Below are 49,259 nucleotides of genomic sequence, written 5' to 3' on the forward strand. Positions count from 1 at the left end.
GGGGGGGAAATTGCCTTGCGCAAATCCCGCCTGCTGGCCGATGCCGGTGCGCTGCTGCGGGTGGTTGCACCTGAAATCGAACAGCAATTGCGCGAACTGGTTGCCGCCAGTGGCGGCGAGTGCCTGGTGCGTGGCTATGTCGAAGCGGATCTGGACGGTTGCGGGCTGATCATTGCCGCCACTGACGACCAAGCGCTGAACGCACAGGTCTCCGCCGATGCGCATCGGCGTTGCGTGCCGGTCAACGTGGTGGATGCGCCAGCGCTGTGCAGCGTGATCTTCCCGGCGATTGTCGATCGTTCGCCATTGATCATCGCCGTGTCCAGCGGCGGCGATGCGCCGGTGCTGGCGCGGTTGATCCGGGCGAAGATCGAAACCTGGATTCCTTCCACCTACGGTCAGCTCGCGGGGCTCGCGGCGCGTTTTCGCCATCAGGTTAAAAAGCTGTTTCCGGATGTGCAGCAGCGTCGCGCGTTCTGGGAGGAGGTTTTCCAGGGACCGATTGCCGATCGTCAACTGGCCGGGCAGGGCGGTGAGGCCGAGCGCCTGCTGCAAGCCAAGATCGATGGTGAAGCGCCAGTGGCCACCGGTGAGGTGTATCTGGTGGGTGCCGGGCCGGGTGATCCAGACCTGCTGACGTTCCGCGCCTTGCGCTTGATGCAGCAAGCCGATGTTGTGCTATACGACCGCTTGGTGGCGCCGGCGATTCTCGAACTGTGCCGTCGCGATGCCGAGCGGGTGTACGTCGGCAAGCGTCGCGCCGAGCACGCCGTACCGCAGGACCAGATCAACCAGCAATTGGTGGATTTGGCAAAGCAGGGCAAGCGCGTGGTGCGACTGAAGGGCGGTGATCCGTTCATCTTCGGTCGTGGCGGTGAAGAGATCGAAGAGCTGGCCGCCCAAGGCATCCCGTTCCAGGTTGTGCCGGGAATCACGGCGGCCAGTGGTTGCGCAGCTTATGCCGGGATCCCGCTGACCCACCGCGATTATGCGCAATCGGTACGGTTTGTTACCGGTCACTTGAAGGACGGCTCTACCGATTTGCCGTGGGCCGACCTCGTCGCGCCCGCGCAAACCCTGGTGTTCTACATGGGCTTGGTGGGCTTGCCGATCATTTGCGAAGAGTTGATCAAGCATGGTCGCAGCAAAGATACCCCGGCAGCGCTGATTCAACAGGGCACCACGGTCAATCAGCGGGTGTTTACCGGCACACTGGCCGACTTGCCACGGTTGGTGGCGGAGCATGAAGTCCATGCACCGACCTTGGTGATCGTTGGTGAAGTGGTGCAACTTCGGGAGAAACTGGCGTGGTTCGAAGGGGCTCAGGGGCAACTCTGAGACCCGGGTGTCCCGATCGCTGGCAAGCCAGCTCCCACAGGTTTTGTGTTGAAACGACAAGCTTCAACATCACATAGATCACTGTGGGAGCTGGCTTGCCAGCGATTTGGATCGTTCCCACGCTCTGCGTGGGAATGCATCCAGTGACGCTCTGCGTCACCTCCAGAAGCGGAACGCGGAGCGTCCCCGGCGGCGTTCCCACGCGGAGCGTGGGAGCGATCTGAATCTCAGGCCCTGCGCCAAACCCCTTTGCCGCTCAACCGCTCGCGATCATGCGGTGCTGTGAAATCCTGCGCCGGGCCTTTGGGCACGATCCCGGTCGGATTGATGGTCTTGTGGCTGCCGTAGTAGTGGTTCTTGATGTGGGTGAAATCCACCGTCTCGGCGATTCCTGGCCACTGATAAATCTCCCGCAACCAGTTCGACAGGTTCGGATAATCGGCAATGCGCTGCAGGTTGCACTTGAAGTGGCCGTAATACACCGCATCAAAACGAATCAGCGTGGTGAACAGGCGGATATCAGCCTCGGTCAGGTACTCACCGGCCAGATAGCGGTTGGCGCCCAGCAACTGTTCCAGTCGGTCCAGTTCGGCAAACAACTCGTCGAACGCCTGTTCATAGGCCTGCTGAGAAGTGGCGAACCCTGCACGGTACACGCCGTTGTTCACCGCCGGATAAATCCGTTCGTTAAGCGCGTCGATCTCACTGCGCAACGGTGCCGGGTAAAAATCCAGGTCATTGCCGGTCAGCTCGTCGAAGGCGCCATTGAACATGCGGATGATTTCCGATGATTCATTGTTGACGATGTGCTGACGCTGTTTGTCCCAGAGCACCGGCACGGTGACGCGACCGCTGTAATCGACGGCATCGGCGGTGTAGCGCTGGTGCAGGAAGGTCAGGCCGTCGAGCTTGTCACCGGTCGAACCCAGAGCCTTGTCGAACGTCCAGCCGTTTTCCAGCATCAGCCAACTGACCACCGACACATCGATCAGGTTTTCGAGGCCTTTGAGTTTGCGCAGGATCAACGTGCGATGAGCCCACGGACAGGCGAGGGAAACGTACAGGTGATAGCGCCCTGGCTCGGCGGCAAAGCCACCGACGCCGCTCGGGCCGGGCTGGCCGTCGGCAGTCACCCAGTTGCGACGTTGCGCCTGCTCACGTTGGAACGCGCCGTCCTTGCTGCTTTCATACCACTTGTCTTGCCAGCGACCTTCAACTAACAAACCCATGTCCAGGACTCCTCAACCGATAAGCGTTGGAGAGGAGTCTATGCCGATGAGTTCGAACAAAAAGCGCAAAGTTCGGGCGTCAATGATCGATTAAATCGATTTATCCCGGGCGTTCCAGTATTTCTCAGCCGTTTCGAATGCTTGTTCACGACTCTGGCCGAGGCCGCGCAAGGCCAAAGCCATGGTCGCGATCAGGGCCATTTGCGGGTAGCTGTCGACCACATCGCCGCGCCATACGGCCTTGAGGTGTGCAGGGTCGAGACTGGAAGGTTTGACGTGACGCTGGCTCGACAGCTGCGGCCATTCCTCATCCCAGCTTGCGCCGCCGGTGGTGCCGTACAAGTGGCTGTCGGCGTCCGGGTTGATCTCGATCTCGCCGCCGTCTCCCTTGACCACGATGGCGGTGTCGCCGAGCAGACCGCTGGCATCACGATGCACGGCTTGATAACCGGGGTGGAAGATACTTTGCAAGCCGCAGCGGGCCCCCAGCGGATTGAGAATCCGCGCCAGCGAATGGATCGGCGAACGCAGCCCGAGGGTGTTGCGCAGGTCGATCATCCGTTGCAGTTGCGGTGCCCAGTCCACCAGCGGCATGAACGCCAGGCCACCGTTGTCCAGAGCCGTGCCGACCTGCTGCCAGTTGCGGCACAACGGAATCTGCAGCTCATCCAGCAATTGCTCGCTGTACAGCCGGCCCGCGGTGTGCGCGCCGCCACCGTGCATGAAAATCCGCACGCCGTTCTGCGAAAGGCATTTGGCGGCCAACAGATACCATGGCAAATGGCGCTTTTTGCCGGCGTAGGTCGGCCAGTCCAGATCCACCGCCAATGCCGGCGCTTGCAGGCGCTCGCGCAGAGCTTCGGTGAACCCGGCCATTTCCTCGGCGCTTTCTTCCTTGTGCCGCAACAGCATCAGGAACGCGCCGAGTTGGGTTTCCTCGACCTTCTCATCAAGCACCATGCCCATGGCTTCGCGGGCTTCCGTGCGCGTCAGGTCACGGGCGCCGCGTTTGCCTTTGCCGAGAATCCGCACGAACTGGGCGAATGGGTGCTCGGCAGGTGTTTCAAGGGTCAGCGCTGGATAGTCGGTCATAAGCAATTCGTCGGTTTGGGCAGGCCCGCCAGTTTCGCGGCGAGTTTGGCGGGGGTGCCTTTGAACAATCGGTTCAGGTGCAGGCTGTTGCCTTTTTCCGGACCGAGCTTCAATGCGGTGTATTTGATCAGCGGGCGGGTGGCGGGCGACAGCTGGAACTCGGCGTAGAAACTGCGCAGCAGTTCGAGGATTTCCCAGTGTTCGGCGCTCAGCTCGATGTCTTCCGCAGCCGCCAGGGCACTGGCGACTTCAGCCGACCAGTCGCTCAGTTCGAGCAGAAAACCGTCTTTGTCCAATTCGATGGCGCGTGCGCCGACCGTCAGTGTTTTCATAGCCAACTGTTGACCTTGTCGTGGCGCAGCGACAGTTCGACGAATGCCGGATAGTCGATGGCATTGGCCCAGTCAGGAACGTCGATGGCGCGGGCCTGGGCATCTTCGGCCAGGACATACAGTTGCAGGCCGCGGGCATGCAGCGTGGTGAACGGCGCGGTGCCCGGCTGCAAGGCATAGGCCGCGTCGCCGGACAGCAGCAGTGCGTCATTGCTGCCGATCAACCGCAGGCAACTGTTCAGGCGTTCGTCGCCGAAAGGGGAATGAGACAACACATGCAAAGTCGACATCAGAGAGTGATCACCTGGTCGTATCGGTCAATAAGGGCGGTGATTTCGTTGGCAGCCAGCACCCGGGCTTCTTTCAGCGATAGAGCGCTCGGGTCCAGCCCGCGCTGCGCCGTGCTGTCGGCGCAGACAAACAGTTCTTCAACGCCGAACATCGGCAAGGCCTGCAGGTTGGCGCTCAAGTCTTTCTGTTGCAAAGCGTTGGCATCCTGTCTGGTCGCGAGCTGGAACACGCCGTCATCGAGAAACAGCAAGCCGATCGGCAGATCGAAAGCGCCGCCGGCCAGCACGATGTCCAGCGCTTCCCGGGCACCGGGGCCGGACCACGGTGCCTGACGGCTGATGATCAACAAGGATTTGGCCATGTCAGGCGCCTCCGAAACAGATCAGGCGGTCGGCGTCTTGCACCGCATCATGCAATTGGCCGAGGCCGGACAATTCCCACGGTGCGCCGACGGCGACAGCTTCGCGTTGATAGCGTTTGGCTTCTTCGTCGTTCAACACACCCCGGCGCAGGGCGGCGGCGATGCACACCACGCCATCGAGTTTTTGCTCGCTGACAAAAGCACGCCATTGTTTTGGCAAGTCCTGCTCATCCTGCGGCGTCACTACGCTGCCGGACGCGTTGTGGACGCCATCCTGGTAGAAAAACAGCCGGACAATTTCGTGCCCGCCGGCCAGCGCCGCTTGGGCGAACAGCAAGGCGCGGCGCGAGGAGGGCGCATGGGCGGCGGAAAACACGGCGATGGCGAACTTCATGACGGACTCGATCAGCGAAACTGCGGCCATGATAAAGCTTTATCGGCGCAGGGGCTAAGTCGATGTCGCCTGTGCGGACCTTATCGCTGGCAAGCCAGCTCCCACAGGTTATGTAGTGACACTACAATCTCAATCATTTCACAAATCCCTGTGGGAGCTGGCTTGCCAGCGATGAGACCAGAGCGGGCGATACAAAATTCAGCGTGGCATGTAGCCCAACTGCCAACGCCGCGGAATCCTCAGCGACAACACCCCCAGCGCCGCCGCCAGCAAACCACTGGCAAACAGTGCCTTGAGCCCAAAGTGGTGTTCCAGCACCGCACCGAGTATTGCGCCGGCAAACATGCCGGTCCAGGGGATCAATTGCACCCGCCAGCCGTCGCGTCGTTCGCCAAGCAGCCAGCGTCCCAACCCACGCCCGAAACGCGACAGGGCACCGGTGACGTAGGTCAGGCCGACCGGCAAACCATTGACCTGTTCCACCGCGGCGTTGAGCATGCCCATCGCGATGATCGCCGCCAGCAAGGCCGGCATTTGCGTGTCGTATGGCCATGCCGCTGCAGCGCAGAGCAGGGCGGCAATGCACAACATCAAAGGCAGCGCCCGGCGACCACCCCAGCGACTGACGATAATCCCCAGCGCGTTACCGAGGATGAACGTGGCGACGAGGATCACCAGACGCAAGGTCAAACCCAGGTCACCGGCGCTGATCGCGACGGCCATGCGTGTGGTGTTGCCACTCATGAACGAAACAAAATCGCCGCTGGCCATGAAACCGATAGCGTCGGTCATGCCGGCCAATACCGAAAGCATGGCCACCAGGCTCAGGCCGATGCGCCCGCGCCATTTCTGTGTGTGCAGGTGGCCGGGGCTGGCGTGAGTTCTGGAGGCGGAAGGCAGCATGGGCGATGGCGTCCTTGAGCGGTGGTCAGGATTTTATCCCGTACAAGTCGCAATACTCCAGCCAGTCCATGCCGGCCATTTCCGCGACCTCCCGGTGCACCTCAAGGCGCTGGGCCTCGTATTCCTGCGGTGTGGCAGAGGTCAATTGCAGGGTCAGTTCCCAGGCAAACAAACCAAGGCGCTCGGCTTCGGCTTCGAAGGCTTCATGCAAACGCTCCTCGCGAAACTGCGCGAGGGTCTCGCCTTTGGCCTGGGCCAGCAACGGGTTGAGGTTGTCCAGTTCGATGCGCAGTTCGGGGCGGTCGTCGAGAAACCTGTTCAATGCCTGTTCATGTTGCAGCTCGGATGCCGCCATGGTCACTCCTCGGGAACGGATTACGAAGACTGTTTCTTGCTGGCCTTGGCCGCTGCCGCCAGACATTCGAGGGCAAACTGCTCGGTGTAGGTCATCTGGATCGGCGTGGTTTCGCCTTTGACGGTCCTCTCACCGTCGAGGATGTAGCGAATCCGCTTGTCGGTGACGCCGATCCGCTTGGCGATCCAGGAGGGCGTCTGGCCTATCTGGCTGATCAGTTTGTCAGCGTATTCAGTGGTCGGTTTGTAAAACTCGGCGTTGGGGATCATGGGGCTTCCAGTCAAGGTGCGATGCAGCGTCATGGCGCGACAGGGTGCGCGAATCGTCGCGTGGTGTCGCGTTATAAATGCAGTAAAGCAGAACGATACCCTGTGCCACGGTGATACAGTCCGCTTTTTCCTGATGAGTGAATGCAATGCGAATTCTGATGGTGGCGCTGGCCGCTACCTTGCTGGCGGGATGCGCGGGCTCGGCAATGAACGATGCGCGCACCAAAGCCCCGTACAAAACCCTGAACTCGGACAAACCGGCGAAAGACGTCGCCCAGTGTGTGCAGTTTTCGTGGCAGGACGAAACGGTATTCGGTGTTGACGCTGCTGCGTACCTGGAACCGGCCGAGAAGGGCGGCACTACGGTCTACACCCGTTCCGCGGAGTCTTTTGTGGACGTGACCACCGATGCCTCGGGCACTGTGTTGAGCTACTACGCGCAACAGGACGACTTCGTCGCCAAACGCCGGTTGGCGGCATTGGCCACTTGTCTCTAATCGAATGGCGTGACACAAACCCCTGGTAGGAGCCGGCTTGCTGGCGATGGCGTCTATGAAATCCCCATCGCCAGCAAGCCGGCTCCTACAGGTTACAGGTCGTTTCTCAAGCGCTTCTGAAAGAAAAAGTGCTTGTGTCCCGGCGGGTAGTCGGCGATGTGTCCGACTTCGCTGTAGCCGCATTTCCTGTAGAACTCCGGTGCCTGGAATTCAAAGGTTTCCAGCCACAGGCCGACGCATTCCTTTTCCCGGGCCAGGTCTTCGGCCATCTCCATCAGCTTCGTGCCCATGCCCTGGCCACGGGCCTGTTCCGGCACCGCCAGCAGGTCGATGAACAACCATTGATAAAACAACCGGGCGTAAACTCCGCCAACAATCTGATCGTTGTCATCGCGTACCAGCAACGCGATGTGTTCCGGCGGCGGGCTGGCTGATTTCGAAGCATTGTAGGCGCGCAGCGGCACGAGGATCGCCTCGCGCTCTTCGTTGCTGGGGTTGGTCTTGCGTTCGATACGCAGGGTCATGGCTATATCCTTATGGCTGTGAACACTCAGCCTATCGTGCTCGACGGCAATGTTCCATCAGCGCAACGCGGGTGGAACCGTCGCCCGCGCGCGGATGTCACTGATTAAGACGCGTCTTCCCGAACGCGACCGATGAGGACAATCCGTGAATATTTTCGAAGCCTTGCGCGAAAGCCATGAACGCCAGCGTACCTATGCCAAGGCGCTGATCCAGACCAGTGGCGACACCCCCGAGCGGGTCGAGGCGTACAAACAGCTCAAGGCTGAACTCCAGGCCCATGAAACCGCTGAAGAGCGGCATTTCTACATCCCGCTGATGGAGTTCGATAACGGCGTCGACCTCAGCCGCCATGCGATTGCCGAACATCACGAAATGGACGAAATGATGGAGGAACTGGACGAGACCGAGATGTCCAGCCCGGCCTGGCTCGCGACCGCCAAGAAGCTGTCGGAAAAGGTTCATCACCATCTCAAGGAGGAAGAGCAGAAGTTCTTCCAGATGGCTGGTAAGTTGCTCGACGACAAGCAGAAAGAATCGCTGGCAGGACAATACGAGAAGGAATACCAGGCGCAGCTCTCCTGAGGTATTGCCCCCCCCCTGTAGGAGCGAGCCTGCTCGCGATGGATTCGCAAACACCGCGGGGATTCAGATTTCCCGCGTTATCGTTGACGACCATCGCGAGCAGGCTCGCTCCTACAGGATTAGAAGCCAGGCAGGCGCGCTGTGGCGGGCCAATGTCCGCCCTCCAGCGTCAATAGCAGTTCTTTCGCTTCCAGCCCCCCGGCAAAACCGGTCAATTTTCCCGACGCACCGATTACCCGATGGCACGGTGCAATGATCGATAGCGGGTTCTTGCCATTCGCCGCTCCAACCGCCCTGACCGCGGTCGGGTTGCCGATCTGTTCGGCAATCTGGCTGTAGCTGCGAGTCTCGCCAAACGGGATGGTCAGTAGCGCTGCCCAAACCTGCTTTTGAAATTCCGTTCCGGAAAAATCCAGCTCCAGATCGAAGCTTCGGCGTGTGCCGGCGAAATACTCGCGCAGTTGCGCGGCGGCACGTATCAGGATCGGAGAGTCCGGCGCTTCGCTCATCGGTCCCAGGCGCACTCGCCCCGGTCTGTCGTTTTCCCAGAGGATGGCCACCAGTCTCGAACCGTTCGCCACCAGCTTCAATTCGCCAACCGGGGAAGCCAGAGTGGTGCAGGTGAAAGTCATGGCGCTAGCCCCGTCTGATTGTTGAACAGGCGTTAAGGATACTGCTTCTCAAGGGAGGCGCAATGCGCAATCCCGACCATACTTGGCTACTGCTTTTGACGAATTTTCCGACTTTAAAACAAGAAGAGACCGACTCATGAAGTACGAACCTTTTGCCAAAACGCTGATAGCGACCTCATTGGCTCTCAGCTGTCTGACGGCCAACGCGGCCTCTGTGGCCCCGGTCGCCGCTGAAAACGGCATGGTGGTCACCGCTCAGCACCTGGCCAGCCACGTGGGCGTTGATGTTCTGAAAAATGGCGGCAACGCGGTCGACGCCGCTGTCGCGGTGGGTTACGCACTGGCCGTGGTGTATCCGGCGGCGGGTAATCTGGGCGGTGGTGGTTTCATGACCATTCAACTGGCCGACGGGCGCAAGACCTTCCTCGACTTCCGCGAAAAAGCCCCCTTGGCTGCCACTGCCGACATGTACCTCGACAAGGACGGCAACGTCGTGCCGGACCTGAGCACCCGTGGTCACCTGGCTGTCGGCGTGCCGGGCACTGTTTCCGGCATGGAACTGGCTTTGAGCAAATACGGCACCAAGCCACGCAAGGAAGTCATTGCCCCGGCGATCAAACTCGCGGAAGACGGGTTTGTACTGGAGCAGGGCGATGTCGAGTTGCTGGAGTACGCCACCGACGTGTTCAAGAAGGATATCAAGGATTCCGGCGCGATTTTCCTCAGCAACGGCGAGCCGATGCAGGTCGGACAAAAGCTGGTGCAAAAGGACCTCGGCAAAACCCTGCGGGAAATTTCCGAGAAGGGCGCCGACGGCTTCTACAAAGGCTGGGTGGCCGACGCCATCGTCACGTCCAGCCAGGCCAACAAAGGCATCATCACCCAGGCTGACCTCGACAAATACAAGACCCGCGAACTGGCGCCGATCGAATGCGACTACCGCGGTTACCACGTGGTTTCGGCACCGCCACCGAGTTCTGGCGGCGTAGTGATCTGCCAGATCATGAACATCCTCGAAGGCTATCCGATGAAGGACCTGGGCTATCACTCGGCCCAGGGCATGCACTACCAGATCGAAGCGATGCGCCACGCTTACGTCGACCGCAACAGCTACCTGGGGGATCCGGATTTCGTCAAAAACCCGATCGCCCATCTGCTCGACAAAAACTACGCGACCAAGCTGCGCGAAGCGATCAGCCCGCAGAAGGCCGGGGTGTCGAAGGACCTCAAGCCTGGCGTAGCGCCCCACGAAGGCAGCAACACCACCCATTACTCGATCGTCGACAAATGGGGCAACGCGGTGTCGGTGACCTACACCCTCAACGACTGGTTCGGTGCCGGGGTCATGGCCAGCAAGACCGGGGTCATCCTCAACGATGAGATGGACGACTTCACCTCGAAGATCGGCGTGCCCAACATGTACGGTCTGGTGCAGGGCGAGGCCAATGCCATCGCGCCGGGCAAGGCGCCGTTGTCGTCCATGAGCCCGACCATCGTCACCAAGGACGGCAAAGTGGTGATGGTGGTGGGTACGCCGGGCGGCAGCCGGATCATCACGGCCACTCTGCTGACCATGCTCAACGTCATCGACTACGGCATGAACATCCAGGAAGCGGTCGATGCACCGCGATTCCACCAGCAGTGGCTGCCGGAGGAAACCAACCTGGAAACGTTCACCACCAGCCCGGATACGGTGAAGATCCTCGAAAGCTGGGGCCACAAGTTTGCCGGCCCGCAGGATGCCAACCACCTGGCGGCGATCCTGGTTGGCGCGCCGTCACTGGATGGCAAACCGGTGGGCAAGAACCGTTTCTACGGGGCCAACGATCCGCGGCGTAACACCGGCTTGTCGCTGGGTTACTGAGGGTTGTGTTCGAGGGGGGACGGACTTATGTTCGTCCCCTGCCACTTTGAATGTTCAAGGAAGGAATCATGACCACCGCATTGTTAATCATCGACGTCCAGCAGGCTCTGTGTTCAGGCGAATACGAGTGCTTCGAGATCGGGCGTGTCATCGATACCATCAACGAGCTTTCTGCGCGTGCGCGCAATGCCGGAGCTCCGGTGGTGATTATCCAGCACGAAGAAGAGGGCAGTCCTTTTGCTCATGACACCGCTGGCTGGCAACTGGCTGAAGGCTTGGCGACTGCGGCCACGGATTGGCGCGTACGCAAGACCACCGGTGATTCGTTCTACCAGACCAACCTGCAAAAACTGCTGCCGGTGCAGGATTTCGATCGCTTGGTCATCTGCGGGCTGCAAACCGATTACTGCGTCAACGCCACCGTGCGCCAGGCATTGAAACTGGGTTACGACGTGGTACTGGCGGCGGATGCACACTCCACCGTCGACAACGGTAACCTCACCGCCGAAGACATCATTGCCGAGCACAACAAGGATCTGGCGCACTTGACCGGCTCGGTAGCGCGGATCGATGTGATCCCGGCTGCCGAAATTCACTTCTGAAAAAACCGAATCTCCCTGAAGGCGCTAGCAGGCTCGCGATGGTGGTGTGTCAGTCGCTGCAGACGGTGAATGTGCCCCCCTCATCGCGAGCAGGCTCGCTCCTACAGGTCCCCGGTCTTGATTGACGCATCAGGTCGCACAACTCAGGGCGAACCGAAGATATCCAAGTGCGTTGCTGTGAGACGCGACTATCGCAAAACAGGCAGGCACGCCTGTTGCCGAAACACAAAAGCCTGAATAAGATACATCCGCAATAGCGTCTGCACTCGATGGTACGGTGCAAACCGGGAAGGCACAGGTCATCGGGCTCGTGCGCCTGGATGTGATGAACGGATGTTGGTCGGAAATGGACTTGTCACTCACAGGGTTTCACCCATTTCCAATCTGGCCAACAACGTACTTGCTTCGAAAGGGGGCAGCCGTTCATGGATGTTCTCGCACCGTTCTACCAATACCTGTTTCGCTGGGTGATCGCGCCTGTCAGCGAGCGGTTCCTCGGTCTGTTTGACCTCAATGGCCGCCTCTGTGTGGCATTCCTTTTCATCTCCTATGTCGTTGCCTATGGGTTGTTCCGTTTCAGGAAGCCCCGTGGCCTGACCAATGCACGCACGTTCTGGCAATTCATCGGCGGCAACCGTGTGCATTTTCATCCTTCGGCATTGCTCGATTACCGCTATTACTTTGTGCGGGCGATCCTCAAGGTCATGCTGGTCGTGCCCGTGGTCGGGCTGGTTGATCCGTATGTTCTGCGTTCCGGCGATTACATCCGTTTTTTCACGCACCTGTGGGGCGCACGGGTGCAGATGGAGGAATATCTGGCGCTGTCCTTGCTCTACGGGCTGGGCGTTTTTTTGCTACAGGACTGCATTCATTACTGGGTACATCGTGCCTTTCATTCCCGTTATCTGTGGGCGTTTCACAAGGTTCATCATTCGGCGTCGGTGCTGGTTCCGGTGACGGCCAGTCGCGTGCATTTCAGCGAGATAATAGTCGGGCGGTTGATTGACATCGTTTTCATCAGCGCCTTCGCCGGCGTCTTCTGGTATGCCTGTGGCGGGGAGATCAGCCGCTACACACTGTTTGGTGTGACCTACATGGTGTTCATCCTCAATGCGCTGGCGGCAAACCTGCGTCACAGCCATGTCTGGCTTTCGTTCGGACCGGTAGTCGAGCATGTGCTGAACAGCCCGGCGCAACACCAGATTCATCACAGCGATGCGCCTCGACACTTCAACAAAAACTACGGGGTCAACTTGTCGCTCTGGGACTGGATGTTCGGCACGCTCTACGTCACGCAGTCAAAACCCGAATCCATCCGGTTTGGCACCGGTGAAGCGGACGAGCGTTACCTGACCCTCTACAGCCTGATCGTCATGCCGTTCGTGGAAACTGCAGCAAAGCTGCGCCAGGCAAAGCGCAGCCCTTTGGTCAGCGAGGCGGAAGCTTCCAGTGTTCACGCCACTGCTCGTACTGTGCCTCGGGCAATTGCACCAGCAGTGGGGAACGGCGCGGGTCGAGCCAGTTGAACAACCGCGCGATGTCTTCCGCGGCCATTGCCGTGCAGCCTCGGGTCGGTGTCGTCTGGCCGCGCCAGATGTGCAGGAAGATGCACGAGCCTGCGCCGGGGATGGCCGGTGTGTTGTGTTCGATGAAAATGCCCTGGCGATACAAATCGTCTTTGCGGCGCATGCGTTCGGCGCTGGTCCAGTCCCCGACGAGTGTCCCGTTGTCGACCAGTTGGTTGTAGCGCGACGACTGGCTGTCATCCACGCATTCGAGGGTTTGCGTCAGTGCGAGATACGGCAGGCGGGTGGCGGCAGAGGTGTCATAGCCGAACGCGGTTCCCAGTTTGAACACACCGGCCGGGGCCTTGCCATCGCCTTCCTGTTTTACCGGTCCCGAGGGGTCCTTCACGACAATCATGCCTTTGCCCCAGCCCATGCCGTGTTTTCCGAGCACCACGGGAAACGCCGCTTCGAATTTTTCAAAGCTGTCGCCGTGCCGTTCATAGCGTTGCGCGATGCCCTGGATGGCATCCCAGTTTTTGCTGGTGACCACAATCAGCTGATCGCTGTCGTCGAGTACCTGGGCTACGACTGCAGCGGGCAGCAACAGCACCAGAAACGACCAGGCCTTGATCAGATTGTTCATGGCGCAAGCGGGGTAATGGGGAAGTCCATGACAGTCTTCAATGACGGGTCCCGGGTATACGTGAAGTGCCACCACTCGTTGGCGTAGCCGGTAAACCCTTCCTTTTCCATGGCACGGCTGAGTCGCTGGCGATTGTCCCTGGCCGCCGCGCTGATCAATGGAGAGTCAGTATGGGCACGTTCATCAAAACAATCGAACCCGGTGCCCATGTCGACCGCGCCGTCGTGCCAGCGCTGGCCAACGTCGGCGGTGCAATCGACCGGTGTGACGGCAGGTGTCCAGTTGTCTGCGGGCAGTGCACCGGGGCCGGTCATGGTCAGGTCGACGGTGCCGCCCCGTGAGTGGTTGGAGACTCGCGCCACGTAACCCAGGCGCCAGAAGTCCTGCTTGTCTACCCGTGGGTAGAATTCGGGCTTGCGCGGGTCGCCCGGTTCGTTGGCGAAACGTCCCATGTCGGCCACGGCACGACGGGGGCGGTAGCAGTCGAAGACTTTCAGGCCGTAGCCCTCGGCCTTGAGCGCCGATTGCACCCGTGACAGCGCTTTGGCTGCATCCGCCGCCAACAGGCACTCGGCCGCCTGATAGCCATCCAGCGCATGACCGGTGAAGTTATGGGCGCCGGCATACCGGATGTCCTGCTCAATGCCGGGATCGACGTTGCGCAGATACACCATGTGTTCAGGTTTCGACTCGTCAGCCATGCACGGCAGCGCAAGGCTCAGGCATAGCATCCACAGACCGGGAAAACGCGACATCGGCAACGGCTCCTTGATGACCCATCACTTCATAATGGCTTGAATCGCACTTCACCTCCACAGGTCACGCAACCGGTAGGAGCAAAGCTTGCTCGCGATAGCAGTCTTGCAGTCAACATCTGTGCTGAGTGTGGCGCCGTCATCGCGAGCAAGCTTTGCTCCTACAGGTGGTCAGGGGCTGCTAGGCTGTGAATCCTCGAGACCGCAATGGAGCATCCTCATGGCTATCCAGGCCCTGCGCGCCGACGCATCCCACATCGATATCATTGCCCCATTGTTCGACGCCTACCGGGTTTTTTACCGTCAGCCAACAAACCTGCCTCAGTCCCGTGACTTCATCGCCGAGCGTATTGCCCGGGACGAATCGGTGATCTTCATTGCCGTAGACAGCGACGGAGCAGCATTGGGTTTCGTGCAAATGTTCCCGACATTTTCCTCAATCGACGCGCACCGCACCTGGTTGCTTGGCGACCTGTTCACCACACCGGACGCTCGGGGCAAAGGCGTCGGTACGCTGCTGCTGAACACCGCCCGCGACTTTGCCCGGTTGAGCGGTGCCAAGGGCATGACCTTGGAAACCGCTACCGATAACTTCAGCGCCCAGCGTTTGTATGAGTCTTTGGGTTATGTACGCGATGGCGGTTACTACACCTATTGGCTCGATCTGAAGCAAGGCTGAGCCCGGGACTGTCGACGCCCTTCAAGGGACGGTGACGCCGACAAAGGTCTGCCGGTTATTTACACCGGGGTGCCGAACACCGGCCGGAAGAAGCTGCGCTCGTAGCTGAGGATGCAGCGGGTCTCTTCGGCGTATTTGAACGCGGCGATGCACTCCGGGTCGCTCATGGACTGTTGCCGATAGCTTTCGTAAGCCGCCAGGCTCGGGAAAGTGAACAGGGCCATGGCGATGTTGTTGGCACCTTCGGACGGCAAGAAGTAGCCGTGATGCTGGCCGCCGAATTTCTCCACCAGCGGTATCCACAATTTCCCGTAGTGCTCGAACGCTTCGAGCTTGTACGGGTCCAGCACATATTTGAGGTAGCAGGTGACCATCGGTTTTTCTCTCAGTCGGGGTTAATGATTTTTTCTGTCGGCTGCGTCAGCCCGGATGCTGCTCCCGGGCGGCGCGAGCAAATTCGATGAAGGCCTTGAGCGTCGCCGGCACATGCCGTCGGCTCGGGTAGTACAGATGCAGGCCCGGGTAGTAGGGGCACCAATCGCCCAGCACCTGGATCAGCCGGCCGTCGGCGACAGGCACCTTGACCATCTCTTCGAAAACGTAAGCCAAACCGACGCCCTGCAGCGCCGGGCCGACCATCAGGCTGACGTCGCCTAGGGTCAGCGGCCCGTCGATTTCGATTTCCTGGGCGATGCCGCCCCGTTCGAACTCCCAGCGATACAGCGAACCACTGGGGAAGCGATGGCGGATGCATGGCAGGCCATGCAAGTCCTCGGGTTTTTGCGGAATGGCATGTTGCTTGAAGAGTTCGGGCGAGGCCACCACCACCGAACGCATGTAGGCACCGATGGGCAGCGATACCATATCAGCTTCAAGACGCGCACCGAACCGCACCCCAGCGTGAAACCCCTCCGACACCACGTCGACCAGACCGTCATCGGCGACGATCTCCAGCTTCACGTCCGGATAGGCTTGCAGAAATTTCGCGGCCAGGGGCAGCAGCACCAACTCCGCGGCCTGGCGGCCGGCGGTGATTCGCAGGTTGCCGGAGGGTTTGTCGCGAAAGTTGTTGAGGTCTTCCAGAGCGTCGTCGATGTCACGAAACGCGGGCTTCAATCGCGCGAACAGACGTTCACCCGCCTCGGTCAGGCCGACGCTGCGGGTGGTGCGATTGAACAACCGCACACCGAGCCGGTTTTCCAGGGTCCGTACCGAATGGCTCAGCGCGGAAGGCGTCAACCCCAGCTCCACCGCCGCCCGGCTGAAGTTCAGGTGAGTGGCCACGCTGAGGAAGGTCGTAAGGTCGGCCGCAGAAGGAACTTTCATTTGTGAGTGCCGTTCACAAAGCCATGCAAAATTGCTGGGATTATCACATCAGTAATCGAGTTTTACAGTGGCGTCAACTCATCAAGAAGGCCCGGCAATCACGCTCGGGTCGTTGTCAGGAGGCGTTGAAATGCGTACTTGGTTGATTACTGGAGCTTCCCGTGGTTTTGGTACCCTCATCGCAGAACAGGCTCTGCGTGCCGGCGACGCGGTGATTGCCACCGCCCGTAAACCCGAAGAAATCATCGCCCGGCTGGGCGATCATCCAAACCTGCTGGCTGTGCGCCTGGACGTGACTCGCGAAGAAGAAGCGCATCAGGCAGTCGCCGAGGGCATCAAGCGTTTTGGCCGCATCGACGTGCTGATCAACAATGCCGGTTTCGGCGTGTTGGGGGCAGTCGAAGAAACCAGCGCCAGCGAGACCGAGCGACTGTTCGCCACCAACGTGTTCGGCGTGCTCAACGTGACGCGTGCAGTACTGCCGCACATGCGCCGCCAGCGTGCCGGGCATGTAATCAACATCTCTTCGATTGGCGGCTACCAGGCCTACATGGGCTGGGGGGTCTATGGTTCCACCAAGTTTGCGGTGGAGGGCATTACCGAAGCGCTGCATCAGGAACTGGCGCCGCTGGGCATTCATGCCACGGTGGTCGAACCGGGCTTCTTCCGCACGGATTTCCTCGACGAACAATCGCTGGTAAAGACCGCGCTGGAACTGCCGGACTACGATGCAACCGTCGGTGCGATGCGCAAGCATGCCGAGGCGGCCAACCATGCGCAGCCGGGTGATCCGGTGAAATTCGCCGAGGCCATGCTCGCCCTGGTCAATGCACCGAAGCCACCGCAACGTCTGGCGCTGGGCAGCGACACCATTGCGAGGATTGAAGCGAAGAACCGCTTTGTCGCCGAGGAACTGGCCGAGTGGAAAGACCTGGCGCTGTCCACTGACTTCAAGGATTGAAGCCAAACCGCAACCCCTGCAGGAGCGAGCAGGCTCGCTCCTGTATCTGTTTGAGGCGATTCAATTGCCGCTCAGCGACATTCCATGCAGAAGTAAGGCATGACGTCGGAGCTGGCATCGTAACCATTGCTGCCATCGGCGTAATGGTTGTGCAGCAATCGGTCGGAACCGCCTTCTGCTACACGTGTGCCGCGCATCGAGTTGTAGCCCGCCGCGACGTTGTTCTGCTTCAGTCGATCGGAACCGTCCGAGGCCAGTTGCCGTTCTCGGAGACGATCCGCACCACCTTCGGCAAGTCGACGTTCCTGTAGCCGATCCGCGCCACCTTCGGCGAGCCGCCGTTCTTGCAGACGGTCGGCACCACCCTCGGCGAGCCGCCGTTCTTGCAGGCGATCCGCGCCGCCCTCGGCAAGTCGACGTTCTTGCAGGCGATCCGCACCACCCTCGGCGAGTCGCCGTTCCTGCAAGCGATCTGCGCCGCCTTCAGCCAGTTGTCTTTCCTTGATACGGTCGGGCGCGCCTTCGGCAACGTTGTGGGCGGCGGTGCCGGCACCGGTTGTCGTAGCTCCCGCTTCGGCCGCTTGAGTGTTCGCCGCGATGCAACCGAGAGCCGAAAAGAGGGCAATGCCTAACGCGAGTTTTGGGGTGTTCATCATGTTCACCTGGTGGGTCACGGGGTTGTTCACATTCAAGAAAGCCATCTTAATTGGCTTAAAAAACACGTCACTCATGCATAGGTTGGGCAGGCGAACATCTAGGTGTTAAAGATTCATACTCAGGTATGCCAGCGATCCCGGTCATGCTCAAATGGCGAGCATTTTTTATCGCAGGCGACGGTGGAACGGGGTGAACATGAACAAAACGGCGGTGTTGGCGCTCGTCCTGAGCCTCGGATGGCTCAGCATGCAAGCGCAGGCGGCGGGGGACGCCGAGGCGGGCGGCAAACTGTTCAAGCGAGTGTGCGGTGGCTGCCATCAGGTCGGGGAGTCCGCGAGAGCGTTTTTTGGGCCGCAGCTCAATAATGTGATCGGGCGAGTTGCCGGGAGTACCACGGACTATCAGTACTCCGATGCCATGAAATCATCTGGAATCGTCTGGACCCGGGAGAAACTGGCGGCGTATATCGAAGATCCGAAGGCTGTGGTGTCGGGGACGCGGATGATTTTCTGGGGGATCAGTGATCAAGAGAAAATTGATGATCTGTTGGCGTATCTGGAGAGGTTCGGCGCGCCTTGAAGGTGGGTGTATATCCGTTGCTTGGGTAAGCGCGGCGGCCAGACTGGTCGCATGACCGCCCTTAAATCACCTCCAATGATTACTTTTTGTCGGCCACCGCTTGTGTGTCATCGATGAGCGTCAGGCACCGTGATCAGGTTGAGCAAACCTGACCGGAGCCTAATAATGATAAAAAAACGCTCGGCCACCGCCACAGTCCGCCAACGACTGCACCGGCCTGGCCACACCCGCCCGCAACCCCTTGCGCTGGCGATCATTGCCGTACTGACGGGACCCGCCTGTGCGACCACGTTCGATATCAACGAAGACTGGAGCCTGTCGACCAAGACCACGCTGAGCCTGGGCAGTAGCTGGTCGACGCAAAATCCCGACAAGAGCCTCATGACCCGCGCCAACGCCTTGCAAGCCCAAGGCGTTCAGGCCAATGGCACGAGCGTGAGCGCCGACGACAACCGGCTGAATTTCGAGCGGGGCGACCCCATCTCGCAGACCTTCAAGGGCCTTACCGATTTCAGCCTCGATGGCCAGGGGCAGGGCGCGTTCATCCGCTTCAAATACTGGTACGACCACGCCTACGAAACCCGCAACGGTCGGTTCAAGGATTTCGACGATTCGGGCTGGGACGATCTGTCGAAGTTCAAGGGGTTCGAGATGCTCGATGCCTATGTCTGGAAAGACTTCCAGTTGGCCGATCATCCGCTGAACGTGAAAGTCGGCAATCAGGTGTTGTCCTGGGGCGAGTCGCTGCTGATCCAGAACGGCATCAACGTGATCAACCCGCTGGACGTCTCGGCGTTCAACCGTCCTGGCGTCGAGATCAAGGAAGGCCAGTTGCCGGTGGAGATGGTGTCTTTCAGCTTTGGCCTGTCGGACACCACCAACCTCGAAGGTTTTTACCAATACAACTGGCGCCCCAGCGTTCTCGACGGTTGCGGCACATTTTTCGCCAGCAGCGATGCGATACAGAAAGGTTGCGGGCCGTTGTACCTGAGCCAGGTGTTGACCGATCAGCAGATGCAGGCCAGCGGTTTGTACGCGCCGTCGCGGGGTAATGAATCGCCGTCGGACAACGGTCAATTCGGTTTCGCTTTGCGCCAGATGATCCCGGCGCTCAACGATGCCGAAGCGGCGATTTACTTTATCAACTACCACTCACGCCTGCCGTATTTCACCCTCAATGCGAAGAACACCGCCGTACGCGGTACGTTCCCTGGCGGCGTTCAACCGCCGACTTATGCCGCGGCTTTTCCGGAAGATATTCGCCTGTACGGCATCAGCCTCAACGGTGTCGAGCCCAACAGCGGAATTTCCCTTGCCGGCGAGCTGAGCTACCGGCCGAACATGCCGCTGGCGATCAACGCGCCGGACATCAACGTTGCAGTGATCACCGGGGCGGCAGGCAGCTCCTGGGTGCAGTTGCCGACAGGGTTCAACATCAATCGTGGCGACCGTTACGACGGCTGGGAGCGCAAAGGCGTCTGGCAGGCGACCGCCTCGGCGACCCAGGCCTTCGATAACATTTTGGGTGCCACACGCCTGAGCCTGTTCGGTGAGGCTGGCGTGGTGCACATCGATGATCTGGGCGACGAGCGCCTGGGTCGCAACTCGGCATTCGGCCGCAGCTCCACGCGCAACGGTACGCCGTGCAACACCGCGGCGTCGGGCGTGACCAACCAGTACTGCACCGACAAGGGTTTCGCCACCGATTGGTCGTGGGGTTATCGCTTGCGCGCCAGCCTGGAATACAGCGATGTGCTGCCGGGCATCAACCTGATTCCGGCCGTCAACTGGCGACATGACGTCGAGGGTTATTCCTACGATCCGCAAGGGCCGTTCCAGGAAGGCCAGCAAGCGCTCGGCGTCAGCCTGACCGGCGTCTACATGAACGATTACAGCGTGGAACTGGCCTACAACGCCTTCTTCGGTTCCAACGACTACAGCACCCTCGACGACCGCGACTTCGCCTCTGTCAGCTTCAAGGCAGACTTCTAAGGAGAATCATAATGCGTATGCAATTGTGCGTGCTGGCCCTGGCCTGCACCGTAGGCCTGGCTCAGGCCAAAGGCACCGATTCGGCTGCTCTGGGCAAAACTCTGACCCCGATGGGTTCGGAGATGGCGGCCAATGCCGACGGCAGCATTCCGGCCTGGACCGGAGGCCTTGGCGCCAACGCCGGTATCGTCGATAGCAAGGGCGGTTACAGCGATCCATATGCCGCCGAGAAACCGTTGTTCACCATCACGGCAAAGAACGTCAGCCAGCACCAGAAGTTTCTCAGCCCGGGTCAAATTGCCTTGTTCAAGCGTTTTCCCGACAGCTACAAAATGAACATCTACCCGAGCCACCGCAGCGCCAACCTGCCCAAGGACGTGCTCGCGGCGAGCCGTGACAATGTAGCCAAAACCAGCATGGCCGACGGTGGCAATGGCTTGCACGACTATGCGCGGGGCATTCCGTTTCCACTGCCCACCGAAGGCCTCGAGGTGATGTGGAACCACATGACCCGTTATCGCGGTGGCAGTTACGAGCGCATCAGCAGTGCGGCATTGGTGCGTGAAAACGGCGCCACCAGTTACGTGCGTAATCAGTCGCTGATCAACTTCGCCGACACGGTGGGCGGGCTGGAGGCAAACTCCAACATCCTGTTCATGTTCAAGAGCCGCGTATTGGAACCGGCGCGTTTGTCCGGGGAAGCGGTGCTGGTGCATGAGCCGATCGATCAGGTCGCCGAGCCGCGTTCGGCGTGGCAATACCTGCCGGGTCAGCGACGGGTGCGCCGTGCACCGATGATCGCCTACGACAACAGCGCCCGTTACAGCAACGGCCTGATCACCGCCGACAACATCGACGGCTACAACGGTGCGCCGGATCGTTTCGACTGGAAACTGGTGGGCAAGCAAGAGCTGTACATCCCTTACAACAGCTACAAGATCGGCAGCCGCGACATCAAGTACGACGCTGTGATCCAACCCAACCATATCAATCAGGATCTGGCTCGTTACGAGAAGCATCGGGTGTGGGTGGTCGAAGCGACCCTCAAGCCCGACGCGCGACACATCTATGCCAAGCGCCGGTTCTATGTCGACGAAGACAGTTGGCAGATCGCCCAATCAGACCAGTACGACAGCCGCGGCGAACTGTGGCGCAGCGGTGAACTGCATGCGATTCAGCAGTACGACCACGGCTTCACCTACAACGTGCTGGAAACCTCCTATGACCTGATTTCCGGACGTTATTACGCCGGTGGCCTGGCCAACGAAGAGACCGAGCCGATGCGTGTCGGCTTTGCTGCCAAGACCGACGACTACACCCCGTCGGACCTGCGGCGCTGGGCCAAGTAACCCTTTTTTGTCGATCGTTCCCACGCTCCGCGTCGTCGTTCGATCGTTCCCACGCAGAGCGTGGGAACGATCATTCATCACCCTTAAGGAGATCTATCCGTGCGCTACTGGATATCCGCGCTGGCCCTGGGCGCAAGCCTGGGCTCGGTTCACGCGCAAACCCTCGATCAATCGCAGGCCAGGGCGCTGGCGCAAGAGGCCTATGTGTTTGCTTACGCTACCGTCGAGCACGACAAGGTGCTCAGCGCCATCGCCGCGAAGCTGCCGTTCAACCGCCTCTACAGCGAACCGCGATTGCTCGGCCCGCAGGACAACAAAGTGGTGTCGCCAAACAACGACACATTCTATTCCCGGGCCTTGCTCGACTTGCGCGCTGAACCACAGGTGTTGCAAGTGCCGGCGGTGAAGGGGCGCTACTACAGCTTCCAGTTGGTCGACATGCGCACCGATAACCTCGACTACATTGGCACCCGCGCTACCGGCGATCAGGCCGGGCGCTACCTGATCGTCGGGCCGGACTGGAAAGGTGAGCTGCCAAGCGGATTCAACGGCGTGATTCGTTCGCCGAGTCGCCTGGTGTTTTTGCTCGGGCGAACCGAAGTCAAAGGCAAAGCAGATCAGCAGGAGGCCGCAAAAGTGTTGATGGGCTATGCCTTGCAGCCGTTGTCCAAAGTGATCGCAAGTGCAACGCCTGAGCCGATGGCGCCGCTGCACCTGCCGACCTATCAGGACACCAAACAAGGCCCGGCGCAGGCTTTGTTCAGCACCTTCAATGCGCTGGCGCCGTTGCATCAATGGACGGCCAGCGAGCAAGCAAAACTCAAGCGTTTCGCTGCCATCGGGGTGAAACCCGGCGTAGCGTTCGCCCCGCCAAAAGACCTCAACCCAGCCATTGCCCAAGGTGCCGAAGCCGGGCGAGACCAGGTGCGCGCCGCGTCCAGCCAGATCTCGGTGGAGCAGCAAGGCTGGCTTCGCTCGCCGAGCAATGTCGGCAAATTCGGCGATGACGACCTGACGCGCGCAGCCGTCGCCTGGCGCTACATCTACGCCAACGATCCGCTGGAAGCGGTCTACCCGATGGCGCTGCACGATGCTCAGGGGCAGTTGTTGGACGGCCGATATGCCTATCGTCTGCACTTCCCGGCCGGGCAGTTGCCGCCGGTGAATGCCTTCTGGTCGTTGACCCTGTACGACGGCAAGACGCAATTGCTTGCGGCCAATCCGATCGAGCGTTACTCGCTGGGTGATCGCAGTCCGGGTTTGCAATACGACGCCGATGGCGGCCTGACCCTGATCCTGCAAGCCAATGCACCAGCGCAGCAAAGCAACTGGCTGCCGACGCCCGCAGGCCCATTCAACCTGTTGTTGCGCCTGTATCTGCCGAAGGGCGGGGCGCTGGACGGCAGCTACCCGCTGCCTGCTATCGCGAGGGTCGAGCCATGAACATGTTCGTCAGTCGCCGCCGTGTACTGGGTGGCATCGGCGTGTTGGGGGGTGGCTTGATGTTGCCGCGCTGGTTGTTGGCCAGCGGTTCCGATGAGCTGCGCACGATTGCCCGGGAGGCCTGGATCTACGCCTACCCGATGCTCATGCATTACCAGACCCTGGAAAAGCAGGCGCTCGATCCAAGTGCGCCGGCCTATGTCGGCGGCTTCAATCGTTTCCGGCACTACAGCGCGTTGTACACCCCGAACAACCGCGAAATCGTTACGCCGAACAACGACACACCGTACTCCTGGGCCTGGCTGGACCTGCGCAGCGAACCGCAGGTACTGAGCGTGCCGGCGGTTGCTGCCGACCGCTACTACGTGCACCAGTTGGTCGATCAATACACCCACAATTTTGCTTATGTCGGCGTGCTCAGCACCGGTCGCGAGGCGGGGGATTACCTGATTGTCGGGCCGCACTGGCAAGGCCCGACGCCGGAAGGCATCAAGGCTGTGCTGCGCAGCGAAACCGAGATCGTGATGATCCTCGGGCGCACCGGGTTGAAGAACGCCGACGACTTGCCGGCCGTGCGCGCCTTGCAGCAGCAATACCGTTTGCGTGCGTTGCATGAATACACCGGCAGCGCGCCGCCGGTTGCGGCTGCGGCAATTGCCTGGCAACCCTGGGATGCCAAAACCGGCCTTGGATTGGAGTTTATCGCGACGCTGAATCAGATCCTCACGCTGTGCCCGACCCCACCATCAGAACAAGCGTTGCTCGAACGTTTTTCGCGGATCGGCATCGTGCCCGGTCAGGCATTCGATGTGGCAGCCCTGACCACGGACGTACGTGACGCCTTGATGGCCGGGGTAGCGGACGCACAGGCGCAACTGCAAACGGCGGTCAGTCAAACGCGCACCACGCTGGGCCTATTTGGCAACCGTGAAGCGCTGCACGGCAACTATTTGAATCGAGCGGTCGCTGCGAATGTCGGAATCTACGGCAACAGCGTCGAAGAGGCGTTCTACACCGGTGCTCGCCTGGACAGTCAGGGACAGCCGTTGCAGGGCAGGCGCCGTTATCGATTGCGGTTTGCACCGGGACAATTGCCGCCGGCCAGCGAGTTCTGGTCGCTGACGTTGTACGACTTACCGGACCGGCAATTGGTCGCCAATCCCATAGACCGTTACTGCCTGAGCAGTCGCGATGCATTGCAAGTGGATGAGGATGGCGGGGTGACACTGGTCATGCAGACCTCAGCGCCCGAGTCGTCGAACAACTGGTTACCAACGCCAGCGCAGGGCGCGTTTACGTTGATCCTGCGCCTGTACGGACCCAAGCCAGAGGTGATTGAACAGCGCTGGCGGATGCCGTTGGTGGAAGCGGTTTCTGTGTAGTGAGGGCAAAGCCATCGCCAGCAGGTTGGCACAGGTGCTGAAGTGGCCGCAGTTGTTGTGCTCGGCACAAATCCCCTGTGGGAGCACAGCTTGCTCGCGATGGCGAAATGTCTGGCACCATGGATGTTGAATGTGCCGCCGTCATCGCGGGCAAGCCTTGCTCAGGTGCTCCTACAGAGTTTCGTGTTGTTCACAAATGTTGTGATCAACCTGGCCTGGGTAGGAGTGAGCCTGCTCGCGATGGGGGCGACGCGGTTTTCCCGCGTCATCCGATCAAGGCGTGACGATATTGAACTGCGGCGCAAAGGTGTCCAGGCTGCTCATCAATTCGCCAAGCTTCTTGCCATTGCCTTGCAGTTTGACCAGGCCTTTGTGGATCGCCGTCGGGAAGTCCGTTTGCTTGAGGCTGATCTGCTCCAGCGTTGTCTTGCTCATGCTCACTGATGCATCGGCCTGCGGGTCGAGGCCAGGGCGGTGGGTCAATACGCCGTTGCGCAGGGTCAGGGTGAAATCCTTGTTCGGCTCTTCGAACGTCCAGTTCAGGGTCATGTCGTGGCCAACGGCTTTGTCGCTGTCCAGGCGAATGGCCAGGAAATCGAAAAACATCTCAGGACTCATCGCCCGCACCATGTCGGCCGATACCGACGAGCCCGCATGGGTGGGTACGCCGTTGCGAAGCTCCATGGCACCGGTCAGGTACATGTTGCGCCAGGTAGCGTTTTCGCTTTGATAACCGAGTTGCTCCAATGTCTCGGCCTGGGCCGTGCGCGCGTCGGCGTTATCCGGTTCGCTGAACAGCAACTGATTGCCCAGTTGCGCCGCCCAACGGTAATCGCCCTTGGCCATGGCGGCGCGCATTTTCTCCAACACCGCTACGCCACCGCCCATGGCCTCGACGCTGCGTTTGGCGCTGTCCACCGGGGGTAACGGGTTGAGGTTGGCCGGGTTGCCATCGTAGAAACCCAGGTAACGCTGGTACACCGCCCGCACGTTGAAACTCAGGGAGCCATAGTAACCACGGGTGTACCACTTCTGGTCGAGGCTGCCCGGCAGTTTCTTGATCGCGTCGGCGACTTCCAGCGGGGTCAGGCCCTGGTTGAGCAAGTGCAGGGTACGGTCGTTGAGGAAGGCGTACATGTCGCGCTGGTCGGCGAGGAACGTGCGGATGCGCTCGCCGCCCCAGGTCGGCCAGTTGTGCTGGGCAAACAGCACGTCACTCTTGTCGCCGTAGCGCGCCAGGCTGTTGTCCAGGTATTGCGCCCAGGCCTTGGCGTCACGCACTTGCGCGCCGCGTGGTGTAAGAATGTTGTGCATCATTTGCGTGGCGTTTTCCGCCATGCACAAGGCGCGCAGTTGCGGCAGGTAGAGGTTCATTTCTGCCGGCGCTTCGGTGCCCGGTGTGAGCTGAAACTCTACCTCCAACCCGGCGATAGTGCGGGTTTGCAGTTCCTTGTCGATCAGGTCGGTCGGCGCGATCAGGGTGATGGTGCCGCCGCTCGGCGTGCTTTTGCCCAGACCTGCATCGACCTGGCCCTTTTCACCGCGAGGCAACAGACTGCCGAACTGGTACTGCGCGCGACGGCTCATGGCATTGCCGGCGAACACGTTCTCGCTCATCACGTGTTCCATGAACCCGACGGGGGCGAACACCTTGACCTTGCCGGCCTTGACGTCGGCCTCGTCGATCACCCCGCGTACACCACCGAAATGGTCAACGTGAGTGTGGCTGTAGATCACCGCCACCACCGGTTTCTGCGGACGGTTCTGGTAGTACAGCGCCAGCGCTGCTTTGGCGGTTTCGGCCATGGTCAGCGGGTCGATGATGATCAACCCGTCATCGCCCTCGATGATGGTCATATTGGCCACGTCGAGACCACGCACCTGGTAAATCTTCGGGCTGACTTCGAACAGCCCGGCATGGGCATTGAGTTGAGCCAGACGCCAAAGACTCGGGTTGACCGAATCCGGAGCCTGGTCCTTGAGCAGGAAGTCATAAGCCTGGACATCCCAGATGATCTTGCCGGCGGCATCCTTGACCTGGCCCTTGAAGGGCGCAATCAAGCCCTTGCCCACCGACTCGAAGTCAGTGCGATCGCTAAAGGGCAGTTGTTGCAACACGGCACTGTTGCTGGCGGCGGTTTGCGCGCTGGCGGCGACTGGTGCATCGGCGGCCACCGCCGATTGCGTCAGGCACGCGGTGATCAGGCAGGCCAGCAGGCCGCGGTGGCTCAAAGTAAAACGTGGCATGGCGTCTCCGTTTCTTATCGTTATGGTCAGACCAGCCTCGAGGGTAGGGCGGCGCCCGTTCCAGATGGCAATCGCCAACGGACAAAAACCATTCAGGCCCGCTATCCTTGGCCCACGCCAATCGAACGGGTTCTCTCATGCTTGAGGTCCAGGGTGTCTTCAAAAGCTACGCCACGCCGCAGGGGCCGTTGCCGGTGCTGCAAGGTGTCGACCTGACGCTCAAGCCCGGCAGCAGTCTGGCGTTGATGGGCGAGTCGGGCAGCGGCAAGAGCACCTTGCTGCACCTGATCGCCGGCCTGGACAAGGTCGACCGCGGCAGTATCCGCAGCGGTGAGCATCGTCTGGAACAGATGAACGAAGGGCAACTGGCGAAGTGGCGGCGCACCGAAATCGGCCTGGTGTTCCAACAGTTCAACCTGATCGGCAGCCTGCGGGTGGAGGACAACCTGGCCTTTCAGGCGCGGCTTGCCGGTCGTCATGATCCACGCTGGCAGGCGCATCTGGTGCAACGTTTGGGGCTGGGCGAGTTGCTCAAACGTTATCCGGAGCAATTGTCTGGCGGTCAGCAGCAGCGTGTTGCACTGGGGCGAGCCTTGGCCTCACGGCCGAAGCTGTTGCTGGCCGACGAACCTACCGGCAGCCTGGATGAAACCACCAGTGCCGAGGTATTGCGGTTATTGCTGGCGTTGCTCGACGACAGCACCACGACGCTGTTGATGGTCACTCACAGTCAGGGCGTGGCGGCGCAGCTGGCAGAAAAAGTGGTGCTGCACGGTGGTCGTCTGCTCGGTGTGGACGGTCGCTGAGATGCGCATCTTCGGCGAAACCCTGCGCGCGCTGCTCAGTCACTGGCGACAGCATCCAGTGCAGTTTTTCAGTGTGCTGACCGGGCTGTGGCTGGCCACCAGTCTGCTGACCGGCGTGCAAGCGTTGAACAGCCAGGCGCGAGAAAGCTACGCCCGCGCCAGCCAGCTGATTGGCGGTGAACCCCAGGCCAGCCTCAGTGCAACCGCTGGCGGGACGTTCCCGCAGCAATGGTTTGTCGACCTGCGTCGCGCCGGTTGGCCGGTGTCGCCGGTACTGCAGGGAAGGCTGACGCTCAAGGACCATGAAGATCAACGGCTGCAACTGATGGGCATCGAACCGGTGTCACTGCCGGGTGGTTCGCCGGTGGCGGGCCAGGCGTTGGCAATCGAACAGGTGGTCGAGTTCTTTACTGCGCCGGGAAGTACCTGGATTGCGCCATCGACCTTGCAGTCATTGGGATTGAAAGAAGGTGACCGACCTTTGAGCGTAAGCGGGACATCGTTGCCGCCCCTGCATGCGCAAACCGATATGGCCCCGGGGGTGTTGCTGGTGGACATCGGGTTTGCCCAACAGATTCTCGGTTTGCCGGAACAGCTGTCGCGGTTGTTACTGCCCAAGGATTTCATTGCGCCACTTCCCGATGCGTTCAAGGGACAACTGCAATTCAAAAGCAGCGCTGAAGAAAACAATCTGGCACGCCTGACCGAAAGCTTTCATCTGAATCTCAATGCGTTGGGGTTTCTGTCGTTCGTGGTCGGACTGTTTATCGTGCATGCAGCCATCGGCCTCGCCCTGGAACAGCGCCGTGGTTTGCTGCGCACGATGCGTGCCTGTGGCGTCAGTGCGCGGATGCTGATCACCTGTCTCGCCGTCGAACTGGGTGGGCTGGCCCTGGTAGGCGGGTTGGCCGGGGTGGTCAGCGGCTATTTACTGGCCGGCGTGTTGCTGCCGGATGTCGCCGCCAGCCTGCGCGGCTTGTACGGCGCGGAAGTGGCGGGGCAGTTGAACCTCAGTCCACTGTGGTGGCTCGGCGGCATAGGGTTAAGCCTGCTGGGCGCGTTGCTCGCCGGTGCCAACAGCCTGTGGCGGGCGTCGCGTTTGCCATTGCTGGCCCTGGCCGATCCGCAGGCGTGGCATCAGGCGCATGCGCGTTGGTTGCGGCGCCAGGGCTGGGTGGCGGCGATAGCCCTGGCAAGCGCCGGGTTGGCGCTGGTGTTGGGTGACAGTCTGATCAGCGGGTTTTTGTTGATGGCGACACTGTTGATCGGTGCGGCACTGGCGTTGCCCGTGGTGCTCGATGCGCTACTCAATCTGCTGCTGCATCGCGCTCGGTCGGTGCTCGGCCAGTGGTTTCTCGCCGATTGCCGCCAGCAGTTACCGGCCCTGAGCCTGGCGCTGATGGCGCTGCTGTTGGCGCTGGCGGCGAACATCGGGGCCGGCAGCATGACCGCCGGTTTTCGCCAGACGTTCAGCGACTGGCTGGAACAACGGCTGACCGCCGAGCTTTACCTCAATCCACAAAACCCGACCCAGGCCCGGGAGCTGCACGGCTGGCTGATGCAGCAGCCGCAACTCACGGCGGTATTGCCCAACTGGCAAGTGCCGATTCAATTGCAAGGTTGGCCGGCGGATGTGTTCGGGGTGATCGATCACCCGACCTATCGTCAGCACTGGCCACTGCTCGAAGCCTTGGGCGACAAGCCCTGGGAGCAGCTGGCGACGGACGACGCGGTGATGCTCAGCGAACAGCTGGCCCGGCGTTTGAAGGTCGGCTTGGGCGATCATCTGTCGATGGCGACGCCCAATGGCCCGTGGTCGCCGCGCATCATCGGGATCTACGCCGATTACGGAAATCCCAAGGGCCACGTGCTGGTGAACATCAATCATCTGTTGCGTGGTTGGCCGCAATTGACGCCGAACCGTTTCAATCTGCGCATCGAGCCGACGTTGATTGCACCGTTCGTACAGGCCTTGCAGGCGCGCTTTGACCTTGAAGACAGCCGCATCGTCGACCAGGCGCGGCTCAAGGGATGGTCCACGCAAGTATTCGAGCGAACGTTCGCCGCCACCGCCGCCCTCAACAGCCTGACCCTGTGCGTGGCCGGCGTGGCGTTGTTCATCAGCCTGCTTACCCAGAGTCAGAGCCGCCTCGGGCAACTGGCGCCATTATGGGCGCTGGGGGTGACGCGACAGCAATTGATGCGGCTCAACCTCGGGCAAACCTGGTTGCTGGCAGTGCTGACCCTGGCGCTGGCACTGCCGTTGGGCATTGCGTTGGCCTGGTGTCTCGACACGGTGATCAACGTTCAGGCGTTCGGCTGGCGCTTGCCACTGCGGGTGTTCCCGCTGCAATTGCTGCAGTTGATGGGGCTGGCATTGCTGGCAACGTTGCTGGCGTCGGCATGGCCGCTTTACGCGTTGTACCGCACGCAGCCAGCGGACCTGCTGAGGACTTTTGCCCATGAGGATTAAGTGCGTCGTGTGCCTGTTGGCAGTCTTGTCGAGCGGTTGCGAGCAACCGGCGCCATCGGAAAAAGGCTTTGCGGGGCTGGGCAATCAAGCGAGTGCATTCACCAAGGTGGTGCCCGGTCGAGTGTTCAGCTTCCCGGCGGATCACGGCCCTCATGACGGTTTCCGGATCGAGTGGTGGTACGTCACCGCCAACCTCAAGGACCCGCAGGGTCACGAATTCGGCGCGCAGTGGACATTGTTTCGCAGTGCCTTGAAAGCCACACCCGAGGTCAAGGGCTGGGAGAATCAGACGATCTGGCTCGGGCATGCAGCAGTGACCTCGGCGACGGCACATCATGCAGCCGAACGTTATGCCCGGGGGGGCGTCGGTCAGGCGGGCGTCAGCCTGACGCCGTTCAGCGCGTGGATCGACGACTGGGTGTTCAGCAGCCAGGCCTCTTCTGAAAACCCATTGACCGACCTGCAACTCAGTGCCCGGGACAAAGCCTTCAGTTATCGATTGCGGCTGACGTCGACCCAACCGCTGGTGTTGCAAGGTGACCAGGGGTTTAGCCAAAAATCCGAGCAAGGCCAGGCGTCGTATTACTACAGCCAACCGTTTTTCCAGGCCAGCGGCACGCTTGAGATCGACGGCAAGCCGTATCAAGTCAGCGGCCCCGCGTGGCTCGACCGCGAATGGAGCAGCCAGCCGCTGACGGCCAATCAGACCGGGTGGGACTGGTTTTCCCTGCACCTGGAGAGTGGCGAACAAGTGATGCTCTATCGCATGCGGCACAAGGACGGTGAGCCCTATTTGACTGGAACGTGGATCGATGCCCGAGGCCAGACGCAACTGCTAAGGGCCGGCGACATCCGCCTCGTCCCGCAGGACACCGCTACGGTGGCAGGGCGCGAGATGCCGGTGCGCTGGTCGATCCGGATTCCCGACAAACACCTCGACATCGTCATCAACGCCCTCAATCCCGGGGCCTGGATGGATTTGCGCATTCCTTACTGGGAAGGCCCGGTGCGCTTGAGCGGCAGCCATAAAGGGCAGGGGTATCTGGAAATGACCGGGTATTGAGCCGGAACTCTCTGATGTTCGCGGGCCTCCTAAATCAAGAAGGCCACAGACCGGAGACTGTCATGCGCGAAGACCTCACCCCACCCGACCTTGACGCATGGCAGCGCCTGTTTGAAGACCAGGCTTACTGGCAACAATCCCCGGACGCGCATTACATGGAATTGCTGCGTCTGGCCGACGATTTGCTGGGTCAGGGCGCGGTTGACCTTCAACAGTGGCAAGACTTGCGAGCCAGAGCGGAGCAGTCCCACAAAGACTCACCGGCCATCAACGTTGCCCGGGAAGTCGAAGACCCCGAGGCATGAGGAATACGCCATGAAACCGACACCGGAATCAGAAAACCCCGACGAGCCCCGTCCACCGGGGGAAACAGAACGCGACAACGATGCCCTGCGTCCAACCGATCCGACGCGGCGCGAGGAAAGTGGCAAGGGCACCCGCAGCGGAGAGTCGACAGCGCAAGAAACCGCGAAGAATGCAGATTAGCGTCGAACTCGCGCAACAGCGTCTATGCTCATTCGCACGCGGCTTTTAACCCGGGTTCAAAGCCGTTTGTCGCCAATGATCACAGGGAATGTTCTGCCTATGAAACTTCACGCACTGACCAAAGCCATCACCCTTGCCACCTTGCTCTCTGCCACCAGCCTGAGTGTCATTGCGGCTGACATCCCGCTGTCTGCCGTCGTGGAAGCAGATCAAATCACCACCAAAGTCGTGTCGGTCGATGCCGCCAATCATCAAGTCGTGCTTGAGGGGCCTGAGGGCAATCAGGTGCATGTGCAATTGACCGAGAAGGCCAAGAACCTCGGCAACCTGAAGGCCGGCGACCAAGTGGACATTGAGGTGACCCGCGCTGTGGCGGCTTACCTCGACACCGATATCGACAAAGGCTTGCCGGGCAGCATCGAGCGAACCGGTGAAGCCCGCGCCGCGCCCGGCAGCGCCAATCCGGGGGGTGAAGCCTACCGTCAGGTACAGGTACAACTGAAGATCACCGACATCGATGTGAAGAACAATCGGGTGACCTTCGAAAATCCCAAAGGCCAGTCCAAGACGATCGATGTCGTAAGACCTGAAATGCAAGCCAAGCTAAAGGATCTGAAGAAAGGCCAGACGGTGAATGTGGTTTACACCGATATACTGAAGGTCACTACACGCAAAAGTTGAGTATCTGCTCTATCGGTTGAATGTTCCTGTACAACTTGTACAGGGATATTCACTTTTTTTAACGAGCTGGTGAGTTCAGTGAGTGATGCAAATTATATTGGAGTCGACATTTGATAAATATGTATCTGTAAATTTCATGTTTATATTCGCGGACAACTTCCAGGCGTTGATTTAATATGCGTCTCGTTCGCCCAGTGTTGCGGCTCTTTACCGGTGCAGGGATGCCGAGGCCATTGCACTGGGCGAACTCTTCTTTGCGTATGGGGCTTCTCCAATACGATCTATAAATTAGACCGGAAAAAAGCGGTTCGATAGTTATTGCACGAGCACATCAGCCTGCCGGCGAGCGCCAGTCATCGGAGCCCGAAGTACCACTTACTTCGTGGGTCCAGGTTATTTTTCGATAGGTAAAGTGCACGTCTTGTAAATGCGTGAAATGCGAATTCGCCGGATCCTGGCAGTTGTGCATGTAATCTTTGATATGGACGATGATCGCATCTTCAAGCTCGGTGGTGTAGTAGTGCTCTTGAGTCCCCTTTATCGATATGCGGTACCATTTGATCAGGACAGATGTCATCACTTCACCCGTCGTCAACGCCTGCAGTAGTAAGGGCGAAGATTTGTCGAAGACCTTCGTGATTATTACCGGTTTGTGAATGCGTAGGCCTGTTGTTTGACCAGATTGCGGATCGCGCGGCATTGTCAGTTCGTGGCTGAAACCTTGAACCATGACCTCATTTTCACGACCTTCCTGAAAGATGTTGCCAACGGAGTCAGCCGTGAAAGCACCGTCAGTGATCAAGCCTTGTGTCACGCCATTCACATACATATACGCGGGTGTAGCCATGGATGCTCTCCTTGCTAGAGTAAAGTGAGGCTCCCGAAAGGCACGTTCGCCTGATGGGGGTCTCACGATTAACAAGGTCCGTGCCATAAGCCGCGAAGCCCCCTGAGGCCGCAGGTCGAGTCAATTCAGGGGAACGTTCTTTCGCTAAAACACCTCGATATCTGCGCAGGTTGCTGCGCAATACAGGTCGAATTGTGGCGCACCTTGTCGAATCGCCCGACAGACCGAATGATCCACCTCGCGCCGAGAACCTGCAGCGTGCCAAGCGAGCAGTTTTCGGCGCATCACGGCTATAAGCCACCACTGCAGTCCCGAGACGGAGTGACGACATGAAAATCCTGATGGTTTTAACGTCCCACGATCAATTGGGTAACACCGGCAAGAAAACCGGATTCTGGCTGGAGGAATTCGCGGCACCGTATTACGCCTTCAAGGATGCCGGCGCTCAGTTGACCCTGGCTTCACCCAAAGGCGGGCAACCACCGCTGGACCCGAAAAGTGACGAACCGGATGCACAAACTGAAGCCACCGAGCGTTTTCGCAAGGACACGGCTGCGCAGTCGGCCTTGGCATCCACCGTGCTGCTCAGCTCGGTCAAGGCCAGCGATTACGATGCGATTTTCTATCCCGGCGGCCATGGTCCGCTTTGGGACCTGGCCGAAGACAAGCATTCGATTGCCCTGATCGAATCTTTTTACAACGCCGGCAAACCGGTCGCGACCGTTTGCCATGCCCCGGGTGTTTTACGGCATGCCAAGAGCGCCGACGGCCAGCCCTTGGTCAAAGGCAAGAAGGTGACGGGGTTCACCAACAGTGAGGAGGACGCCGTGCAATTGACCAACGTCGTGCCGTTTCTGGTCGAAGACGAGCTCAAGGCCAAAGGCGGGATTTTTTCCAAGGGCCCGGACTGGGCGAGCTATGTGCTCACGGATGGTCTGTTGCTGACGGGGCAGAATCCGGCGTCGTCACAGGCAACGGCTGAAGCGCTATTGGCGAAACTGAAATAACCCACTCTGCGGGAGCGAGCGTGCTCGCTCCCGCAGTCAGTCCAGTGTCAGTGTACGAACGAGGCAAAACACTGCTCGATCGAGCGCCGCTGGGTCTCGGCATACAACCCCAATTCATCAATGGTCGGGCGCCCCAAGGCTCTCTCGAACGCTTGCTGATTGGAATGCACGCCATAGTGGGTCTGCGCCGCGTCCCCCAGATTTGACTGAAAAATCCCCGCCGCGCTGACCGGCAGGAAATCTTCGTACACCAACGGTTCGACTCGCAGATAACCACCGCTGACCAGATCTTCCAGTGGCAGGGTTTTCAGTTCGGCTGCTGCCAGGCCTTTTTCTGTCACAAAATAGCGAAAGTACGCCAGCTCCTGACGGCGCATGTCTTCGTAGGTGTCGGGAAATTCGCTGAAGTGTTGCGCCATCAGCGTGTTGTAACGCTTGGCATTGGCTTCATTGGGGAAATCCTTGAGTTCATCCCGCGCCGCATTGAGCAGGCGGTCATACAGCGCCCGGCCTTTGGGCGTGAGCGCAGCGCCACGTTGTTCGATCTCACCGAAACGGGCGCTGTGACTGCCGCGTGTTTGGGCTTGGTCGATGAACGCGACCGGTTCGTCGAGTGCCTTGAAACTGGTCTGGCGCAGCAGAATAGGGCACTGACGACGGGGCGGACCTTCGATTACCGCTTTGGGGGTGATGCCATGGGCAGGCATTTGTGCCTGGACGATGTCGATGTCCAGGGTACGCGGAGTCAGGTGATTGATATGCGGCCCCTTGAAAGCCACGACATCGGCGATCAGGCGATGCTGGGCGCTGAGCTTCTGATATTGCTCGGCGGTCACAGTGGCACTGTGGTGCCAGCGGAAGGTTTCCAGCGCCTGCTCGACGAATGTTACCGCCTCTTGTTCGGTGAGACCGCCCTGGGTCTCGGCGCGCTCGATCAACGTGAGCGCAGTCGGGGTGAAGATCGACCGTTTATCCAAAACCGACTGGGCGAAGGCCCGCAACTCAAGATCTTCGATCAGTTCCAGGCGCAATAGCGAGGTGAAAACACGGAACGGGCTGACCTGCAACGCTGCTTCATGCACGGCACGAAATGCCGTGGAGTGCACGGGGACGCCGGCCGGGGTCAAATCGTAATAACCCACGGGTTGCATGCCCATCACCGCGAACAGGCGGGCGAGGGTGGCCAGTTCAGCGGCCGTGCCGACCCGGATCGCACCGTGGCGCTCCAGGTCCAGGCGTTCGATTTCGCCAGTGCTGTTCAACTGCTGCGCCACTTGCGGATCGCTGTCGAGCACGTGACGGTTGGTCTGTTCCACCAATTCCATCAACGCGCCGTACAGCGGCACTTCTTCGCGGTACATGTCGGACATCGCTCTGGAAAAGCGTTGGCGGATCAGGTCAGGGCTGACGAAGCTAGGGTGGTTCATGAACAGAATTCCTGGCGCGGTAACGAGAAGGATGGATCAAAAGATCGCAGCCTTGGGCGTCGCCGACAAACGAAGTTTCTGACGAACTTCATTCTGCAAAGGACTGCATCTTCAGTGCAGTCGTTGATCCTGTGGGCTTTCCGAGCGCAGCGATGCCAAAAACTCCCGATACAGGTGGGCTGAACCGGCCGGTGCCTCGACCATGGGCATATGGCCGACGCCTTCCCAGATTTCTACCCGTAGATCAGCGATGCCTTTGCTCCAGATCGCCACACTGCTGACATCGATCAAACGGTCCTTGCGTCCCCAGAGCAGCAGGGCCGGGGCTTTGATCGAAGGGAGTTTCGGCTCCATCGGCGGGCTGGCGCGGAAGTCGCGAAAAATCTCTTCCAGTTCGTCCCGCGACTGTTCATAGCGATGGGCAAAGGCATCCAGCACCACGCGCGGCACCCATGGTGGATCGGCCATGGTCATGGCATAGAGGTATTTGAATTCTTCGCGGGAGTTGATCAGGAAAGGATTGTGGCCCCGGGCCAGATGCCGCTCCAGATCACTGGGTTCGGGCGCGGTCACGCCCGCCGGATCAATCAGGGCGACCGAAACGATGCGTTCCGGGTAAGTTGCCGCCAGCCATGCCGCCAGATACCCGCCCATCGAGTTGCCAATCACATGAACCTTGTCCACGCCGCACACATCCAGCAATTGGATCATGCGCTTGGCCTGCAACGGGATGTCATAGCCGCCGCCGGCCTTGAAGCCGGTTTCGCCATGACCGGCGATGTCGGGGATGATGACCCGATAATTGCCGACAAAATATCGGGCAAAGCGCAGCCAGATATTTTTATCGGCGCTAAAACCATGCAGCATCAACACATTGCTGGATGCTTCGTAGGGGCCACCTTGCCAGGTCGAAACGGTCATTTCGGCGATGGGCACGACAATCTTGTGCAGCTTGTACAACTTGGCTTCGGCGGCCGTGCTCAATTCATAGATCCAATAGCCGATGGCCGGGTAGCTCAACCAGCTCCAGGCGGCAAAAACCGCGATTGCGACAACCAGTAAAAGCATCAGGCGCCTTCCTTCTGACGAATCAGGACAAAATGTGATCGGCCGGTTTCAAGGTTCGGGTCAAGCGGTGGAAGCTGAAACTGAACCCCGGAAACATGGCAATCACATGACCGCTCTTGCTTTGATACCAACTGTGGCAGCCTCCCGACTTCCACACCGTGCGCTCCATTTCTCTATGGATCATTTCAGTGTAGGTACGTTCTGCTTCCGGGCGAACTTCAATGCTGCGTAAACCTTGTGCTTTTAACGTTTGAATGCAGTCGAGGATGTAGTTCATTTGCGATTCGATGATGAACAGCGCCGAGGTGTGGCCGATGCCCGTGTTCGGGCCGGTGACGATAAACAGGTTGGGAAAGTCCGGCAGGGCAGTGCCGAGGTAGGCTCGGGGGAATTCGCGCCATACATTTCGCAGTTGCGTGCCGTTCTTGCCGCTGACCGGGTAGGAAATCACCCCGTCGGTGGCGTCATAACCGGTGGACCAGATAATCAGATCGAGATCGATGTGTTGGCCGTCCTGCATGACGATACCGGTTTCGTCGATAGCGGCGATGGCCTGTTCGCGGCTGTTCAGCGTTACGTTGCTGCGGGCCAGCGCCGGGTACAGCGTGTTCGATAGAATCACCCGTTTGCAGCCGATAGTGTAGTCCGGCGTCAGTTTTCGCCGAAGTTCGCCGTCGGGAACCTGGCGCCTGATGAAGCGCAGGGCCTTTTGCTGGACCATGTGCAACGCCGGTTTCGAGTATTTGAAGGCGATCACCCGGGTTTCAAACTGCCAGTAGATCATCCAGCGCAGCAGCTTGTAGGCCGGCCTGATCCCGAGCAGCCAACGCTGGAAACGCCCGAATGTGCGGTCAGCCCGAGGCAGCACCCAATGCGGCGTACGCTGGAATACATGCAAGTGCCCGACATCCGGGGCTATCGCCGGAATCACCTGCGCCGCGCTGGCACCGCTGCCGACAATGGCCACGCGTTTTTGCCGGTAATCGTAGGAATGGTCCCAATTGTTGGTATGAAAGGTTTTGCCCTGAAAGCGTTCCTGCCCCTCGAAATGCGGAATTACCGGTTGGCTCAAGGGACCCGTGGCGTTGATCAGAAATTGTGCGTGAAACGTGCCTTTGGCGGCAGTGTGCACGGCCCAGCGTTTGCCGGCATCGTCCCATTCGACACGCTCGACATCGGCTTGCAATTCCACTCGTTCGCGCAGGCCAAAGTGCTCGATCACATGACCGGTGTAGCGATGAAGTTCGGCCTGTTCGGCAAACATCTGCGTCCAGCGGTAGGGGGCAAAGGACAGTGAATACAGCGGTGAAGGCACATCGACGGCGGCGCCGGGGTAGGTGTTCTGGCACCAGGTGCCACCGAAGAAGTCCCGCCGCTCCAGCACACGGAAGTCGGTAATGCCGGCCTTGAGCAAATTGACGGCGGCGCACTGACCTCCAAAGCCGCTACCGATGATCAGCACTTGAAAGGTCTGCATGGGCCTCCTGTTTGCTCGTGGTTTAGCGAACGCTTCTTTCATGTATAGCCAAACGAAGCGGTATTGCGCGTGATCTTCATCAAGTGGGCGCGATCAGACTCGCACACAGCGCTCGGCCTATGCGCCGCTAGCCGGTGATGGCTATTTGACGTTGCCCTGTTAGACTCCGACAGTACCTGCACCACCGGTGTAATCAGATTTTGTTCCGTGCGGCAGAGGTCCCAATGGGAAAGATGGGAGGAAAAGGACTTTCACTGGCCAGGAGGCTCTACACATCGCGCATCCTCGGCCTCGGGTTGGGTTTGTTATGCGTGAGTGTGGCGATGTTCCCATTGAACCCGGCGCCTTGGGTATGGGGCCTGATGTTGTTCAATGGGTTGCTCTGGCCGCACCTGGCCTACCATTGGTCGCGTCGGGTTGCGCGTCCCTACCACGCGGAACAGCGTAACCTGTTGGTGGACGCCTTTATGGGTGGGTTCTGGGTTGTCGCCATGCACTTCAATCCTTTGCCTGCCGCCACCACCCTTTCGATGATGGCGATGAATAATGTCGCCATTGGCGGTTTGCGCTTTCTGCTGACGGGGACCGCCGCGCAGGTACTCGGGATGGGCGTCGGCTGGCTGTTTTTCAACCCCGTCGTGGTTCCCGAAACCAGCCAGATCCAGCTCTACGCCTGTTTGCCGCTGATGTGTCTTTATCCGCTGGCGCTGGGCTGGATCTGCTATCGCCAGGCTTATACCCTCGGGCGGCAAAAGCGCGAGTTACTGGCCCTGAGCCGCACCGACAGCCTGACCGGATTGCTCAACCACGGCGCCTGGAAGGACCAGCTGGAAGTGGAATTCCAGCGCTGCCAGCGGCAACGCCAGGGCGGGGCGATTGCCCTGATCGACATCGACCATTTCAAAATCATCAACGACACCTACGGTCACGTCGCCGGAGACATCGTGTTGCGGCAACTGAGCAAGATGCTCAAACACAACCTGCGGGCCACGGATGTCGCCGGGCGTTATGGCGGCGATGAATTTTGCGTGATCCTGCCGGACCTGCCCCTGAGCAGTGCCGCTGCCGTCATGGAGGGCTTGCGTGATCGCTTCGCCACCCTGGGTTATGAACAGAATCCGACGTTGAAGGTCAGCCTGAGTATTGGTCTTGCGGCGTTCAATGCAGGCCACACCGACGCGACCCTGTGGCTCAATGATGCGGATCAGGCGCTGTATGAAGCCAAGAGCACGGGGCGTAATCGGGTGATCTGTTGCCGTGACGACAGGCCACGGCATGAGCTGCTCGGCTCGGTTTGATCCCCTGATCCCATTGTCGCCGCCTGACTACCGCCTGCCCATCACTCCTTGACGCTCATGAATTCCTCCGCATAGCGGATGTACTCTTCAGGCTGAGTGTAGGTGTGAGTCAGTTCGGTAGCGCTCAGGTCAGAGGCCTGGGTGAAGATCTGGCGTTGTTCGCGCAGGCTGTCGTAGGTCGCCTTGATGGCGGCGAAGTAGGCGCCGTGGCCGTCGATTACCACGCGCACGCCAAGTTCGGCCAGACGTTTGTCGTCACGCAGCAGCGGGTTGCCGTAGGTCACCAGCATCAACGGGACGCTCAGGTGCTCGGCGATTTGCTCCAGATGATCGAAATCCTTTACCCCTACCATGCAAATACCATCGGCACCGGCGCGCTGGTATTGCTTGGTGCGGCTGATGATTTCCTGCACCGGCAGGATCCCTGCGTTGGTGCGGGCAATGATTGCCATTTCTGAATCGCAGCGGGCTTCCAGTGCCGCGCGGATCTTGCCGACGCCCTCGGCGACGGTTATCAAGTCGGTGGATTTGCGGCCGAATTGGGCGGGCAGCAGGGTGTCTTCGATGGTCAGGGCCGCGATGCCGGCACGTTCCAGTTCGACAATGGTACGCATCACATTCAATGCATTGCCGTAGCCATGGTCGGCGTCGGCGATGACCGGTAACTGGGCGACACGCCCGATACGGGTGGCCTGCTCGGCGAACTCACTGAGGGTGATCAAGGCAAAGTCGGGGGCGCCCAGCACTTGTAACGATGCAACCGAACCTCCCAAGATGCCTACCTCAAACCCCAGGTCGGCGGCGATGCGCGCCGACATCGGATCGAAGACCGATGCGGTGTGATAGCAGGTTTTGGACGCGAACAGCTGGCGAAAATTGTGGCGCAAATCTTGATGAGACAGCCTGGACATATGAGTTCCACCAATGGAAATGGAAGGGCTTGAGCAAAAGTGTCAACGCCGAAGTTGTAAAAGGCTATCACGCTGGCGAGTCGAGAATGATGACGAATTTGCCGTGATTGCTGCCTTTTGGTGTGTGCCATTGTCTGTTTCAAGGTAAACGCGGGTATGTCTGGGGGATGTCGGCTTGGGTTGAGCGACCAACGGCACGCCAGGCAATTGAGGTGTTACGCCGCCACTGCCTGCTGCTGTTGTTTGAGCAAGGGGACGGCTCGAACAGAATCGCCGGGTCGCAATTGCAGGCGTTTGGCGGTGAGACGATCAACCACCAGACTGTGCCCTGATTGTCGAGCCCGGGCAGCAGTGATGCGACAGTTTTCCAGTCGGCGGTTGTGGATCAGCCACAGCGGCGCCTGCTCGTCCGGGGCGCCAATGGCCAAATCAAGCAATTGACTGTCGCGCACGGTGCGAATGCCGGAGGTCGGGGCTTCGATGACCGGGCCGGCGTCGAAAATGTCGATATATCCTTTGTGGTCAAAACCCTCGTCGCTGAGGATTTTCAGTGCCGCTTCGCTGTTGGCGTGAGGTTTGCCGATCACGGCTTGAGCCTGTTCTGTGAGCAGACAGGTGTAAATGGGTTGGCGTGGCATCAGTTCGGCGATGAACGATTTGTTGCCCAACCCGGACAGGTGATCGGCGTGGCTGAAATCCATCTGGAAAAAGTGGCGGCCCACGCTGTCCCAGAAGGGCGAACAGCCCTGTTCGTCGGCACTGCCGCGCAGCTCGGCGATGAGTTTGTCGCCAAACAAGCTCGGGAACTCCGCGACAAACAACAGGCGACTCAGGGATAGAAGTCGACCGTGGCTGCCCAGGCGCTGGTCGGGGCGCAGGAACAACGTGCGGAGTTCCGATTGCCCGGTCATTTCATTGCTCAGGAACAAGGTCGGAATGTGTCGCTGGATCCCCAGGTCCGGGGATGAGCTGACCGTCAGACCGACCCGATAGTTGTACCAGGGTTCACGCAGGCCAACGGCTCCCGCCACGGCACTCACGCCCACCACTTGCTGATCGTCGTCTTCGAGTACGAACAGGTAATCCGCATCGGCACGTTCGACCTGCTCGGCGAACGTTCTTTTTGCCCATCGCAATCGGTAGTTCAGTCGTTCTTCGTCGGCCGGCAAAGTCGTCATCCCTCGGCCCGCAAGCCGAACCAACGCGAGCAGGGCAGGCAGGTCGGTCACCTGGGCCGGTCGAACAATCATGATGCCGCTCCTGCTTCGGGTTTGTACGGGGATCGTTGTCGGGCACCGCACACAACGATGCTCACAGGGCAATCAACCGAACCTGACGGCCCTCGGTCACCTTCAACGCTGCACACATCGCGGCATCGAGGGTCACGGGTTTTCCGGGCAGGTAGTCCAGTTCTGCAATGATGACGCGAAAGTTCTCCAGCGAATCATTGCTGACCAGGTAACGCCCTCGAGCGTCGATGAACGCACCGGGGCTGGCCTGGGTGGTTTGGCTTTGGGCGATGGACCGTATGTTGCCCGTGCGGGCCAGCAGGGTTGGACCGCCGTCGAAAAGGTCGACGTAGTGATTGGTTTCGAATCCCTCGCGCTGAAGAATATCGAATGCTTCCTGGCCATCGGGGTGGATCCGGCCGATGCAGTCCTGCGCGGCTTGGGGCAGCATGGGCACGTAGATCGGATATTGCGGCATCAATTCGGCGAGGAACGCCCGGCTTTCCAGGCCACACAAGCGCTCCGCTTCGACGTAGGGCAGGTCGAAGAAGTGTTTGCCCACGGCATCCCAGAAGGGTGAATGTCCCTCATCGCTGCTGTAACCGACGATTTCGGTAATCACTGTGTCGCAAAAGCGCTGGGCATGGGCGGCGATGAACAGCAGGCGCGCTCGCGACAACAGTTCGGAGGCGGCCGTTCCTGTCCATGCGCCATCGATGTGAAAACCGCGCAGCAATGTGTGGCCACTGAGGTCCTGGCACAGCGACAACGCCGGCACGCCGTGCTCGATGTTCAACTCCCGCGAGGCACTATTGAAGTGGCGATTGCGCAGGCTGTAGAACGGTTCGTCGAACCCGGCAGTCGCCAGAATCTCCGAACATCCGATCAGAGACCGGTTTGTCAGGTCCTCGAGTACGAAGAAATAATTCTCCGGCCCGGGGTTCTGCACGTTTTGCTCGAAAGATGTGCAGGAATCGAGGATTTTATCGCGCAAGCGCTCGCTGTCGTCCGGCAAGGACGTGACGCCCACCAGGCTTTCGCGAGCAAGGCGCTGCAACTGGGGCAGGTCGGTTAACTGCACTGGGCGCAAGACCAGCATGGATGCACTCCTGTCTCAAAGGGCTGGGTGACGGGGCACCAAGCCTGACAATCACTGTCGGTTTTCCACGCATTTTTTCGGCGGTAGCCTTGTAAGGCGTCGCTCTTTTTTGTTCGTTACCGGGTATGACTACACGCATCACCGTGCCCGCTCCAGACCCTGCCATGGGGCTCGTCAGGGTGAATGGATCTTAAGTTCGTGTGGGTCAGGTTCCAGACCGGAAACGATGTTCGGGTCTGGCAAAACAAGGCATCCGGGCTCCTGCTGGATGTGGGCTATCGGTAATCCGTTGAAAGCAGTATTTATTTAAGCCGCACTGCATGTCTAGTTAATTTTCGTGCGGGATTTCAACGTCCAGTGACGATTTTTGATCGATGCGCATCGGGGCTTCAGGTAAGTCGATCAGGCTTGTAGGCAAACGCCCAAAGAGCAGTCAGAGATGGCTGATCCTGTAGCATGAAAGGCATCCGGCCATTACCCATTTCAAGTCAAAGGAAACAACCCCGATGCCGACTCTTACGGCACAATTGCCTCTGGCTGGCGATTAAACGCCGTTTATCCTTCCCACCCGACAGAGAAACCCCGCGTGAAGGCGACTCGTTTGACCCTGATGTGCCATGCACGAACTGTCGCACAAAAACTTGCGCGGTTTCCTACAAACGAGCCGCTGGAGATGGATTGGCAATCGGCGCGGGGTTCGCGCAGTTCTCAATTCAAGGGTGCGCCGAAGCTGTTATGCGGGCCGGAGCTGCGCACCCGACAAACCGCCGAATTGTTCGGCAGTACGATGGAGGTGGTCGCAGCCCTGAGAGATTGCGATTTCGGGCGCTGGTGCGGTGCAAGCATCAATGACGTGCAAACATCCGAACCTGAATTATTGCAGGGCTGGATTGCCGACCCGCATGCGGCCCCGCATGGTGGTGAGTCGGTGGCCCAGGTCTGTAGGCGCACCGCTGAGTGGCTGGCGACGCTGCAAGCAACACCTGGGCATTTCATCGCCGTTACCCATCCGTTTGTCATTCGTGCCGCGCTGAGTCACGTCCTGCAGAGCCCGGCCTACAACCTGATCGATGTCGAGCCGCTGTCGTCCATCGAGTTGCGGTTCAATGGTTGCTGGCGCTTGCGGCTGCCGGGCACTGATCCTGAAGGGGTGTCTTGATGAAAAAGATAATGGTCATCGGCATCGGTGCCGGCAACCCTGATTACATCACCGTGCAAGCGGTCAAGGCGCTGAATCGGGTCGATGTGTTTTTCCTCATGGACAAGGGCCGGAGCAAAGACAAACTGATCGACCTGCGCCGCGACATTTGTGAACGTTACATCAGCCATCGCGATTACCGCTTTGTCGAAGCGCCGGTTGCGGAACGCGAGCGTGGCGATGTTGACTACACTTGCAGCGTCAATGAGCTGAACCTGGTCAAGCAGCGTACCTTCGAGCGCCTGATCAATGAGCAAATGACGGACGGCCAGTGCGGCGGGTTCCTGGTATGGGGTGACCCGGCACTTTACGACAGCACCCTGCGAATCCTGCAGGCCATTCTCGCGGCAGGCACCTGCGCTTTCGAATACGAGGTGATTCCCGGCATCACCAGCGTTCAGGCGCTGGCGGCGCAGCACAAAGTGACGCTCAATCAGATCGGTCGTCCGGTTGAAATCACCACTGGCCGGCGACTGGCCGCGGGGCAGGTGAGCGACGCCGACAGCCTGGTGGTGATGCTCGATGCCCAGGACGCCTACCAACAAGTGGCGGATCAGGACACGCAGATTTATTGGGGGGCCTACCTGGGGACACCCGATGAAATCCTGATCAGCGGCAAGCTCAGGGACGTCGCGGATGAGATTGAGCGGGTCCGCAAGGCGGCCCGACAGGCCAATGGCTGGATCATGGACACCTATTTGTTGCACAAGCCCTGAGTCCGGGCGGCACGTTTTAAAAAAAAAGCACGTACATGCAATTTTTTCCTTCCCGTCATCGGCAACATTGAAGTCCTTTCAACATTGTTACGTCGGAGACCTTCGTCATGTCTGAAATCCAGTCCCGGAGCACACAGACACCTGGGTTCGATGAAGTTGTCACGTTGATCGTCAAGCATCGGATCAAGGCCGGTTCCGAAGTGCCGTATGAAGCCTGGCTGCGCAACATCGTCAAGGTTGCCGGGCAAAGCGTGGGGCACTTGGGGGTGGATGTGGTGCGTGGCAAAAACGCGGGTCTCGACACGTACACCTGCGTGCTGCGCTTTTGCTCCACTGAAGCGATGCAGCGCTGGCTCGATTCGCCGCAGCGCCAGGCGCTGGTCGACGAAGCTGCGCCGATGCTCGCTGATGGCGACCAGACTGAGGTCAACCCGGTCAACGAGTTCTGGTTTACCCCGCAGACTGAAACCGGCTCACCTGCACCGCGCTGGAAGCAGGCGGTGGTCACGCTGCTGGTGATCCTGCCGCACACGCTGTTGGTACCGCTGCTTTGGGGGCCGTTGCTGCAGCTCAACGCATTTCTTTCCAATTACGTGGTCGCCACGTTCCTGATCACCCTGACCATCGTGCTGTCAGTGGTGTACGTCTTCATGCCGCTCGCCACGCGCCTGTTTGCGCCCTGGCTGGAAGCCGGCCAGTCCCCTGCCAAATTGCCTTAAGGAACTGCGATGAACGCCGATCTGATTCTGTTCAATGGCCAATTTCATACGGTCGACCGCGAGAATCCGCACGCCAGTGCGGTTGCGATCAGTGACGGCCGCTTTGTAGCGGTCGGCAGCGATGCCCAGGCCATGGCGTTACGCGGTCCGGTCACGCAAGTGATCGACCTCAAGGGCCGTTGCGTGATTCCCGGTCTCAATGACTCGCACTTGCACTTGATCCGCGGGGGCCTGAACTACAACCTTGAATTGCGCTGGGAAGGTGTGCCCTCGCTGGCCGACGCCTTGCGCATGCTCAAGGAGCAAGCCGATCGCACACCAACACCGCAGTGGGTGCGCGTGGTGGGTGGCTGGAACGAGTTTCAGTTTGCCGAAAAACGCATGCCGACCCTTGATGAACTCAATCAGGCGGCGCCGGACACACCGGTGTTCGTCCTGCATTTGTATGATCGGGCCTTGCTCAACCGGGCCGCGCTGCGGGTAGCCGGGTACACCCGCGACACGCCGAACCCGCCGGGCGGCGAAATCGTTCGCGACGCTAACGGCAACCCCACCGGCATGCTGGTGGCACGTCCCAACGCGATGATTCTCTACTCCACCCTGGCCAAGGGGCCGAAGTTGCCGCTGGAATATCAGGTCAACTCGACGCGGCAGTTCATGCGCGAACTCAATCGTCTGGGCCTGACCAGTGCCATCGACGCCGGCGGTGGTTTCCAGAATTATCCCGACGATTATCAGGTGATCGAACAGTTGGCCAAGGATGAGCAACTGACCGTGCGCATCGCCTACAACCTGTTTACCCAGAAACCCAAAGAAGAGCTGGCCGACTTCCAGAACTGGACCGGTAGCGTCAAATTGCACCAGGGCGATGACTTCCTGCGTCACAACGGCGCCGGGGAAATGCTGGTGTTCTCGGCGGCAGACTTCGAAGACTTTCTCGAACCGCGCCCTGACCTGCCGCAGAGCATGGAGGACGAGCTGGAGCCGGTGGTGCGCCACCTCGTCGAACAGCGCTGGCCGTTCCGTCTGCATGCCACCTACAACGAATCCATCAGTCGCATGCTCGATGTGTTCGAGAAGGTCAACCGCGATATTCCGTTCGATGGCCTGCCCTGGTTTTTCGATCACGCCGAAACCATTACCCCGCAGAACATCGAGCGGGTGAGGGCGCTGGGCGGCGGCATTGCGATTCAGGATCGCATGGCGTTCCAGGGTGAGTATTTTGTCGAGCGTTATGGGGCCAAAGCGGCCGAAGCCACCCCGCCGATCAAACGCATGCTCGCTGAAGGTGTGCCGGTAGGCGCGGGCACCGATGCCACGCGCGTGTCGAGCTACAATCCATGGACCTCGTTGTACTGGATGGTCAGCGCACGCACCGTCGGCGGCATGGCGCTGCATGCCGAAGGCCTGTCGCGCCAGACTGCGCTGGAACTGTTCACCCATGGCAGCGCCTGGTTCTCGTCCGAGCAGGGCAAGAAGGGCCAGATCAAGGTCGGACAGCTGGCCGATATCGCGGCGTTGAGCGCGGACTTTTTCAGTGTCGACGAAGAAGCGATCAAATGGATCGAGTCGGTGCTGACCGTGGTCGGCGGCAAAGTGGTGTATGCCGCCGGCGACTTCGAAAAACTTGGCCCGGCCAGTGTGCCGGTGCTGCCGGATTGGTCGCCGGTGGTGAAAGTGCCGGGCCATTGGCGGCCAGCCTCACCCCTGCAAGCGCAGGTTCATCAGTGCAGCGGTCCGTGTGCGGTGCATTCCCACAGCCATGAACGGGCGCGCCTGTCGAATGCGCCGGTCAGCGACTTTGCCGGTTTCTGGGGCGCCTTCGGCTGCTCGTGTTTTGCTTTCTGACGAACACCCAAAAGACATTCATCCACCGAGGAGTTACCCATGAGCAACGTTCCCTACAAACGCCTGAATAAAGACGATGCCGTTGTGCTGTTGGTCGATCACCAGACAGGTCTGATCTCGCTGGTGCAGGATTTTTCGCCCAATGAGTTCAAGAACAACGTACTGGCCCTGGGTGACATCGCCAAATTCTTCAACTTGCCGACCATCCTCACCACCAGTTTCGACAGCGGCCCGAACGGCCCGATCGTGCCGGAGCTCAAGGCGCAGTTCCCCGACGCGCCGTTCATTGCGCGCCCTGGCCAGATCAACGCTTGGGACAACGAAGACTTCGTCAAGGCAGTGAAGGCTACCGGGCGCAAGCAACTGATCATTGCCGGTGTGGTGACCGACGTGTGCGTGGCGTTCCCGACGCTGTCCGCACTGGCCGAAGGCTTTGACGTGTTCGTGGTGACCGATGCTTCCGGCACCTTCAACACCACCGTGCAACAAGCCGCCTGGGCGCGCATGTCGGCGGCCGGTGCACAACTGCTTAACTGGTTCTCCGTGGCCTGCGAACTGCAGGGCGACTGGCGCAACGACATGGAAGGCCTGGCCAACCTGCTTTCCGAACGCATCCCGAACTACCGCAACCTGATCAACAGCTACACCACGTTTACCGCGAAATAAGCAACGCCCCTGTAGGAGCGAGCAGGCTCGCTCCTACAGAAAAGCCGTTGGCAGACTGACCTTGGTATAAAGTACCGGACCGTCAACCAAGGCGTGACAATGAACCCGTTCGAAGACATGCGTATTTTTTGCCAGGTCATGGATTCTGGCAGTTTCACCGCGGCGGCCGATCAGTTGGGCCTGTCCAAGCAATTCGTCAGCCGCCGTTTGATGCAGCTCGAAGAACGCCTTGGCGTGCGTCTGCTCAATCGCTCGACCCGGCGCCTGGACGTCACACCTCTGGGCCAGAGCTACTACGAATCTGCCCTTCGCCTGCTCGCCGAAGTCGAGCAAGTGGAGCAGGGCATTGCCGGGCAAACCACCGAGCCGCGCGGCACTGTCCGCGTGAGCGCTCCGCTGTCGTTTGCCTTGGCGCATCTGGGCTGGCTGCTGCCGGAGTTTTTGCAGCGCTATCGTGACGTTACCGTAGAAATGGATTTAAGCGACCGGCCGGTTGATCTGCTCGGTGAAGGCTACGACCTGGCATTGCGCATCGGTACGCTGGAAGATTCGACGCTCATTGCCCGACGCATCGCTTCGATCGAGCGGGTGTATTGCGCCAGTCCGGCCTATTTGGCCGAGCGCGGCACACCGGTCAAACCTGAAGATTTGCTCAACCATGATTGCCTGCCCTATGGCCACGGCCGACAGGTGCAATGGCGATTCAACGGACAGGGCAGGCCACTGGCCGTCAATGTCACCGGGCGGATGCGGGTCAATAACGGAGAGTTGCTCAGGGACGCGGCGATTGCCGGGATGGGGATTACCTATTTGCCTGCATTCATCGTCGGTTCGGCGCTGCAGGATGGCAGGCTGGTGCCGGTGCTCGATGAGTTTCGACCGCAGCCACTGACGCTATCGGCGGTGTATCCGCAGCATCGCCAGACGTCGCGGCCGGTGCAGGCGTTGATCGGGTTTCTGCGCGAGCGGCTGGATACTGAAGATTCACGTGATCCCCTGTAGGAGCAAAGCTTGCTCGCGATAACGATGTGTCAATCAACATCACCGTTGAGTGGACCACCGCAATCGCGAGCAAGCTTTGCTCCTACACGGTTCAGTGCAAGTCAGTTCATGCGTTTGTCATCTCCGGGCTCACCGGCCGCATGCAGGCCGCGATCATCGCCCACTTCCCCGGCCCGACGAATACCGTGGTCATCGCCGATCTCGCCTGAACGATGAACGCCATTGTCATCACCCGAGCGATGCACGCCGTTGTCGTCACCTGAGCGGTGTACACCATTGTCATCACCAGAACGGTGAACGCCATTGTCATCGCCCGAACGATGGACGCCGTGATCGTCACCTGGTTCGGAATGGGTGCCGCTGCGCCCTGAGTTCGAAGCCGTGCTGCCGGAGTGTCCCGAGCCGTGGCTACCGCTGTGGCCGCTACCGGCGCTGTCTCCACCATGACCAC

Annotated in this window: 51 protein-coding genes and 1 pseudogene; 27 read left to right on the plus strand and 25 right to left on the minus strand. The window is 59.8% G+C overall.

The genetic code is table 11. The features are described from left to right. On the plus strand, window positions 1-1,338 hold a 1,338-nt coding region (cysG, locus tag D8V06_RS07045), incomplete at its 5' end, for a siroheme synthase CysG (RefSeq protein ID WP_130930681.1). Window positions 1,339-1,565: 227 nt separating this feature from the next. Here the strand turns inward: cysG and D8V06_RS07050 are convergent. The 9 genes from D8V06_RS07050 to D8V06_RS07090 form a co-directional block, all read right to left on the minus strand. Beyond that, window positions 1,566-2,567 (minus strand): glutathione S-transferase family protein, encoded by a 1,002-nt coding sequence (locus D8V06_RS07050; RefSeq protein WP_130908042.1) that lies wholly within the window; start codon window positions 2,565-2,567, stop codon window positions 1,566-1,568. Between the two features lie 90 nt (window positions 2,568-2,657). Continuing rightward, window positions 2,658-3,659 carry a glycosyl transferase family protein gene (locus D8V06_RS07055; RefSeq protein WP_130906295.1) on the minus strand — a complete coding sequence of 334 codons (1,002 nt, stop codon included), beginning with the start codon at window positions 3,657-3,659 and terminating at the stop codon, window positions 2,658-2,660. Continuing rightward, entirely contained in the window at window positions 3,656-3,991 is a 336-nt protein-coding gene (locus D8V06_RS07060) for a TusE/DsrC/DsvC family sulfur relay protein (protein WP_130930682.1), read from the minus strand. Before D8V06_RS07060 ends, D8V06_RS07055 begins: the two co-directional genes overlap by 4 nt. Next, on the minus strand, window positions 3,988-4,281 hold the full coding sequence (gene tusB / locus D8V06_RS07065) for a sulfurtransferase complex subunit TusB (protein WP_056854595.1): 294 nt from the start codon (window positions 4,279-4,281) through the stop codon (window positions 3,988-3,990). Before tusB ends, D8V06_RS07060 begins: the two co-directional genes overlap by 4 nt. Next, window positions 4,281-4,643, minus strand: a complete 363-nt coding sequence (gene tusC / locus D8V06_RS07070) for a sulfurtransferase complex subunit TusC (protein ID WP_130930683.1) — start codon at window positions 4,641-4,643, stop codon at window positions 4,281-4,283. Before tusC ends, tusB begins: the two co-directional genes overlap by 1 nt. Before the next feature lies 1 nt (window position 4,644). Beyond that, a complete protein-coding gene (gene tusD / locus D8V06_RS07075) occupies window positions 4,645-5,037 on the minus strand; it encodes a sulfurtransferase complex subunit TusD (RefSeq protein ID WP_130930703.1) in 393 nt (130 codons plus the stop codon). Window positions 5,038-5,235: 198 nt separating this feature from the next. After that, window positions 5,236-5,940 carry a YoaK family protein gene (locus D8V06_RS07080; protein ID WP_056854593.1) on the minus strand — a complete coding sequence of 235 codons (705 nt, stop codon included), beginning with the start codon at window positions 5,938-5,940 and terminating at the stop codon, window positions 5,236-5,238. A gap of 25 nt (window positions 5,941-5,965) precedes the next feature. After that, a complete protein-coding gene (locus D8V06_RS07085) occupies window positions 5,966-6,295 on the minus strand; it encodes a DUF6388 family protein (RefSeq protein ID WP_130906297.1) in 330 nt (109 codons plus the stop codon). A gap of 20 nt (window positions 6,296-6,315) precedes the next feature. Then, window positions 6,316-6,564, minus strand: coding sequence for a hypothetical protein (locus D8V06_RS07090; protein WP_056854591.1), 249 nt, complete (start codon window positions 6,562-6,564; stop codon window positions 6,316-6,318). A 146-nt stretch (window positions 6,565-6,710) separates the two neighbouring features. On the opposite strand from D8V06_RS07090, the gene D8V06_RS07100 reads away from it, so the two are divergent. Next, window positions 6,711-7,061, plus strand: coding sequence for a hypothetical protein (locus D8V06_RS07100; protein ID WP_056854590.1), 351 nt, complete (start codon window positions 6,711-6,713; stop codon window positions 7,059-7,061). Window positions 7,062-7,153: 92 nt separating this feature from the next. On the opposite strand, the gene D8V06_RS07105 is transcribed toward D8V06_RS07100, so the two are convergent. Next, window positions 7,154-7,585 (minus strand): GNAT family N-acetyltransferase, encoded by a 432-nt coding sequence (locus D8V06_RS07105; protein ID WP_130906298.1) that lies wholly within the window; start codon window positions 7,583-7,585, stop codon window positions 7,154-7,156. Between the two features lie 145 nt (window positions 7,586-7,730). On the opposite strand from D8V06_RS07105, the gene D8V06_RS07110 reads away from it, so the two are divergent. Further along, entirely contained in the window at window positions 7,731-8,168 is a 438-nt protein-coding gene (locus tag D8V06_RS07110) for a hemerythrin domain-containing protein (protein WP_130906299.1), read from the plus strand. Window positions 8,169-8,287: 119 nt separating this feature from the next. On the opposite strand, the gene D8V06_RS07115 is transcribed toward D8V06_RS07110, so the two are convergent. Further along, the gene (locus D8V06_RS07115) at window positions 8,288-8,800 is read right to left on the minus strand and encodes a methylated-DNA--[protein]-cysteine S-methyltransferase (RefSeq protein ID WP_130908038.1); all 513 of its coding nucleotides are present in this window, start codon (window positions 8,798-8,800) and stop codon (window positions 8,288-8,290) included. A 136-nt stretch (window positions 8,801-8,936) separates the two neighbouring features. On the opposite strand from D8V06_RS07115, the gene ggt reads away from it, so the two are divergent. From ggt to D8V06_RS07130, 3 genes are all read left to right on the plus strand, one after another. Next, window positions 8,937-10,664 (plus strand): gamma-glutamyltransferase, encoded by a 1,728-nt coding sequence (gene ggt / locus D8V06_RS07120; protein ID WP_056854586.1) that lies wholly within the window; start codon window positions 8,937-8,939, stop codon window positions 10,662-10,664. Window positions 10,665-10,732: 68 nt separating this feature from the next. Then, a complete protein-coding gene (locus D8V06_RS07125) occupies window positions 10,733-11,266 on the plus strand; it encodes a cysteine hydrolase family protein (RefSeq protein WP_130930684.1) in 534 nt (177 codons plus the stop codon). 425 nt (window positions 11,267-11,691) lie between these two features. After that, window positions 11,692-12,792 (plus strand): sterol desaturase family protein, encoded by a 1,101-nt coding sequence (locus D8V06_RS07130; protein WP_130930685.1) that lies wholly within the window; start codon window positions 11,692-11,694, stop codon window positions 12,790-12,792. Here D8V06_RS07130 and D8V06_RS07135 read toward each other — a convergent pair. After that, window positions 12,695-13,417, minus strand: coding sequence for a L,D-transpeptidase family protein (locus tag D8V06_RS07135; RefSeq protein ID WP_056854583.1), 723 nt, complete (start codon window positions 13,415-13,417; stop codon window positions 12,695-12,697). The two genes, D8V06_RS07130 and D8V06_RS07135, sit on opposite strands and share 98 nt — an antisense overlap. Beyond that, window positions 13,414-14,172 (minus strand): M15 family metallopeptidase, encoded by a 759-nt coding sequence (locus D8V06_RS07140; protein WP_130930686.1) that lies wholly within the window; start codon window positions 14,170-14,172, stop codon window positions 13,414-13,416. The genes D8V06_RS07135 and D8V06_RS07140 overlap by 4 nt, the downstream gene beginning before the upstream one ends. A 220-nt stretch (window positions 14,173-14,392) precedes the next feature. On the opposite strand from D8V06_RS07140, the gene D8V06_RS07145 reads away from it, so the two are divergent. Next, the gene (locus tag D8V06_RS07145) at window positions 14,393-14,851 is read left to right on the plus strand and encodes a GNAT family N-acetyltransferase (RefSeq protein WP_130930687.1); all 459 of its coding nucleotides are present in this window, start codon (window positions 14,393-14,395) and stop codon (window positions 14,849-14,851) included. Window positions 14,852-14,910: 59 nt separating this feature from the next. Here the strand turns inward: D8V06_RS07145 and D8V06_RS07150 are convergent, their stop codons facing one another. Then, window positions 14,911-15,225 carry an NIPSNAP family protein gene (locus D8V06_RS07150; RefSeq protein ID WP_130930688.1) on the minus strand — a complete coding sequence of 105 codons (315 nt, stop codon included), beginning with the start codon at window positions 15,223-15,225 and terminating at the stop codon, window positions 14,911-14,913. A 46-nt stretch (window positions 15,226-15,271) separates the two neighbouring features. After that, entirely contained in the window at window positions 15,272-16,177 is a 906-nt protein-coding gene (locus tag D8V06_RS07155; RefSeq protein WP_130930689.1) for a LysR family transcriptional regulator, read from the minus strand. Between the two features lie 130 nt (window positions 16,178-16,307). On the opposite strand from D8V06_RS07155, the gene D8V06_RS07160 reads away from it, so the two are divergent. Next, the gene (locus D8V06_RS07160) at window positions 16,308-17,138 is read left to right on the plus strand and encodes an oxidoreductase (RefSeq protein WP_056854578.1); all 831 of its coding nucleotides are present in this window, start codon (window positions 16,308-16,310) and stop codon (window positions 17,136-17,138) included. Between the two features lie 71 nt (window positions 17,139-17,209). On the opposite strand, the gene D8V06_RS30760 is transcribed toward D8V06_RS07160, so the two are convergent. Then, a complete protein-coding gene (locus D8V06_RS30760; protein WP_241664345.1) occupies window positions 17,210-17,791 on the minus strand; it encodes a phage infection protein in 582 nt (193 codons plus the stop codon). A 199-nt stretch (window positions 17,792-17,990) separates the two neighbouring features. On the opposite strand from D8V06_RS30760, the gene D8V06_RS07170 reads away from it, so the two are divergent. The 5 genes from D8V06_RS07170 to D8V06_RS07190 all read left to right on the plus strand — a co-directional run bounded on the left by D8V06_RS07170 (window position 17,991) and on the right by D8V06_RS07190 (window position 24,540). Continuing rightward, entirely contained in the window at window positions 17,991-18,374 is a 384-nt protein-coding gene (locus tag D8V06_RS07170) for a cytochrome c family protein (protein ID WP_130930690.1), read from the plus strand. A 165-nt stretch (window positions 18,375-18,539) separates the two neighbouring features. Then, entirely contained in the window at window positions 18,540-20,366 is a 1,827-nt protein-coding gene (locus D8V06_RS07175; protein ID WP_130930691.1) for a DUF1302 domain-containing protein, read from the plus strand. Between the two features lie 11 nt (window positions 20,367-20,377). Then, window positions 20,378-21,715: a DUF1329 domain-containing protein gene (locus D8V06_RS07180; protein WP_130908032.1), complete on the plus strand. Its 1,338-nt coding sequence runs from the start codon at window positions 20,378-20,380 to the stop codon at window positions 21,713-21,715. A gap of 99 nt (window positions 21,716-21,814) precedes the next feature. After that, entirely contained in the window at window positions 21,815-23,158 is a 1,344-nt protein-coding gene (locus tag D8V06_RS07185) for a DUF1254 domain-containing protein (protein WP_130930692.1), read from the plus strand. Beyond that, on the plus strand, window positions 23,155-24,540 hold the full coding sequence (locus D8V06_RS07190; protein WP_130930693.1) for a DUF1254 domain-containing protein: 1,386 nt from the start codon (window positions 23,155-23,157) through the stop codon (window positions 24,538-24,540). The genes D8V06_RS07185 and D8V06_RS07190 overlap by 4 nt, the downstream gene beginning before the upstream one ends. Window positions 24,541-24,813: 273 nt before the next feature. On the opposite strand, the gene D8V06_RS07195 is transcribed toward D8V06_RS07190, so the two are convergent. Beyond that, on the minus strand, window positions 24,814-26,787 hold the full coding sequence (locus D8V06_RS07195) for an alkyl sulfatase dimerization domain-containing protein (protein WP_130930694.1): 1,974 nt from the start codon (window positions 26,785-26,787) through the stop codon (window positions 24,814-24,816). A gap of 137 nt (window positions 26,788-26,924) precedes the next feature. On the opposite strand from D8V06_RS07195, the gene D8V06_RS07200 reads away from it, so the two are divergent. From D8V06_RS07200 to D8V06_RS07220, 6 genes are all read left to right on the plus strand, one after another. Then, the gene (locus D8V06_RS07200; RefSeq protein ID WP_056854572.1) at window positions 26,925-27,593 is read left to right on the plus strand and encodes an ABC transporter ATP-binding protein; all 669 of its coding nucleotides are present in this window, start codon (window positions 26,925-26,927) and stop codon (window positions 27,591-27,593) included. 1 nt (window position 27,594) lies between these two features. Further along, the gene (locus D8V06_RS07205) at window positions 27,595-30,066 is read left to right on the plus strand and encodes an FtsX-like permease family protein (protein WP_056854571.1); all 2,472 of its coding nucleotides are present in this window, start codon (window positions 27,595-27,597) and stop codon (window positions 30,064-30,066) included. After that, window positions 30,056-31,129 carry a lipocalin-like domain-containing protein gene (locus D8V06_RS07210; protein ID WP_130906309.1) on the plus strand — a complete coding sequence of 358 codons (1,074 nt, stop codon included), beginning with the start codon at window positions 30,056-30,058 and terminating at the stop codon, window positions 31,127-31,129. Before D8V06_RS07205 ends, D8V06_RS07210 begins: the two co-directional genes overlap by 11 nt. 62 nt (window positions 31,130-31,191) lie before the next feature. Beyond that, complete coding sequence (locus D8V06_RS07215) at window positions 31,192-31,434, plus strand: hypothetical protein (protein WP_130907381.1); 243 nt, start codon at window positions 31,192-31,194, stop codon at window positions 31,432-31,434. Between the two features lie 10 nt (window positions 31,435-31,444). Then, entirely contained in the window at window positions 31,445-31,615 is a 171-nt protein-coding gene (locus D8V06_RS30345; RefSeq protein ID WP_177336583.1) for a hypothetical protein, read from the plus strand. A gap of 99 nt (window positions 31,616-31,714) precedes the next feature. Next, window positions 31,715-32,296 carry a hypothetical protein gene (locus D8V06_RS07220; RefSeq protein WP_056854568.1) on the plus strand — a complete coding sequence of 194 codons (582 nt, stop codon included), beginning with the start codon at window positions 31,715-31,717 and terminating at the stop codon, window positions 32,294-32,296. 331 nt (window positions 32,297-32,627) lie between these two features. On the opposite strand, the gene D8V06_RS07225 is transcribed toward D8V06_RS07220, so the two are convergent. After that, a complete protein-coding gene (locus tag D8V06_RS07225; RefSeq protein ID WP_056854567.1) occupies window positions 32,628-33,143 on the minus strand; it encodes an Hcp family type VI secretion system effector in 516 nt (171 codons plus the stop codon). Between the two features lie 329 nt (window positions 33,144-33,472). On the opposite strand from D8V06_RS07225, the gene D8V06_RS07230 reads away from it, so the two are divergent. Further along, entirely contained in the window at window positions 33,473-34,150 is a 678-nt protein-coding gene (locus D8V06_RS07230) for a type 1 glutamine amidotransferase domain-containing protein (RefSeq protein WP_056854566.1), read from the plus strand. Between the two features lie 47 nt (window positions 34,151-34,197). On the opposite strand, the gene D8V06_RS07235 is transcribed toward D8V06_RS07230, so the two are convergent. The 3 genes from D8V06_RS07235 to D8V06_RS07245 all read right to left on the minus strand — a co-directional run bounded on the left by D8V06_RS07235 (window position 34,198) and on the right by D8V06_RS07245 (window position 38,122). Further along, window positions 34,198-35,577: a VOC family protein gene (locus tag D8V06_RS07235; RefSeq protein WP_056854565.1), complete on the minus strand. Its 1,380-nt coding sequence runs from the start codon at window positions 35,575-35,577 to the stop codon at window positions 34,198-34,200. A gap of 111 nt (window positions 35,578-35,688) precedes the next feature. Beyond that, window positions 35,689-36,645 (minus strand): alpha/beta fold hydrolase, encoded by a 957-nt coding sequence (locus tag D8V06_RS07240; protein ID WP_130907384.1) that lies wholly within the window; start codon window positions 36,643-36,645, stop codon window positions 35,689-35,691. 22 nt (window positions 36,646-36,667) lie between these two features. Next, window positions 36,668-38,122, minus strand: coding sequence for an NAD(P)/FAD-dependent oxidoreductase (locus D8V06_RS07245; RefSeq protein ID WP_130930695.1), 1,455 nt, complete (start codon window positions 38,120-38,122; stop codon window positions 36,668-36,670). A 224-nt stretch (window positions 38,123-38,346) separates the two neighbouring features. Here D8V06_RS07245 and D8V06_RS07250 point away from each other — a divergent pair, with 224 nt between their 5' ends. Further along, the gene (locus tag D8V06_RS07250; RefSeq protein ID WP_130930696.1) at window positions 38,347-39,420 is read left to right on the plus strand and encodes a diguanylate cyclase; all 1,074 of its coding nucleotides are present in this window, start codon (window positions 38,347-38,349) and stop codon (window positions 39,418-39,420) included. Window positions 39,421-39,461: 41 nt separating this feature from the next. Here D8V06_RS07250 and D8V06_RS07255 read toward each other — a convergent pair whose 3' ends face one another. The 3 genes from D8V06_RS07255 to D8V06_RS07270 all read right to left on the minus strand — a co-directional run bounded on the left by D8V06_RS07255 (window position 39,462) and on the right by D8V06_RS07270 (window position 42,659). After that, window positions 39,462-40,331: an oxaloacetate decarboxylase gene (locus tag D8V06_RS07255; protein ID WP_056854561.1), complete on the minus strand. Its 870-nt coding sequence runs from the start codon at window positions 40,329-40,331 to the stop codon at window positions 39,462-39,464. Between the two features lie 215 nt (window positions 40,332-40,546). Further along, window positions 40,547-41,581, minus strand: coding sequence for an arginine N-succinyltransferase (gene astA, locus D8V06_RS07265; RefSeq protein ID WP_130930697.1), 1,035 nt, complete (start codon window positions 41,579-41,581; stop codon window positions 40,547-40,549). 61 nt (window positions 41,582-41,642) lie between these two features. After that, entirely contained in the window at window positions 41,643-42,659 is a 1,017-nt protein-coding gene (locus D8V06_RS07270; RefSeq protein ID WP_130907386.1) for an arginine N-succinyltransferase, read from the minus strand. Between the two features lie 586 nt (window positions 42,660-43,245). Between D8V06_RS07270 and D8V06_RS07275 the strand changes: the two genes are divergently transcribed. The 6 genes from D8V06_RS07275 to D8V06_RS07300 all read left to right on the plus strand — a co-directional run bounded on the left by D8V06_RS07275 (window position 43,246) and on the right by D8V06_RS07300 (window position 48,808). Beyond that, a complete protein-coding gene (locus D8V06_RS07275) occupies window positions 43,246-43,818 on the plus strand; it encodes a histidine phosphatase family protein (RefSeq protein ID WP_130930698.1) in 573 nt (190 codons plus the stop codon). Beyond that, window positions 43,818-44,573, plus strand: a complete 756-nt coding sequence (gene cobF / locus D8V06_RS07280) for a precorrin-6A synthase (deacetylating) (RefSeq protein WP_130930699.1) — start codon at window positions 43,818-43,820, stop codon at window positions 44,571-44,573. The genes D8V06_RS07275 and cobF overlap by 1 nt, the downstream gene beginning before the upstream one ends. Window positions 44,574-44,680: 107 nt before the next feature. Further along, window positions 44,681-45,292, plus strand: coding sequence for an antibiotic biosynthesis monooxygenase (locus D8V06_RS07285; protein ID WP_130930700.1), 612 nt, complete (start codon window positions 44,681-44,683; stop codon window positions 45,290-45,292). A 9-nt stretch (window positions 45,293-45,301) separates the two neighbouring features. After that, on the plus strand, window positions 45,302-47,140 hold the full coding sequence (locus tag D8V06_RS07290; protein WP_130930701.1) for an amidohydrolase: 1,839 nt from the start codon (window positions 45,302-45,304) through the stop codon (window positions 47,138-47,140). 39 nt (window positions 47,141-47,179) lie between these two features. Next, window positions 47,180-47,806, plus strand: a complete 627-nt coding sequence (ycaC, locus tag D8V06_RS07295; RefSeq protein ID WP_056854554.1) for an isochorismate family cysteine hydrolase YcaC — start codon at window positions 47,180-47,182, stop codon at window positions 47,804-47,806. A 99-nt stretch (window positions 47,807-47,905) separates the two neighbouring features. Then, window positions 47,906-48,808, plus strand: a complete 903-nt coding sequence (locus D8V06_RS07300) for a LysR family transcriptional regulator (RefSeq protein WP_130930702.1) — start codon at window positions 47,906-47,908, stop codon at window positions 48,806-48,808. Between the two features lie 101 nt (window positions 48,809-48,909). Here the strand turns inward: D8V06_RS07300 and D8V06_RS07305 are convergent. Next, window positions 48,910-49,259, minus strand: a pseudogene (locus D8V06_RS07305) (hypothetical protein); the annotation flags it as partial.

The organism is Pseudomonas sp. Sample_24 (genome assembly GCF_004307605.1).
Classification (GTDB): domain Bacteria; phylum Pseudomonadota; class Gammaproteobacteria; order Pseudomonadales; family Pseudomonadaceae; genus Aquipseudomonas.

Bases quoted from the DNA above. Each gene is read 5' to 3' on its own strand.
- D8V06_RS07050 (WP_130908042.1), bottom strand. From the start codon at position 2,567: ATGGGTTTGTTAGTTGAAGGTCGCTGGCAAGACAAGTGGTATGAAAGC.
- D8V06_RS07055 (WP_130906295.1), bottom strand. From the start codon at position 3,659: ATGACCGACTATCCAGCGCTGACCCTTGAAACACCTGCCGAGCACCCA.
- D8V06_RS07060 (WP_130930682.1), bottom strand. From the start codon at position 3,991: ATGAAAACACTGACGGTCGGCGCACGCGCCATCGAATTGGACAAAGAC.
- tusB (WP_056854595.1), bottom strand. From the start codon at position 4,281: ATGTCGACTTTGCATGTGTTGTCTCATTCCCCTTTCGGCGACGAACGC.
- tusC (WP_130930683.1), bottom strand. From the start codon at position 4,643: ATGGCCAAATCCTTGTTGATCATCAGCCGTCAGGCACCGTGGTCCGGC.
- tusD (WP_130930703.1), bottom strand. From the start codon at position 5,037: ATGAAGTTCGCCATCGCCGTGTTTTCCGCCGCCCATGCGCCCTCCTCG.
- D8V06_RS07080 (WP_056854593.1), bottom strand. From the start codon at position 5,940: ATGCTGCCTTCCGCCTCCAGAACTCACGCCAGCCCCGGCCACCTGCAC.
- D8V06_RS07085 (WP_130906297.1), bottom strand. From the start codon at position 6,295: ATGGCGGCATCCGAGCTGCAACATGAACAGGCATTGAACAGGTTTCTC.
- D8V06_RS07090 (WP_056854591.1), bottom strand. From the start codon at position 6,564: ATGATCCCCAACGCCGAGTTTTACAAACCGACCACTGAATACGCTGAC.
- D8V06_RS07100 (WP_056854590.1), top strand. From the start codon at position 6,711: ATGCGAATTCTGATGGTGGCGCTGGCCGCTACCTTGCTGGCGGGATGC.
- D8V06_RS07105 (WP_130906298.1), bottom strand. From the start codon at position 7,585: ATGACCCTGCGTATCGAACGCAAGACCAACCCCAGCAACGAAGAGCGC.
- D8V06_RS07115 (WP_130908038.1), bottom strand. From the start codon at position 8,800: ATGACTTTCACCTGCACCACTCTGGCTTCCCCGGTTGGCGAATTGAAG.
- ggt (WP_056854586.1), top strand. From the start codon at position 8,937: ATGAAGTACGAACCTTTTGCCAAAACGCTGATAGCGACCTCATTGGCT.
- D8V06_RS07125 (WP_130930684.1), top strand. From the start codon at position 10,733: ATGACCACCGCATTGTTAATCATCGACGTCCAGCAGGCTCTGTGTTCA.
- D8V06_RS07130 (WP_130930685.1), top strand. From the start codon at position 11,692: ATGGATGTTCTCGCACCGTTCTACCAATACCTGTTTCGCTGGGTGATC.
- D8V06_RS07135 (WP_056854583.1), bottom strand. From the start codon at position 13,417: ATGAACAATCTGATCAAGGCCTGGTCGTTTCTGGTGCTGTTGCTGCCC.
- D8V06_RS07140 (WP_130930686.1), bottom strand. From the start codon at position 14,172: ATGTCGCGTTTTCCCGGTCTGTGGATGCTATGCCTGAGCCTTGCGCTG.
- D8V06_RS07145 (WP_130930687.1), top strand. From the start codon at position 14,393: ATGGCTATCCAGGCCCTGCGCGCCGACGCATCCCACATCGATATCATT.
- D8V06_RS07150 (WP_130930688.1), bottom strand. From the start codon at position 15,225: ATGGTCACCTGCTACCTCAAATATGTGCTGGACCCGTACAAGCTCGAA.
- D8V06_RS07155 (WP_130930689.1), bottom strand. From the start codon at position 16,177: ATGAAAGTTCCTTCTGCGGCCGACCTTACGACCTTCCTCAGCGTGGCC.
- D8V06_RS07160 (WP_056854578.1), top strand. From the start codon at position 16,308: ATGCGTACTTGGTTGATTACTGGAGCTTCCCGTGGTTTTGGTACCCTC.
- D8V06_RS30760 (WP_241664345.1), bottom strand. From the start codon at position 17,791: ATGAACACCCCAAAACTCGCGTTAGGCATTGCCCTCTTTTCGGCTCTC.
- D8V06_RS07170 (WP_130930690.1), top strand. From the start codon at position 17,991: ATGAACAAAACGGCGGTGTTGGCGCTCGTCCTGAGCCTCGGATGGCTC.
- D8V06_RS07175 (WP_130930691.1), top strand. From the start codon at position 18,540: ATGATAAAAAAACGCTCGGCCACCGCCACAGTCCGCCAACGACTGCAC.
- D8V06_RS07180 (WP_130908032.1), top strand. From the start codon at position 20,378: ATGCGTATGCAATTGTGCGTGCTGGCCCTGGCCTGCACCGTAGGCCTG.
- D8V06_RS07190 (WP_130930693.1), top strand. From the start codon at position 23,155: ATGAACATGTTCGTCAGTCGCCGCCGTGTACTGGGTGGCATCGGCGTG.
- D8V06_RS07195 (WP_130930694.1), bottom strand. From the start codon at position 26,787: ATGCCACGTTTTACTTTGAGCCACCGCGGCCTGCTGGCCTGCCTGATC.
- D8V06_RS07200 (WP_056854572.1), top strand. From the start codon at position 26,925: ATGCTTGAGGTCCAGGGTGTCTTCAAAAGCTACGCCACGCCGCAGGGG.
- D8V06_RS07205 (WP_056854571.1), top strand. From the start codon at position 27,595: ATGCGCATCTTCGGCGAAACCCTGCGCGCGCTGCTCAGTCACTGGCGA.
- D8V06_RS07210 (WP_130906309.1), top strand. From the start codon at position 30,056: ATGAGGATTAAGTGCGTCGTGTGCCTGTTGGCAGTCTTGTCGAGCGGT.
- D8V06_RS07215 (WP_130907381.1), top strand. From the start codon at position 31,192: ATGCGCGAAGACCTCACCCCACCCGACCTTGACGCATGGCAGCGCCTG.
- D8V06_RS30345 (WP_177336583.1), top strand. From the start codon at position 31,445: ATGAAACCGACACCGGAATCAGAAAACCCCGACGAGCCCCGTCCACCG.
- D8V06_RS07220 (WP_056854568.1), top strand. From the start codon at position 31,715: ATGAAACTTCACGCACTGACCAAAGCCATCACCCTTGCCACCTTGCTC.
- D8V06_RS07225 (WP_056854567.1), bottom strand. From the start codon at position 33,143: ATGGCTACACCCGCGTATATGTATGTGAATGGCGTGACACAAGGCTTG.
- D8V06_RS07230 (WP_056854566.1), top strand. From the start codon at position 33,473: ATGAAAATCCTGATGGTTTTAACGTCCCACGATCAATTGGGTAACACC.
- D8V06_RS07235 (WP_056854565.1), bottom strand. From the start codon at position 35,577: ATGAACCACCCTAGCTTCGTCAGCCCTGACCTGATCCGCCAACGCTTT.
- D8V06_RS07240 (WP_130907384.1), bottom strand. From the start codon at position 36,645: ATGCTTTTACTGGTTGTCGCAATCGCGGTTTTTGCCGCCTGGAGCTGG.
- D8V06_RS07245 (WP_130930695.1), bottom strand. From the start codon at position 38,122: ATGCAGACCTTTCAAGTGCTGATCATCGGTAGCGGCTTTGGAGGTCAG.
- D8V06_RS07250 (WP_130930696.1), top strand. From the start codon at position 38,347: ATGGGAAAGATGGGAGGAAAAGGACTTTCACTGGCCAGGAGGCTCTAC.
- D8V06_RS07255 (WP_056854561.1), bottom strand. From the start codon at position 40,331: ATGTCCAGGCTGTCTCATCAAGATTTGCGCCACAATTTTCGCCAGCTG.
- astA (WP_130930697.1), bottom strand. From the start codon at position 41,581: ATGATTGTTCGACCGGCCCAGGTGACCGACCTGCCTGCCCTGCTCGCG.
- D8V06_RS07270 (WP_130907386.1), bottom strand. From the start codon at position 42,659: ATGCTGGTCTTGCGCCCAGTGCAGTTAACCGACCTGCCCCAGTTGCAG.
- cobF (WP_130930699.1), top strand. From the start codon at position 43,818: ATGAAAAAGATAATGGTCATCGGCATCGGTGCCGGCAACCCTGATTAC.
- D8V06_RS07285 (WP_130930700.1), top strand. From the start codon at position 44,681: ATGTCTGAAATCCAGTCCCGGAGCACACAGACACCTGGGTTCGATGAA.
- D8V06_RS07290 (WP_130930701.1), top strand. From the start codon at position 45,302: ATGAACGCCGATCTGATTCTGTTCAATGGCCAATTTCATACGGTCGAC.
- ycaC (WP_056854554.1), top strand. From the start codon at position 47,180: ATGAGCAACGTTCCCTACAAACGCCTGAATAAAGACGATGCCGTTGTG.
- D8V06_RS07300 (WP_130930702.1), top strand. From the start codon at position 47,906: ATGAACCCGTTCGAAGACATGCGTATTTTTTGCCAGGTCATGGATTCT.